Raw genomic sequence first — 57671 nt, forward strand, 5'->3', positions numbered from 1 at the left:
CCGCCGCACCACCCTCATTCTCCAATGTAATCGCTAAATCCACCGTCTCACCCGGCTCCAATATCCCATTACCATTACCACCAGTCACTAAATACTCCTGATACACCAATAACGGCGCATAAACAGTGACATTCACATTGCATGTCCAGGTGGTGTCGACGATGTCGGTGAAGTCAAGGGTGAAGTTTATTGCATGACCATCCGGACAGTTGTTCGCTACCGTGAAACTGTAGTTCGGCGTGGAGAGTGATGAATCTGACGGAGCAATATTGCCGTACCAGGAGGAATCGGTTCCCAATGAGATATAGGGATCTGATTCACTGATCAATCCGTATACGGAATTCGCAGTAGCGACTCCCAGGTTCTTTGCCCAGACACCGAGTTGAACGGTCTCTCCGGGGTTCGCCTGGCCGTTGTTGCCGTCGTTGATGATCGTGGAACCGGCAGTCACGTAGGGGCCGCTGGGCGCAATGACCATAGCATAGCCCTCATGCGGGATGAAATCGTGTTTTGTCACGGTGACGTACATCGTGTCACCTGGCGTCGTCGGTGAAATACTGAGTGTTGCAATACCCGCGGCATTCGTGTATTCGGAAACATGCATTTCCGGAGATTGTCCTGGTATCCACGCGCACACCAGAGCGTCTTTCAGCGGGCTTCCATTACCTGTGACCGATACCGTAAAATCGGCAGTCGCCGGTACTACGGCGCCGTCGTAGGTGACGACCATGCTGACCGGCACTTCGGTCCAGAGGTCGAGTGACGGGTCACCGAGAACGTGATAGCCTTCGTAATAATACTGCTTGAGAGATGTGGAAGACAGGTAGATACCGTCGTACATTCCATCCAGAGTGAAACGGGCGTGTTCAAACATGGAGTCGGCATAGATTGCTCTGTACCATTCTTTTTGAAGCCAGTCATCCTCGCTCCAATAAGTGGATGGACATGAACCGTAATACGCGACCGCTCCGCCATTCGCTTTTCTGATCCAGGATTCACCGCCGCACGGACCCGAGCCCCAGCCGAAATTGTTAGCGAGACAGCAGTGACCCGTAGCGATCGTCAATTTATCGCCATTGGTCAACTGGTTCACGTGCGTGACCTGGAACGGTGGCCCGTCATACCATCCATCGTCACTCCCGTGTCCAGACATCGTGGTCAGTATCCTTCCTTCGTTGACGTTAGTGAAGACGTCGGCTGTTGTCGCGCCATAGGTCTGCTCATATACTTTGTATGTCGTGTAGCCGTACGGATCCATGAACATGCTGGTACAGTAATTGTGCGTGCCTTCGGTTATCGAGTAGTTGTCGTTGCCGGCAAGGAAAGCATCCTTCTTAAACCATGATGCCATATCCGGCAATTGGGCTTTCTCGTACTTCAGTATCTTGTCGACCACCGTTGTAATATGCGTTGCCGTTTCGACTGACAACCTGCCGTAGAGTATGTCAGGTAGATAACCAGAGCCGTCGGTTTCGGCGTAGTAAAGGTCAGTGACTTTTTGTGACTGGCTGCCAGTCGGCGCCGGTATGTATCCTCCATTGACATCACCAACCAAAAGAAGATATGTCGGCAGCGGATTTTGCGCGTCGATGTAGTTCTCAATGCCAGCAATAGTCCAGGAAGTGATTGTATCCTGGTTTGCCACCTTGACCTTGAAACCCTTCTGCTTCAGCCACAATGCGAGGTCGTTTACCTGGGTCTGGAAGCTGTTGTGAGTGATGATGAGATAATGTATTGGCAGGGGCAAGACGTCCCTTGTGATGTTCTCATACATGGTGTAATTCGCAACGCGGCGTTTGATGAAATCTTCGAATAAAGGCGAATAGTCTGTCAGTATTTCTTTTCGCGTTTGTGTCATATCGCCGCCGGTAAAGGTCACCTTCAATTCGAATCTTGTGTAGCACCGCAGTATCTTCGTGACCGGATTATACTGTAGCGGTGTGATTTCTATGACCGCAAGGCGGTGACCTCGCATCAGGTCTTCGCTTTCAATCCTGGCTATGCCTTCAGGGTAGAGTTCGTTCTGTGCATAGAGTTTGCTGTCGATTTCAAAAACCGGCTTCTTGCCCGGCATCTTTTCAACTGGAGCCAGTACCGGCATTATTCTTTTGTCGATTCCGACCGATTCCAGTTCGATGTCCCGGTATTCAGCGTTGGTTATCTCGATAGCGATCTCCGCGCCGTAGGGCACACCCACGGTCTTCTTGATGGCCGGCATTTTTGGTTTACCGAGTTCTCCGGTGTGATAGCCATCTGGTATGCTCAGTAGCGCAAAGATTTCGTTTTGCGTATCGACCATGCCTTTTGTATCGATATCTTCTGCCGCAATGCCGAAAATATCGATGTCCATCGTCACAGAAAGATCAGTTGCGGAGACGGTATATGTTTCCGCGCCGCGCATTGACGCTCCCTGCGTAAATGGTATCCAGTTTGCGCCAAGCATAGCGCAAGACAGGAAAGACAACAGGGCAATGTTCTTCTTGTTAATATGCATGAAATGCATCATACCTCCTGAGTATGTTGTTTCTTATTGCATCTAATTGATAGCTGTGTAGTTGGAAAATCCTGGATCCGTCTTTCAATTTCTTTCACTTTCATAAAATCTAATTGCCATGTAGCAGCATGATATTTCCGTTGTTTTGCTGCTGTTGATCCCCCGAGACATGTTTCAATAAATGTGGAGGGGGGTCCAAAAGGGGGGTTATTAGCATAGGAGGTGTCTTATTGGACCTCCCTCCTGACATCTTTTAATTCATTTAGTATTATATTATATAATTATAGCGAGATTTCTACACTTGTCAATATTGCTGATAACCTGTTGCCTGGCTGCTCCATGCCAGAAGACTCCTCAATGAGCAATATCCAGGCACCCGGCTCGCATCAGTACCTGAAAAGTACACCGCCCCAGGTAAAACCGGCGCCGAACGCGACCATCAGCACGATATCGCCCTTCTCGATCCGTCCGGTCTTTGCTGCTTCATCCAGGGCTAGGGGTATGGAAGCAGTCGACGTATTGCCGTACCGATCCAGGTTAACAAGGACCCTATCCATGGGCAGGTGGAGCCGTTTTGCGCTTGCTTCAATGATCCGGATATTTGCCTGGTGCGGGATGAGCAGCTTGACCTCGGAGGCCGATACGTTTGCCTTCTTGAGAGTGATGACCGCGGCTTCGCACATGGCCCTGACCGCCAGTTTGAATACTTCATTGCCCTGCATTTTGATGACATGGAGCTTTTGATCCACTGTCTCGTGGCTCGGTGGCATTCTCGAACCGCCTGCCGGCTGGTGCAGGAGTTGCCAGGAAGAACCATCAGAAGCGAAATGAGATGCGAGTATTCCGGTAGTCGAATCACCTGTCTTTAGCAAAACGGCACCCGCGGCATCGCCGAAGAGTACGCACGTTGTACGGTCAGTATAATCGGTAATCCTGGTCAGAGTATCGGCGCCAATGACGAGGACATTATCATAACCATTCATTACGAAATTCTCTCCTATCCCGAGGGCATAGAGAAAGCCCGTACAACCTGCGGATATATCGAACGCCATTATTGAGGGTGCACCAAGCCTTTTCTGGAGAAGACAAGCCGTTGAAGGAAATGGCATGTCCGGCGTGGCAGTGCCAACGATTATCGCGCTGAGATTCTTGGCTTTGATGCCTGCAGATTTGAGCGCACGTTGCGAGGCAATGAATGCAAGGTCGCTCGTTGCCTGGTTATCGGCAGCGACGTGACGTTCCTGGATCCCGGATCTAGTTCTGATCCATTCATCAGATGTGTCGACAATTTTCTCAAAGTCAGCATTGTTCAAGATCCTGTCGGGTGTATAGCTACCGATACCCGCAATATATGCTCTCACGACATCACCCTCTTTCGTATCTCTTCGACAAGATTGTGCTCGGCACAGGTCTTGGCCAGCCGAATGGCGTTCTTAAGGGCATGCGGTGAGGAATGGCCGTGGCAGATGATGACAATTCCGTCCACGCCAAGCAGGATACCACCGCCGTATTCTTCGTAGTTAAATTTCGCTTTCAAATCCTGTACTGCCGGTTTGACGAGAAATTGTCCGAACTTGCGGCGCATCACGGCATCCACGGTATCTTTCAGCATATGCCAAATGATGTCGATCATTCCTTCTGAAAACTTCAGAACGACGTTTCCGGTGAAACCGTCGCAGACGATCACATCGGCGAATCCCTTCATGATATCATTGCCTTCAATATTACCGATGAAATTCAAATCACTCGACTTAAGATTCTGATAAGCTTTCTGCCTTGTTTCATCACCTTTTGCGCTTTCCGCTCCGATGTTCAGCAAAGCGACACGCGGTCTGTCTTTGGCGAAGACAATTTCGGCGAACGCTGAGCCCATCAGCCCGTAATTGAAATAGTCGATCGTTTTGGGATGAATATTGGCACCTACGTCTAGCATTACTGAATAGCCTGATTCAGTAGGTACGGTTATTGCGAGCCCTGCTTTGGGTACACCTTTGATCAGGCCCAGATTTATCATGCTGAAACCCAACATCGCACCAGTGTTGCCGGCACTCACAATTGCATCGACCTCGTTCGTCTTTAGTTTTTCGACGAGAATGGACTGTGATGAGTTTCTCTTCTGACGCACGGCAACGCTGGGTATTTCGTGCATGCCGACGACGTCATCAGCCAGGCGGAAATTGAAACCGAGGTTTTTTACATCATTCTCATAGTCACCTTTACCAATGACCAACAGGTCACAAACTGGCTCTTCCTTGAGCATCTCCAGAGCATGTAGTTCGCTTAGCGGGGCCTGATCAGAGCCCATTAAGTCAAATCCGATTATCAACCTTTCTCCTTCTCTTCTTTCGGCGGAACGACGAGTCTGTTGTTGTAGTTACCGCAGTTCGGGCAGATGCGATGGGGGAGTTTCGGACTATGGCATTTTGGGCATTCTACATAACTCCTCGGCCGAACCTTCTTCTGGGAACGTCGTTTGTTCTTTCTGGAGTGCGAGTGTCTTCTCTTAGGTACTGCCATCTAGCCTCCTTGTAAGTCTAAATGCATAAACATAACTCTCACCTGAATCTCGGTATTGCACCGTTAATAAATGCCACATCTATCAGATCGGCGTCGGTGATTACTGTGGGTAGAGGTCGGTTGCAGTAAACCAATCGTTGATCGATGCAATGCGCTTTCGTTTGTCCTCTGGTAATCTGAACGGTCGCCCGCGACAGTCCAGCATTATTCCTACCATGCCGCCTTTTATAGTGGTCTGGATTTCCTTGCCCCGGCCGTCCCCGATGTCGAAACCTTTCTCAGGATGGAGGATAACCGCCGCTTCATCTTGCAGCCCCAATGGAATGAGTTTTATTTCACCATATTTTACCGAGTGTTCCTCGACGTTGCCGTTGCCGTGGTCAATGCTCATCTTCAGAACATTGGTACCCTCTTTACCTTCGCCGACGGGTGCAATGCATGTGCCAAGCGGTACGAGACAGTCTTTGTTGAAGACTTCGGTCGCCGATTTCTCGTGCACCGTCGAAAGAACGCCCAGGTGAGGCATCATGAAGATCGAATCGACCGCCAGCCTTGTTATCCCTTCAGGTAGAAATGCATCAACCATCATCAATGTTGCCTGGTTTCGGCGCGGGGCATGGGAGAGTATGCCGCCCGATCCGATAAGCAGGTTAAGACCCATAAGATCGATAAGGGTTTCTCCGGTCATTGATTGGCTAAACGCATCGGAAATCGTTCTTTCCTGTTGAATACCCTTGAGGCCCACGGCCATCGACTTGTGCTGTTCAAAGGCCAGTCGCAATGCCTCCCTGGCGATTGCCTGTTCGATCTTCAGGTCTTCCAGGGTGTGAGGTATTGTGGTCGGCCTGATCATCTTGTTCCTTATGCGATTTCGCAGATCCCTTTCATCCATTTCCATAGGCAACCAGCGCACGATGTTCGCTATGCCGCTTTCGGCGAGTACATTACTGATTGAATAAGACATGCCGAGGTTGGCGCTGACCGTACGGTTGAAGATCTCCTGGAATACCGAGAACACGTCAGTGGTAGCACCGCCAATATCGACCCCGATCACCGATATTTTTTCTTTCTTTGCGACTATTTCCACAAGCAATCCGACCGCACCCGGTGTGGGCATGATCGGCACGTCGGTCATGGTCATCAGTGTCTTATAGCCTGGAGCATGTGCCATGACGTGTTCCATGAATTGATCGTGAATTTTGTGGCGAGCAGGGTTTAGGTTTTCTCTCTCCAATACCGGCCGGATATTTTCGACAACGACGAGCGCGGTATTTTCTTGCAGCGTTTTCAGTATTATGCCGCGGGCATCTATGTTGCCTGCATAGATTACCGGGAGTTGATAACCAACGCCGAAGCGCGGCCTCGGATCGGCAGCTTTTATCAGCTCGGCCAGTTCCACGACGTGCGATACGGTACCGCCATCAATGCCACCCGACAGTAATATCATGTCTGGTCGAAGGTTTCTTATACGTTCTATCTTCTGATGGGGTAACCGGCCGTCATTCGAGGCGATCACATCCATCACTATCGCTCCAGCACCCAATGCAGCGCGGGCTGCACTCTCCGCGGTCATCGTTAGAACGACGCCGGCGACCATCATTTGAAGTCCTCCCCCGGCTGAAGAAGTTGAAACATAGAAATCAACACCCTCGCCATCTTTTACGGTCTTGATAATATCTTCTCCGTCCAGGATTTTGACCTTGGAGAGTTCCTCGACTTCCATCACCGCATTGAGTACACCTTTTGTGACATCCTCATACGGTGCTTCGACCGTTGTCGGCGCTTCTCCGCGTACGATCAATCGATATTCATCCCCTCTCTTCTCAATTAGAATTGCCTTGGTTGTGGTGCTTCCACAATCAGTGGCCAGAATTCTTTGCGGTTCTTTTCCTTTCATCCCTTTCCTCCTCAAGACGTTCAATCTCGCAGATCAACGCCTCAACATTACTCCGGTTTTCCAGCATCGCGGCTATCTCTTCGTACTCACGAAAAGAGAATAAAGCTCGATAGAAGGGTTGCATGAAAATCATGAATTGGTTTCCCAGGAAAGATAGTGGCTTTGATGATTCCAAGAAAATGATCGCCACCGGTGAAAGACGATAGTCGATTACTTTCTGGGCGATTTTATTGATCAAAAATTTCTTGCGCTCTTCGGTTACTTCGAATTCTATATTTTCCATCTTATTTTCAGTTGTTTGATTGCCTTGACCTCATCGAGACGACGGACCGGCGTATTGTGCGGAGCATTCTTTAACAAGTCAGGATTTTCTCTGGATTCTCCGAGAATATCCTTCATCACGGATATAAAATGATCCAGTGTTTCTTTTGATTCGCTATCGGTCGGTTCAATCATGAGCGCTTCGCTGACGATCAACGGGAAATATATTGTCGGCGCATGCAAACCGTAGTCCAATAAACGCTTTGCCACATCGAGAGTCCTCAGACCTGCGTCTTTAAGTTTCCGTCCGGAAAGAACACCTTCGTGCATGCAGTAATCAGTATAGGGCAGAAAATAATCATCCTTCAGAGATTGGATAATATAATTCGCATTAAGGATGGAAGATTTCGATATGCTCTTCAACCCATCCCTGCCCACGAGGCGCAGGTAAGTGTATGCCCTTACCATTACCAGAAAATTGCCGTAGAACGATTGAACCTTGCCGATTGAATCAGGAACATAAAAATCAAAGCGATAAGTCTTTCCGTCGCTGACGATTACTGGAACTGGCAGAAATGGTCGGAGAACTTTCGTCACGGCCACTGGTCCGGAACCAGGCCCGCCACCGCCGTGAGGCGTCGAAAAAGTCTTGTGGAGATTAAAATGAACGGCATCGAACCCCATATCGCCGGCTCTGGTGATGCCCAGGAGGGCATTAAGATTTGCGCCGTCGAGATAAACAAGCCCTCCTTTGTCATGCACGATACCAGTGATCTTCCTGACATTCTTCTCGAATAGTCCGAGGGTATTGGGGTTGGTCAACATGAGGCCGGCAACTTCAGGTGTCATCAGTGCCGACAATTTCTCCACATCGACCAATCCATTTCCGCTGGACGGCAGGGTCAGGGGTCGGAAACCTGAAAAATTGACGCTCGCGGGGTTTGTTCCATGTGCTGAGTCTGGTACGAGGATGTATTTCCGGGCTTCATTCTTCTTGTTGAAGTAGGCTTTGAACATGCTGATTGCGGTGAATTCGCCCTGGGCACCCGCGGCCGGCTGTAACGTGATAGCATCCAAGTTCACCACTGCCTTGAGATACTCGCCCAGTTCATACATCAAGGCAAGAGCTCCCTGGGTCGTTTTCTGCGGTTGTAGAGGGTGTATCCTTGTGTATCCGTGCAGGCGAGCCGTTTCTTCGTTGATCTTGGGATTGTATTTCATGGTGCATGAGCCCAGCGGGTAAAAATTCTTGTCGACATGGTGGTTCAACACTGATAGGTTGACGAAATGCCTCACTACCTGTGGTTCACTCACTTCGGGAAGAGGGGTGAGCATCTGACGTCTGAAAACACTTGCTAGCTCGTACGTGGGCACATCGGTCGATGGTAGTGAGTAGCCCTTTCGTCCAGTCCTGGTCTGTTCAAATATGAGCTCCACGATCACTATCTCCCGTGTATTTCGAAGAATTTCTCGAACGACCGGTCGTAAGTTCTCTCAACATCATTGGGGAAGCAGCAGGCCGGTAACTGGCGCATTCTCAGGTGATAACTCAAACAGTCGCAGCACTTGCCTTTTCTGGAACATGGTTCATAACTGCAATTGCAATTCCTCAAATTGTCGGCAGATTTGCATTCCATCGTCAATTATAGCAAAAAAAAGAGCGGTGTCAACTGGACAGAAGGACTCGTGACCTCTGCTTATTGATGTTGACATGTTACAGACGATAAGTAGAATTGACTGCAGGAATCGGCCGGGATGATAAAGCATAGCCGTCTGTACATCCTGTAAGATCTGGTACTGCGCGCCAGAAAGGAGCGGTCATGATGGAGGTGAGGCGAATCCTGATTCATAGGTTGTGGTGCGTGGTTCATGGAGTAGCTTTGTGTTAGATTTTTCGGTATCTTAGGAGGTGTTGTGGCAAAAACAACGGTGCAGCAACTTGGTGATTTCGGGCAGAGTGTGTGGATAGATCATATAAGCAGGTCGCTACTCAAGACCGGAAGACTAAAAAAGCTCATTGGCCAGGGCGTGCGTGGTCTGACATCAAACCCGACGATTTTCGATAAGGCAATTAGCAAAAGCTCTGACTATGACCAGTTGATCAGGGCATTGAAGGAAAAACATGCATCCACTTTCGAGATCTATGACGACATAACGGTCAAGGATATTCAAGATGCTGCCGATCTCTTTCGGCCGATATACGAAGAAACAGAGGGATCGGATGGCTATGTCAGCCTTGAGATCGATCCCAGGCTCGCAGATGATACCGAGGGGACGATCACCGAGGGAATGCGTTTGCATACAAAGGTGGCGCGTCCAAATTTGATGCTCAAGGTGCCAGCAACAGATGAAGGATTTGCCGCGATCTCCGTGCTGCTGGAACAAGGCATAAATGTAAACGCTACTCTTATATTTTCGATGCGGCAGTATGTGAACACCGCTGTTGCCTACTTGAAGGGGATCGAGAATTTGCTGGCTCGCGGAGGAAACGCCAGACCGGTACATTCCGTCGCCAGTGTCTTCGTGAGCAGGGTTGATACTTTGATCGATGATATCATCGACAGCGGTCTGAATGAAGTGTCGAACACCGCCAAACGGAGGGAACTGACCAGGCTGAAAGGCATGGCCGCAGTTGCCAACTCGGTGATAATATATGACAACTACTCTAAAATGTTCTCTGACACGAGGTTTGGAACCCTGCAAAGGCAAAGCGGTAACGTCCAGAGATTACTATGGGGTTCAACGAGTACAAAGAATCCCGCCTACAGCGATGTCAAATACGTTACTGAACTCATCGGCAAGGGTACGGTCAACACGATCCCCGAGAAGACCCTCGAAGCATTTCTCGAGCATGGTGAGGTAAAGGAGGCATTGCCAGGAGACCTTGAGCAAGCACGAGCGATCATCCAGACGTTCGCCGATCACGGGATCGACATTGATGACGTATGTAGCAGATTACTGAAGGATGGTGTCGCTGCATTCCAGGATTCCTTTTCGTCCCTTCTGAAGGCCATCGAAGTAAAAGCGGCAAAGCTCTGAATCGATGAATATCTGTTTTATGTAGTTTTCATCTCGGTAGTTTTTTACCAGGAGTTTGTATAATATAGCGAATGTAAGAGGGAGGAACAATGAAAGTAGAGAGGAATGTTGTAGTATATGCCGTCCTCGTATCCTGTATATTGCTGCTCCAATGCGGTACGGTCTCATCGGTCAAACCACTGGGCGTCGGTAATAAATCAATCGTTTTTTCAGCCGGCGGTCCTGTGGCGCCGGTTTACGACATGGACGTGCCCCTGCCATATTCTGTGCTCCGTTACCGGCTCGGTTTGAGCGACAACACCGACATACATGTTGGAATTCATCCTACGATGGCGCTTTTTGGCAATCTCGGAATCGACGCCGGACTTACCAGACATTTCATGCGCAGTCTTGGAATGCGTCCCGGGATTTCGGCGGGTCTGGCGCTCTATGGTTTTTACGATTTCGGAGATCTGGATCACATGCGGGCTTATCCGGAGCTTTCCATGATTTTCAGTTACGATATTTTCCGTTCCAGCCATGTAGTATACCTCGGCGGGCAGGGTATGATACAGTTCGCTGAACCTTACATCGTACCTGCCGCCGTTGCGGGCGGAGAATTTTCTCTAGGCAGAAATTTCGCATTGAGTCTTGAGACGAGGTGGTACGCCCCTACTGAATCCAGCGACGACAGGGTGGTCGACTTCAGACTAACACCATTCGGCCAGGGTGCATTGGGTTTTGTCCTGGGGCTCGGATACAAGCTATAAGGGGGAGATATGAAAACGCAAATCATCATTCTTTGTATTATAGCGCTCTTCGGCTGTGTCCGGATTATCAGCCTTGACGATTTTCTTTATGAACCAACGACGGTCGATGAATACCTCAGGTATGAAGATCTCGTGGAATGGGGTACCCGATTCATAATTCCTGATTCGCTCGTTGAATCCGTAGTTCTCTCTTCAATGGGCAGCAGGATCTACGGGTTCTTTGTGAAAGGCAATCCCGACTCGGTTGCCAACAACTCGGTGACGATTCTGTACTGTCACGGCAGAGGTGAGAACATCAACCGCTACTGGGTGCGGGTCGAGTATCTCTGGGAAATGGGATTCAATGTTTTCATATTCGACTATCAGGGTTATGGGATGAGCGAAGGTTCACCCTCTGGTGAAGCACTCTTCTCCGATGGCCGTGAAGCACTAACATATGTACGCACACATCCTGATGTGGACACGGCAAAAATCGTCTACTATGGTTGGTCCCTGGGTACTTTTGTGATAACGTACCTGGCCGCGGAGATCAGCCATCCAGCCTCAGTAATTCTTGAAGCGGCAATCGCGTCAGCCACTGCACTGCTACGGGATTCTGGGTTGCTCAATCTGACCGGCTCCTATGTTGTCGATGCCGACTTTGACAACGAAGGCAGAATCGCAGATATCGGAAGTCCTCTGCTTATGATGCACGGCAGGGCCGACGATTATGTGGTCTTTGACCGCCATGTGCCGCAGATCTGGGATAATGCTGTAGAACCCAAGGAATTCCTATGGGTCGAGGAAGCAGAACATGACGATATCCCGGAGGTATTGGGCAGTGTTTATCATGGCACGGTGATAGACTTCTTAGTCCGTCATGTCCTGAACTGAGGAGGTAACACCATAAGCCCCCTAATTTCTTGACAAAACTAAACTTCCGGGTATAATAGTTGTCTAAAGGGCGAATAGCTCAGTAGGCGAGAGCGTCTCCCTTACAAGGAGAAGGTCACCCGTTCAAGTCGGGTTTCGCCCATACACAGCGCATGTAATAAAAAGGAGAGGATGGTGCTTAGGGGTAAAAGAGGTATTAGAGGGGGGCTCAAGCCCCATCTGGAGGATCCCTACCTTACAAGAAAGAGCTACAAGGAGCCGACCGTGTGTCCGCGTTGCGGATTGGTTTACCGATACAGACGCTGGCAGAAAATGCCTGGTTTTGATCCGAAGGAAGCGGTGGAACGGCACAAATGCCCTGCGTGTCGGAAAGAGGAGGATCATTACGTGATGGGGATCGTTTACATATCGGGCGATTTTTTCAGACTGCGGCGTCAGGAAATGGTCAATATGCTCATGAATGAGGAGAAGAAGATTTTGAACCATAATCCGCTCGACAGGATCATGGGTATTCTGGATGAGGATAAGGGCATAAGGGTAGAGACAACCTCGGAGAATTTGGCAATACACTTTGGGCGCACGCTTTATCACGCCTATGGCGGGGATGTTGAATATAAATTTTCTGACGAGCAGAAATTGGCAAGGGTTTTTTGGCATAGAGAAAAAAAGGAGGAAAGATGAAAATCAAACCACTTTATGACCACATTCTTGTTGAACGAATAGAGGAGGAAGTGAAGAAGGGTGGTATCATAATACCGGATACTGCGAAAGAAAAGCCTCAGCAGGGTAAGGTGATTGCGGTAGGTGGTGGACGTAGAGATGAAAAGGGAAATCGAATTCCGCTTGAGGTCAAGAAAGGTGATACCATACTTTTCGGTAAGTATGCTGGAAACGAAATAAGAATAGATGATAATGAATATCTAATTATCCGCGAGGATGATATTTTAGGTATAATTGAGAAAACGAAATAAAAAGGAGACAGAAGATGGCAGCCAAAGAGATTAAATTTAGCGAAGATGCGAGACGGTCGATACTCAGGGGTGTCAAAATGCTCTCAGATGCGGTGAAGGTAACGCTTGGTCCCAAGGGCAGAAATGTGATTCTGGAAAAGAAATTCGGCGCGCCCACGATCACCAAGGACGGCGTTACGGTCGCAAAAGAGATCGACCTCGAGGATAGATTCGAGAACATGGGTGCTCAGATGGTTAAGGAAGTAGCATCCAAGACTTCGGACGTTGCCGGTGATGGAACGACGACCGCCACGATACTTGCTGAAGCCATTTATCGTGAAGGTCTTAAGACCGTGACGGCAGGCGCTAATTCAATGGAAGTCAAAAAGGGTATTGACAAAGCCGTGGAGAGTGTCGTTGCCGGTTTGAAGAAGTTGTCGACGCCGATCAAGGGGTCGACCGATATTGCTCAGGTCGCTGCGATATCAGCTAACAATGATGAGACGATCGGTAAGTTGATCGCAGATGCAATGGAAAAAGTCGGTAAAGACGGTGTGATTACGGTGGAAGAAGCAAAGGGTATGGACACAACACTCGACGTCGTCGAAGGAATGCAATTTGACCGTGGTTATCTGTCACCTTACTTCATCACCAATCCCGAACGCATGGAAGCGGTCCTGGAAGACGCTTACATTCTTCTATACGAGAAGAAGATCAGCGCGATGAAGGACCTGGTACCATTGCTGGAGAAGGTGGCACAGAAAGGCAGACCCATTGTCATCATCAGCGAGGAAGTTGAGGGCGAGGCTTTGGCAACGCTCGTAGTCAATAAGATTCGCGGAACACTATCCTGCGCGGCAGTCAAAGCACCGGGGTACGGCGATCGTCGCAGGGCGATGCTCGAGGACATCGGAGTACTCACTGGCGGTAAGTTGATTTCCGAGGATATCGGCATCAAACTCGAGAACGTGCAGATATCTGACCTCGGTCGTGCAAAACGTATCACAATCGACAAGGAAAATACTACGATAGTCGAAGGCGCTGGGAAGAAGGATGATATACAGGCACGCATCGGACAGATAAAGAACGAGATCGAGGAAACGACATCAGACTATGACAAGGAAAAACTGCAGGAACGTCTTGCAAAGATGGCCGGTGGGGTTGCGGTTCTGAACGTCGGCGCAGCAACCGAAGTTGCAATGAAAGAGAAGAAAGCTCGCGTGGAAGACGCCCTGCACGCAACAAGAGCGGCAGTAGAAGAAGGTATCGTACCAGGCGGCGGAGTTGCCTTTATTCGCTCCCTGCCCGACCTCGAAAAGATGAAGCTCCCCGGAGATCAGCAGATCGGCATCGAGATAGTCCGGCGCGCTCTGGAAGAACCGACCCGGCAACTTGCCGCCAATGCCGGTAAGGAAGGTTCGGTCATTGTCGAGCACGTGAAGAAAGAGAAGGTCAACGTGGGGTACAATGTGATGAGCGAGAAACTCGAGGATATGGTAGAGGCGGGCATAATTGATCCTACCAAGGTCAGCCGTACCGCGCTCCAGAATGCGGCGAGTATTGCGTCACTGTTGGTGACGACTGAGGCCGTTGTGGTTGAGAAACCAGAAGAAGAAAAAACGCCGATGACGCCGCCGGGCGGATATGGTGGTGAATATTAGGAAGAAGGTGTAGGAGGTTGGGGTCAAGGAGGCGCAGGCATTCGAGCCTCCTGACCCTGACTCTCCTTAGCAGCGTTATGCCTACATACGAGTACGAATGTAATGATTGTAGATATCGATTCGAAGAATTCCAGAAGATCACCGATAAGCCGCTGACCCGATGTCCTAAATGCAGCGGTAAAGTCAGACGGTTGATTAGTGGTGGTGCAGGTTTGATATTCAAAGGTAACGGATTTTACGTCACAGACTACAAGCGTTCGCATCTGCCGGAAAGGAAGGAAAGAAAGGGTACCCAACTCAAAGAACCCGATGCAAAGCCCAAACCACCTGCAAATGTCCCTAAAGAATCAAAAGACTGAGCTGGTCATTTTCAGTGCATAACCCCGCAAGATTTTTACTTATCCTTGGTCTGGTTTTCATCTCTATTGGATGCATCTTTTTGCTGTTCCCGAAACTTTCTATGTTCAGGCTGCCCGGGGACATTATGTTGAAGAAAGATAATGTGGTTTTTATTTTTCCGATCGCCACAGGAATACTCTTATCCATTATCCTGACCGTAATCCTCAATCTTTTGCAGCGCAAATAACGTTCCCTGAGCGAGGGTGATTGTTTAGATGAAAGAACTACAATTCCAGTCGCCCGTATTTTTTTGTGCGGGTGAACCATCGGGGGACGTCTATGCAGGTCTCTTCGTCAAGCAGCTCAAAGGGCAATTTCCGAATGCAAAAATTTTCGGCGTGGGTGATGGCAACATGCAAAGGAGTGGTGTAGAAATTGTTGTGGGATACGAACGGCTCACGGCTTTTGGTCTGAGCGACAGCCTATCGTCCCTATTGTCTCATTATTCGTGCTACAGGCAAATCACGCGGAGATTGTTAGATTCGAATTCCAGGACCTTTGTTGCGGTAGCATATCCCGGTTTGAATATGCTGTTGTGCAGGGCGGCCAAGCGGCACGGCATGAGGGTTTATTACATGCTTCCACCGCAGATTTGGGCATGGGGCCGGTTCCGGAAGAATCTTCTGAAAAGATGGGTCGACACGATTATTTCGTTCTTTCCGTTCGAGGCTGATGTCTACCGCCATCTTGGCCTTGAGACGATCTTGCTTGACAACCCACTCGTTAGAGCATTGAGTACATACAGGAGAGAAAAAAGAGGTGAACGCATTGGTTTCATGCCGGGGTCCCGGAGGTCCCAAATAGCAAGGAATCTGCCAGTCGTTCTCGAATTGGCGAGCTTCATAGAAGCTCGAAGATCAGATATCGAGATGTGCTTACTTGCGTTCGATGCACGGAGTGCTGCCGACCTCAGAATCCGTCAAAGCATGTTACCAGTTTTTTATGACAACCGATATCAGATGATGAAGGATTGTGATCTGCTTGTTGTCAGTTCAGGCACCGCCTCGCTCGAGGCAGCAGCCATGCGCGTTCCCCAGATTTTCTTTCATCGTGTATCGTCTCTGGATGACCGGATACTGAGAAAGTTCGTTCACGTGGATGAGTTCAATCTTGCCAATCTATACTACGGTAAGAAGATCGTTCCGTGTTACGTAACTGGCGACTCTCGCCGGCTCGAGCAGCAATTGAAGGACGCTCTCACCGCATACTTATAGGTAGAAAAAATCACTCAGAACAATTGTCGGCGGCTAATGTCGCGCGATCTGATTTTCCGACCTGGATATCTTACGGGATCTATGTCCGTTGTTTGGTGATTTTGCCTACATCTGCGGCAATTGCCGCCTTCAAGCTGCTATCATCGGCAAAATGCTCTATGCCGCGGATACGTTCCCTGAACTCTATACGCACGGTCTTCCCATAGAGATCACCTGAGAATTCAACGATATACACTTCCAGCAGATCGTGGCGACAAAACATTGCACCGGAGTATTGATGGCCCGAAGCGTTTATTTTTACCATGTATACGCCATCGAGCGGTATCAGCTTGTTTGACGGCGTTTGGATGTTGATTGTGGGAAATCCAAGTTTCTTGCCCTTGCCCTTTCCTTTGATCACCGTACCTGATACCGAATACGGGCGCCCGAGCAGCCGATTGGCCGCCTTTATGTTTCCCAATAACAGTAATTCACGTATCCGAGTGCTCGATATTGCTCCTTCATCGCCTACTTTTGCCATGACCTCGACCTTGAATAGACCACGGGCAAGGTTTGTCAGAATATCTGCATTGCCCTTTCGCATGTTGCCGAAATGAAAGTTCTCGCCGACGACTATGACGGAAGGCCTTATTTGGAGGGCAATTAACTGGACAAATCTCTCCGGGCTGTATCGTGAAAAGACATCGGAGAACGTGAAGTAATAGATGAAATCTATGCCGAGTTGTTCGAAGATCTCTTCTTTCTCTCCGCGCGGGGTCAAACAACATATCGGCGTTTTTTTCAGGATGAAGAATGGCAAGGGTGCGAAGGTGATTATGCCCACTCTTTGGTCTTTGCCAGTTAACTGCTTCAACCGGTGGACGATTGCCTGATGTCCACGATGAATGCCATCAAAACTCCCGATACCACAAACCGAGTGCTCGGTGATCGGGTCGGTACTATCGGTTAATACTAACATGCCATGTCTCGTGCGATCATTCCCAAACTGCACGCCTGCGATACTTTGTGCTTGCCTATCCTCGTTCTCCTCAGAGTAAGCAAACACGCTCCATAACCGATTGCTTCTCCAAAGTCATGCACGAGAGATCGGATATAGACACCTTTGCCGACAACTGCTTTGAATGTCAGGATGGGCGGGTCAGCGATTTCGATGTCAAATGATTTGATGAATACCCCGCGGGGTTTCATAGGCACGAATTCATTCTGCCGGCTAATCTCATAGAGTCTTCGTCCACCACGCTTGAGTGCAGAGAAGCGGGGCGGTATTTGCTGTACTTCACCGACAAACTGCTGGGCAACCCGGTTCAATGCCTTTAGATCTAAGTCGATCGGTGCATTTATTGTGGATTCATCTAGCGACCCCGTGATGTCATAGGTGTCAGCAGTGATGCCCAGGAGCATCTCACCGGTATATTCTTTATCCAGTTTCTGGATCGCATCGAATTGCTTGGTCGCGCGATTGAACAGAAGTATCAATAAACCACTTGCGAAAGGATCCAGGGTTCCCGCATGCCCAACTTTATTAATTTTTTTCTGCAGCATTCGCACGACCTGGAAGGAACTGAAACCAACTGGCTTGTCAACCAGGAGAAATGAGTTTCGATCATCATCAACTGTCGCCATTATTGTGATCAGGATTTTTCCTTGATCTCGCGTAGTATAGCGGTGAGTATTTCTTTTTTTGCCTCGGGGATTGTTTTTTGCAGCCGAAGTCCGGCAGCGAGGCGATGCCCGCCACCTCCATATCGACGGGCAAGCTGATCGACGTCGATGACACCGTCGCTCCGAAGACTTATTCTCGTGCCACCTTTTTCTTCGCGCAGGAACATCGAAACCCTGACTCCCTTTATGGCCTCGAGAAAAGAGATGAAATTTTCCGAGTCAGACATCTCGGCACTGCTTCTTTCGAGCATGTCCTGGAAAAGATACATCATGGCCACGCCGTCCTTGACTTCGATCGTGCTCAAGACTTTCGTCAGCAGGGCTGTGCCACTGAGTGTCTTCGCATTCAATTTCTTAACCAGGAGGTCAGGTCGTACACCGAACCCGACCAGTTCGCTGGCGATCTGCAATGATTCCCTTGTCGTGTTAGCGTACACGAAACCGCCAGTTTCGTTGTATATACCGCAGTAGAAAATATCGGCAAGATGTTTATTGGTCTTTATCTTGAGACGTTTGAAGATGAAATAGATGATCTCACATGCAGACGAAGCGGTTTCATCGATGATCCGCAATGCTCCGAAGGAATTGTTACTCCGATGATGATCTATATTGATGATGGTTTTATCGCGCAGTTGCTGGTCAGTGACTTCCGGAAAAATTCTTGAAATCCCTGCCGAATCGACCGCAATCAACAGATCGAAATCAGGAACCTTGCGCGTGAACTGCCAATTACCTAAAAGGAATTGATATTTGACCGGGATGCGCGAGTGGCAGAAGAGAACAGGCTTTTTCCTGTGATAGTGCTTGACGAGATATGCTGCCGCTAGGGCAGCGGCGATACCGTCGCCATCCGGATCTCGGTGTGTGGCGATTACGATTCGGTTACTGGTCTTTATTATCCTTACTAATTTGGTTAATGAGTGCATCAATTTTCTTCCCGTATTCATAACTGTTATCAATCTTGAATTCAATATCGGGTATATGTCTCATTCTTACTCGGTTAGCTAATTCTGTGCGTATGTAGCCTTTTGCACGGTTGAGAGTGGCCAGCCCCTCATTTTTGTCATTCAGACTTGAGAAATATACGATTGCCTTCTTCAGGTCACTGCTGACATCCACCGTGGTGATCGTTACCAGCCCCAGTCTGGGGTCTTTGATCTTGTGTTCGATTATTTCGGATACCGCGCGGATCAAAACGGAAGCGATTCTATCTTTTCTCATTAGGTTATTTCAATGTCGTAATTCAACAGGGATACATCGTGGAATCTATCTATATAATCCAGCGCCGTTCTCAGCGACGAATCAACGTGTTGTCTGCTGTTACCGCAGGTTACCAGTCCCAGCTGAGTACGCTGCCATAATGACAGGTCTCCGAATTCGCAAATTGCCACGTTATATCGATTCTTCAATTTTTCTTTCAGGCTGGCGACAATCCGTCTCTTTTCCTTCAGTGAATGGCAGTTATCGATGTGCAGGTCCAGGTCACAACGACCGACGAAAAATCTATCTGACATCCTTGCTGGTTTGTTCTTCGATTTTATAGAATTGCATCACATCATCTTTCTGGATATCGGATATATCTTCAAGACCAATGCCACATTCATAGCCAGCGGTCACTTCTTTAGCGTCTTCTTTGAATCTTTTCAAGGAAACTACCTTGGCGGTGGCTATTTCTTTTTTCTCGCGCATCAGGTGGGCGATACAATTCCTTAAGACCTTACCGTCTTTAACGTAACAGCCGGCGATGACACCAGCGCGCGGGATGTTGAATACTTCGCGCACCTCAGCTTCACCGATGAGGATCTCCTGTAATTTTGGTTCCAGCATTCCGAGCATCGCGGCTCTCAAATCGTCGATCGCTTCGTATATCAATCGGTAAGTCCTGATTTCGACACCTTCACGTTCGGCGCTTTCTAGTGCGTTTGTGTCGGGACCGACATGAAAACCGACGCATATTGCGCCGGTCACCTCGGCGAGCAAGATATCTGAGACGTTTATCTTACCTACGCCTTTGTGCACAACTCTCACCGATGCCTCGTCAGTAGTCAGTTCCTGGAGTTTCTCGTCGAGCGCTTCGGCAGAGCCTGCTGTGTCAGCTTTGAGCAGAATCTTGAGTTCCTTAGTTTCCCCTGCCTGGATTTTTTCTTGGAGGTTGAGCAACGTGAGTTTTGATTTAGGTGCCAGCCGCCGGCTGCGATCCCTCAATTCACGCTGCGCCGCGAGTTCACGCGCCCGGTGTTCATTGTCCACGGCAAGGAATATTTCACCTGCTTGCGGCAGCCCACTGAAACCTAGGACGAGAACCGGTGCAGATGGTCCTGCTTCACTCACTTTGTCATATTTCTCATCGAACAGTTCCCTGACCCTTCCGAAATGAGGTCCGCACACAAAGGGATTGCTCTTACGCAGAGTACCCTCCTGAACCAGGATGGTTGATACATTACCTTTACCGCGGTCCAGGCGTGCTTCAAGGACTACTCCCTTTGCGCTTTTGTTCACAGGTGCTTTCAAGTTCAATTCTTCCGATTTGACCAAGATCGCGTCGAGCACATCGGGTATGCCTTTGCCTTTGAGCGCCGAAACCTCGACACAGATTGATTTGCCGCCGAAATCTTCGATAACCACGTTTGCTTTTGCGAGTTGTGTCTTGACGAGATTGATATTCGAATTCGGCAGATCGATCTTGTTGATGCAAACTATTATCGGAACACCGGCCGCCCGCGCATGATCAATGGCCTCTACGGTTTGCGGCATGACCCCATCATCGGCGGCAACGACCAGGATGACGATGTCTGTTACCTGAGCGCCCCTTGCCCTCATTGCCGTGAATGCTTCGTGACCGGGTGTATCAAGGAACGTGATGATCTTATCGTGGTAAGCGACTTGATAGGCAGCCATCTTCTGCGTAATCTTGCCGTATTCTTTCTCTGCGACTTTAAGTTTTGTGATCGCATCAAGCAACGTGGTCTTGCCATGATCAACATGGCCCATGACGGTGACAACTGGCGGCCGCTCGGTCGATTCGGTTTTTTCTTCAGTCTTCACCTGTTCTTCGATCGATACCGTTTTGACTTTGCAGCTCAATTCGTCGCAAATGATGGAGATCGAATCGATGTCGAGACGCTGATTTACACTGACCATTAGCCCGAGGTCCATGCATTTCTTGATCACTTCGCTGACCGGTTTGCCCAGCGCCTGGGCCAGCTCGGCAACGGTCATGAAATCCGTAACCTCAACGACTTTCTCTTCAGGTGTGGCTTCGATTTTTTGCGGGATTTCCCGTTTGTAGTGTTTCTTTGTTTCACGCTTCTCGAGCTTGGCAAGCGTTGATTTCACTTTTTCTTTGATCTCTTCTTTGTTGATCTTCTTCTTTTTCTCTTTTGCCCTTGGTTTTGACCAGCGTCGGGTGAATTCCTTCCTGACGCGTTTTTTCTCCTCCGATATCTTCGTCTTGATCTTCTTTATCTCTTCGTCGGTGAGAGCAGACATGTGCCCCTTGGCCTTGATCCCGATCTCTTCAAGCATTTTTATTAGAGCCGCGCTTGATAATCCCAGACTCTTCGCGACGCTATGAACCTTGTTGGCCGGCATCTTCTGGCTCCTTTTCGTCCTTGGGTCTCAGGGTTTCCAGCAATTCCTGCACCGCATCATCTTCCAGTGAGAGGAGAAATTTCAGTTCATCGACCGGTGCGTTGATGACCGCGAGTATGTTCGTATATCCTTTCTCGATGAGCGCTTTCTTAAGGCTCTTCTTCAACTGTTCGACGTCTTCGATTTTCATATCGGCGAGTTCCTTCTCCTTCATCTCCTTTTCGTATTCGGATACTTTCTTTATTTCGATATCCACTTCGCATAATCTCGACGCCAGGTCAACGTTCACGCCGTTCTTGCCGATTGCTTTCGAGTAGTCATCGTCTGGCACGATCGCCAGCACATGTCCTTCGGCAAGGGAGATTACCTCTTTCACTTTGGCCGGCGAAAGGCTGCGCGAAACCTGTATTGTTGGTTCCTTGCTCCACTGAATGACATCGATGCGTTCTCCAGAAAGCTCTTTGACCACCGATTGAATGCGGCTGCCACGATATCCGACACAGGCGCCGATCGGGTCAACCTTTGGATCAAGTGTCTGAACTGCAAGCTTTGCGCGCACACCTGGTTCGCGTACGATTTTCGCAACCTGAATGATGCCATCTTTGATTTCTGGGATTTCGTAGAAAAGCAGGCGTTCGAGAAACTTGGGATCGGTTCTTGAAAGAATGATCTTAGGCCCCCATTGTGCCCGGTCAACACGATGGACCACTGCGCGAATTGGTGAGTCCAGCCGGTAATGCTCTGCTCTCATCATTCCGTAGCCGGGTATTACCGCTTCCACGGGACCAAGGTCAACGAGTATTTCGTTGCGGCTTACCACCTTCACTATGCCCTTAACGATCTCGCCGATTTTTTTCTCGTACTCGACGAGGATTCGGTTCCGTTCTGCCTCGCTGACTTTTTGAGTCAACGTCTGCTTGACCATTTCAATGGCAGTCCTACCCAGATCTCCAATGGAAAGCGGGGTGCGGAAGACATCACCAACCTTGTAGCTTTCTTTTACTTGCCTCGCCTCCTCCAAAGAAATTTCCGTCTCGGCGTCGGTAACTTCCTCGACAACCTTCTTTGTTACGAAGATCTTTATGTCACCGGTCGACTTGTTAACCGTGACTTCGGATTCCGTATTCTTCCCGAATTTTCTCTTCACCCCAGTAGAAATTGCTTCGGCCAGTGACTGCATTACATAGTCGAATTTTACCCCCCGAGCGCGGGCTACGGCTTTCATGTTCTCGATTATCATTTTAGCATCATTTGTCATATATTCACTCCTCGACCACATTGGCTCGCTTGATTGAAGCATAGGGTATAGTACGTTCATCTTTTCCTGATGCCACAATGACTCCGTTTTTCTTTGTGCCTCTCAAATATCCCCTGATTTTTTCATTTCCCGTGTCGATTTCCACAACGTTACCGACAGCCCAGGCGTAGTGCTCGGGTTTCTTGAGAACGCGTTCGACGCCAGGTGATGATACCTCAAGTGTATAAGGAAAATTCATCAGATCCCTTTCATCGAGTTCGCGTGATATGATGTTGCTCGTCTTCTGACAGTCTCCGATCGTAACGCTTCCTTTCTCCTTATCAATGTAAACCCGTAATGTTCGTGATACATCATTGTAATCAAAGTCATAGAACCTCAAACCCATATTTTTGGTTATCTCGTCAATGGTCCGCGCGATCTGATTCAAGTCCAAATTCCTATCCATTAATTCTCCGATAAAGAAGTTCTTTTATCTCGGCGCATTTCGTCACCATTTCGGACTGGCTCGCCGTGAATACTTCACCAGTTTCTCTTATGTAGATATCGAGCCGATTATTCTTGATGCCCCTTGGGCCAATTGTAATACGTATCGGGATGCCAATTAGATCTGCATCGTTGAACTTGATTCCGGCCGATATGTCCCGGTCGTCTATAATAACCGAGAATCCCGCCTTAGTCAACAACTGGATCACTTCATCGCTCGTCCTCATGACGATCTCTTCATGCGGATTCAGGATCGTCAGGTGTATTTCAAAGGGTGCGATCGAAATAGGCCAGACGGCACCGCGGTCATCACTTTTTTGCTCGCAGGCACAGGCCATTATACGTTCGAGCCCGATGCCGTAGCTGCCCATTATTATAGGTTTTGAGTTGCCTTGTTCATCCAGGAAATTTGCCCCGAGACTGATTGAATACTTGGTGCCGAGCTTGAAGATATGACCAAGTTCCAGCGCGCTTTCGATATGCATCTCTCCACCGCACTTCGGACATCGATCACCAGATTTTACTTTCCTGAAATTGTCGTACTTGCCAACCTTCACATCGCGGCTCAAATTCAACCCCTTGACATGATAGCCATCGCGGTTTGCGCCGGTTATCATGCCTTGTGCATCACGTAACAGATCATCCGCATATACCGTCAGGTTATCCATGCCTGCTGGTCCAATATATCCTGGTTGGGCCCCGAATGTTGATTGTATCTCTTCGGCGCTTGCCGGTTCGTAGCTATGTCCGAGCTGGCGCTTGATCTTATCTTCACTGATCTCGTAATCACCTCGGATCAGTACTAGTACTGGGTCCTTTCCGGTCGCCGTGAAGAAGATGCTTTTTACGAGATTCTGCGGGGCGACATTGAGGAATTGAGTCACTTCCTCGACGGTGCGTTTTTCAGGGGTGGGGATCTGTTCTATCGGTGTATCCTGGAAAGACATATGTTCCCCGTCTCCGTCGGCGACCTGAATGTTCGCGCGGTAATCACATTGCTGACAAATTGCCAGTTGATCTTCGCCGCCGGAAACGATTGCCATGAATTCCTTCGATTCTCCTGTACCCATTAACCCGCCGGATGCGTCGACGACTACAAAATCCAGACCACACCTTTTGAAGATCTTTCCGTAAGCCTGCTTGTGCAGGTCGAAACTCTGGTCCAATCCTGCCTCGTCGTAGTCGAGGCTATATGAATCTTTCATGATGAACTGCCTGGACCTGAGCACTCCAGAGCGTGGTCTGGGTTCGTCTCGAAATTTTGTCTGTATCTGGTACCAGATCTGCGGCAGATCCCTGTAGGAACGGATCTTGTTACGCGCGGTGTCGGCAACAATTTCCTCGTGCGTAGGGCAGAGGCAATATTCGCGGTCCTTACGGTCTTTCAGCCGAAACATGTCATCTCCGTATTCTTGCCAGCGACCGGATTCTTCCCACAGTTCCTTGGGGGAAATTGCGGGCATCAGCAGTTCCTGGCCGTTGATCCTGTCCATCTCCTCCCTGATGATGTTGCTGATCTTCAGGAGAATACGCCAGCCTAGTGGTAAATAAGTGTGAATACCTGACGCGAGCTGTCTGATGAAACCACCGCGAAGCAGGATGCGGTGGCTTTTTGATTCAGCCTCTTTAGGATCTTCACGCAAGGTAGCTATTAGCGATTTGTCAAATTTCATAACTTGTAGTATACTATATATTAAGAGATATGTCAATACCAGTAGGTTTTGGCTGATCCTCATGGAGGCGACGGCGCAGGGTCTTGACTTATCAAATCATAGCCGTTATATTGACCAATGGATAAAATAAACAAGATTATTGACCAGACGATCCTGAGACCGGATGCGACGAGTGAAGATATCAGGATGTTTCTGAAAGACTTTGCAGAATACGGTTTCTATGCCGCGGTCGTCAATCCCTGTTGGGTTCCGAGCGTTGTCAACAACCTTCCTGAGGGCATCAAGGTCTGCAGTGTCGTCGGGTTTCCTTTTGGCGCCTCGACCACTCGGGCCAAAGTGTATGCGGCCGAGGACCTGGTCAGAATGGGATGTGATGAGATTGATATGGTCATGAATATCGGCAGGTTCAAGGAGAAAGATTTCAAGTATGCCGGAAAAGAGATAAAGATGGTCAATGATGCCTGTTCGGGCAGGATCCTCAAGGTGATCATCGAAACGTGTTTGCTGACCAGGGATGAAAAAATAGCGGCGGCGAACCTCATCAGGGAAAGCGGGGCGCATTTTGTCAAGACATCGACCGGCTATTCTCGTGGGGGCGCTGAAGTCGAGGACGTTGAGTTATTACGTTCGGTTGTCGGTCCTGATTTTGGCGTGAAGGCATCGGGTGGCATCCGGACCTTTGAACAGGCCCGGACCTTCATTGCAGCCGGAGCCAGTCGTCTTGGCACATCAAGCGGTGTGGCGATCGTTCAGGGAGCGATTCAGGCAGCAGACCTGGACCGGTGATTTAAGCTAATACACACGATATTTAGAGATTTTATCAAATGCATTAAAGAAAATTCTCTCTGGCTCGTTTAAGAAATAAATCCTGAAATATCGGAACTTTTCCAAATGACCCCTTGACAAATCACGATTTTTCAATATAATTAGGTGACACACAACGAATACCCTGAAAGGAGGTGCCAATTTAATGACAAAAGTCACAGTTTACGATGGTGAATCTTTTGACAATGCCTTGCGTCGTTTCCGTAAGTCAGTGGAGCGAGCCGGTATCTTGAGGGACGTCAAGCGACATGAAGTGTACGAAAAACCGAGTGAAAAACGTAAGAGACGTCTTATTTCGGCGCGTAAGAAGGAATGGAAGCGACAAAGGGAGGAGATATAAGCCGAACCCATGCCGAGGATGTTTTAGAACTGCCTAAGATCCTCAAATCACTCTCCAATTTCTGTTGTACCGACCCAGGCAAGAGAAGGGCGCAAGATTTATGCCCTCTGAATACGCGGGAGGCGGTTGAATCCGAGTTGGAGAAAGTCCAGAAAATAGAGCGAACAGGAGAATCGGCCGATTTTTCCGTGCCGTTTGAGCCTGGAGAGTTAAAGACCCGGGTGAAAACAGAGGTTTTCCTCTCCCTTGAGGATTTTTTTCATTTGAGGAGATTTTTCAGTTCTGTTCATGCTTTGCAGAGGAAGTTCAAGTCCAGCCAGCTGCAGGAGTTCTTTGCCGGTCTGCACGACCATAGCACCCTGCAGCGCGAACTGGATGCACGGATCGATGACACCGGGGCAATAAAGGACGATGCGAGCCCCAAACTCGCGCAAATCCGCAACAGTAAGAAACGCGTAAACCAGCGGTTGCGGGAGTTTCTTAACGGCATGCTCAGAGCCCAGCCAAACATGTTCACTGAAAGCATGGTCGTGGAGCGGGCGGGCCATTTCGTACTCCCGGTGAGATGCAATTTCAAAAAGCAGGTCAGGGGAATAATCCATTCTTTTTCTAACTCAGGTGAGACGGTGTTCATTGAGCCTGAGGCCGTTGCTGAGGATGCAGCCCTTCTTATGGAACTTGACGAGGAAGAGCGCATTGAGATCGAGGTGATCCTTCGACACCTTACCGATTCGGTACGCGATAACATAGGTACCATCGAAAATGATATTGAGTCTGTCGTAAGCCTGGACCTGCTTTTCGCCAAGGTCCGGTTTGCCAGAGAGTTGCATGCCAACCGTCCTGTTTTTGACAAGCGGCTGCGCATTTTGAATGCTTTTCATCCGGTGCTCAAGCGCATTAACGAGCGGGTGGTACCCCTCGATCTCCAGTTGAATTCAGGCAAGCGCGTGCTGCTCATTTCAGGCCCGAATGCAGGCGGTAAGACGGTTGTGCTCAAGACAGTTGGTCTTGCCGCGTTGATGGCAAAGTGCGGTCTTTTCATTGCTGCTGATGAGGGTAGTTCGCTGCCTTTCTTTGATGAGATCTACGCCGATATTGGTGATGAACAGAGCATTGAATCACAGCTGTCCACTTTTGCTGCACATCTGAAACAGATCAAGACCGCACTCGAAGGCAATGGCAATGCACTGGTGCTGCTCGACGAACTGATGAGCCAGACCTCGGTGGAAGAGGGCTCGGCATTGGCTTCTGCGGTCCTTGATGAATTGAGCAAGGCAGAAAACGTGGTTCTGGCCACGACGCATAATGAGAATCTTAAGATATTTGTCAGCAACCGAGCCGATATGCTCAATGCCGGGATGGAGTATACTGACCGGCCAACGTACCGGCTCATTCTTGGCGTACCCCAGCCTAGCAATGCACTGCGCTTGGCGCGTACCCTCGGGATCAAGGAAGTCGTTTTGGATAGGGCATCGTCTTACCTTGATGAGGATAAAGTCTCTTTGAACAAACTCTTTGAGGATCTTTCAAGAGAACACAAGATTGTTGAGGAAGAGCGTAAGAAATTGGCCGACCTCGTAGTGAGTTATGAGACGAAGCTCTCTGCATTCAATGCCAAGAAAAAGCAGGAATCTGATGAGATGAGGACAAAGTACCGGAATGAATTGAAGAAGGCAAAGAGAGACATAGAACGGTTGATAAAAACGCTGAGGAAGGAAGGTCCAAAGCCGGACATGATACGGAAGACGCGTGACTTCTTCAACGACAAGATAGATAACGAAAGACATGCTGCTCCGTATCACCCTGGTGTCGGTGAATTGGTGAGGATAAGGGAGCTCCAAAGGATCGGCCAGGTTGTTGCCGAAAGGGGTGGCAAGTACAAGATAAGTCTGGAGAATATTTATTACTGGGTAGAGCCAACCGACATTGAATCGCTGAGAGAAAAGGGAGAAGCGCGGAATTGATCGAACAAGAGAAGATAGAAGAGATTAAGCGCCAGACCGATATTGTCGATGTCGTGGGCAGATACGTGCAATTGAAGAAAATGGGGAAGAATTACCGCGGTCTCTGTCCGTTTCACAGCGAAAAGAATCCATCATTCTACGTAAATCCCGAAAAGGGTATCTATTATTGTTTCGGCTGCAAAAAGGGCGGTAACGCCATCAATTTCTTGATGGAATATGAAAAACTCGATTTCCCCGACGCAATTAAACGGCTGGCTGCGAATTTGGGTATCGAGATCGATACTACAAAGGGACTGAGATACAAGGAACTATACGAAGCGAATGAACAGGCCTGCCAGTTCTATGTTCAGTGTTTATCGAGAGACATTGGCCGTCGAGGCCAGGAATACTTGGTCAGAAGGAACATACAGCTGGACAAACTCCAGGATTTCCGTATCGGATATGCTCCGGCATCGGGTGGCCTCACAACGTTCATGAGACAGAAAGGTTTTTCTGGCGCACGCCTCCAGCAGGCCGGGCTCATATCGACGAATCGGGAGCATTTCCGAGACCGCCTCATTTTTCCCATATTCAATCTCTCGGGACGGATAATCGGTTTTGGCGGACGCGGTATCGACGACCATATCCAGCCGAAGTATCTGAACTCTCCGGAAACACCGATATTCAAAAAGGGTGAGGGTCTTTACGGCCTCTTTCAGTCCAGGGAGCAGATAAGGTCAACGGGTGAAGTGATGCTCGTCGAGGGTTATTTCGATTTGCTCAGTGTTTATCAGCATGGGTTTGACAATATATGCGCACCCCTGGGGACTTCACTGACGGAACAACAAGCACTGCTCCTTTCGCGTTTCGCCCGCAAGGGGATAATACTTTTTGACGGCGACCTATCAGGGATAAAAGCCGCCCTTCGTGCTATCGGCCTACTCATCGACGCACAGGTCGATGTTTTTGTGGTTCTCCTGCCCGAGGACTCGGACCCGGATACCTACATCAATGTCAATGGTGCCGAATCACTGCGCGAATTGGTCGGGAACGCCGTCGATTTCTTCCATTTTTACAAAGGTGTCGTGAAGACCGATACTGTTGCGCAAGAGGTCGGATTGATAAAGGATTTGATCCAGATCATCGGGCGAATCAAAGACCCGATACGGTACGACCGCTATTTGAAATATGCCGCCCATGTTTTTGATATCCCGGTCGAGACGATACAGAAAGAGATTGAGGGCAAACCCAAAGCACCGAAGCGACCGGTCCAGACTACCAGGGTTTCTCAAGAAGAAGAGCTCCTGGCGATGATTTTGAGCGGTTACGAGCATTTTGCGTTGGTTAAGAAATATTTGAAACCAGATGATTTTGTCGAAGATGGGACTAAAAGGTTGTACAAGAAACTGTTGAAAGATGAGAATTTTGACATCACTGATTTGTCAGAAATCGTTGATGAGACTCTGAGAGAAAAACTGCTGGCCGGGATAATGCGGGGCGAACCAGTATCCAGGGAAAGTATACTGGGAGCAATAAAGAGGTACAAAGGTCAGATCATGGAAAAGAGGCTTATCGTGAAACAGAACGAAGCCTACAAGCGCGGCGATGAAGCGGCGGGGGAACAATATAACAGGGAACTTCTGGCATTGAAGAGAGAATTGTTGAATATCAATGCTGAAGAAACCGCTGACGGCGAGCAGTGAGGTGTCGGTAAACATATTTTGTTATGATTGGTCAAAATAGTGTTCAGAAAGGGAGATTATGAAAGTCAAAAAAGAGCTTTTGAAGACGAAGGATTCTACGAAAATAATTGAAAAGGCAAAATCTGAAGGGAGCATTTCGCTCAATGAGGTCGATAAACTCATTCCAGAAGGCGCGACGGCCAAAGATATCGACCAGATCCTTGATACGCTGTCAAATTACGGCATTACTATTGTGCAGGAAGGAAAGGAGCATGTTGGACGTCGACGCCCGAAGACCACGCTAAGACCGGAAGAGCCGATTCGCGCATATTTCAAAGAACTTGCCAAGTATGATCTTCTGACCAAGGAGGAGGAATACGAGCTCGCGGTGAAGATCGAAACGGGTTATCGCATGATCGAACGGCAATTCTTGCCTTACCCGTGCACAATCAACAAATTGATCGAAGTGTGCAAGCAGGTCGAGAATTGCCATCGTAGCCTTGATCAGATCTCCAGGGTCGAAATTGAAGCCATGATGGACAAACGTGCTTTCTGGGCCGAGCGGCAACGATTTGTGCGACGGGTAAAATCGATTGAGCGAGATTATAACTCACTGCTTCAACTCTATAGAAAGACAAAGCGCGACAAATCCAAGACCCTGGGGTGGCGGATTTTCGAGAAGGAAGAAAGAATATTGCGCAAGGTCAATGTTCTTTCACTACAACATGCCGTGGTCAATGCTGCGATCCTGGAATTCAAGGAGAATATTGAGCGTCTGGGAAAAGTGGTCCGCACCCTGCCCAGGCTACGAAATCCGGATGAGATAAAACAGTTTAAGAAGGACAAGAAGCTGCTCACGGCGACGCTGGGTGGTGATCATGATCATCTTTATGAGACTTCGCGGATCGTCCAGGCATGGGAAGATTTGATAAATCGTGCACGCCAACGTATGATCGAAGGTAACATGCGTCTGGTCATATCGATCGCCAAGAAATACGTCAACCGGGGATTGGAATTTGCCGATCTCGTTGGCGAGGGTAATAACGGTCTGATAAAGGCGGTTGAGAAATTCGATTACCGTAAGGGATATAAATTCTCGACGTATGCCACGTGGTGGATCCGCCAGGCAATAACACGTGCGATAGGTGACCAGGCGCGAACGGTCAGGGTACCTGCTCATATTCTGGATACGATGAACAAGGTCGCGCGTGCACAGCGTGATATGATTCAGGACCTGGGGAGGGATCCGACCGTTGAGGAGATTGCAGCCCGTTTGGATATACCAACTGATAAGGTGAGAATGGCACACAACATCGCGTTGATACCGATTTCCCTTGACAAGCCCATTGATGACGAAGAGTCAAGTTTTGTTGGTGATTTCATCAGTGATCCAATGGGTGATTCGCCATCACGGCGTGCTGCGATTTCAATTCTCAAAGATCGTTTTAATGATATACTAAGGGATCTGCCAAAAAGGGAAGAGAAAATCATCCGTCTGCGTTTCGGTCTCAACGATGGTTTGCCCAGGACTCTTGAAGAGGTAGGCAGGATGTTCAACATAACACGCGAGAGAGTCAGGCAGATCGAAGCAAAAGCGTTGAAGAAACTGCGCCACCCGACACGATTGCGCAAGCTTCAGATGTATAAAGACCTGATCAATTGATCGGGGACAGGCTTTTTTCCTTTCGCTTTGGCATTGTGTTTCGGAGCACTCTTCTATGTGCATCAAAGTCGCTTGACATGGTTGTGATTCTGTATATAATTGCTCCATGAAAAGGTCAATAAGCGTCCTAAAGAACATCCGTAAGTCAACTAAGAGGCGGGTCGTCAACCGTAACAAGAAGAAGAAGTTAAAAGAAGCTCTCAAGAAAATAAGAAAGGTCAGTACAAAGAAATCCGCCATGAAGGCCTATCCTGGAGTCCAGGCGATCATTGATAAGTCAGTTCAGGATAGGATCATTACTAAGAATACGGCTGCGCGACATAAGGCGCAGTTGATGAAACATATAAGCACCCTTAAATAACCTCAGGGGTCAGACCTGGCTCCAAGTTCAAGGGAATATTTTCCCTACGCATTTGTATTTTATTTCAGAAGGAGGTTAGAATGAAAAAGACCATACTCATCATCATAATAATAGTGACTTCACTCGGTATCGTTTCAGGAGTGAACCTGGACCGGCAGCCCGATGTCCTTCGCATCGAAGTTCCGATTGAGGACATGAAGGGAACGTTTGGCAGGATTGACGTCGATATTGTCGATATTAATGATGAAGTGATCGGCGATGCCTATAAATATGTGTACATTGCCGCAGATTACTACTCAGTGACTTTCAAGGTAGAATTGAGAAAAGAACCGCGTGATAGGGATTTGCTGCGGGTCGCGGTGAAATTCAAGGGGGAAGAGAACATTTATTCTTTATACCAACTCGAGGACCGGATGATAGTGCAGGTTCTGGGCCAGAACGAATTCATCCGCGGCATGCCGGTCAATTACCGGATTATCGTGCACAATCAGAGAAATAGTGCTCCTATTGATGGCGCCCGCGTGAAAGTGACCATGAAGACCAGCGCAAAAGAAAAAGTGGTTTTCGAGGGCATGACAGACCGGGCTGGTTCGTGCGAGACGAATTTCAAGCTGCCTGAGGATGTGAATGAGGCAGATCTTCGTTTCGACGTAGCGTCCGCTTATGGCAAGGATCAGTACGATGTGAGCGTCCGCGTATTGAGTGGTAACATGACCTACCTGGTGACCGACAAACCCGTGTATCAACCTGGTCAGACTATTCATATGAGATCACTATCTCTGCGCCGTCCAGACCTGAACCCAGTGGATGGGGCCGTTGTTCTTTTCGAGGTTGAAGATAGCAAGGGCAACAAGGTCTACAAAGAGGAGATCAAAACAGATGACTTCGGTGTCGCGTATTCCAAATTCGTTCTTGCCGATGAAGTCAATTTCGGAGATTACACGATAAGAACAGTTCTCGAGAGCGATAAAGTGGAGAAGATAGTCAACGTCAAGAAATATGTCTTACCGAAGTTCAAAATCGAACTGACGACGGAGAAGGATTACTACATGCCAGGCGAGCAGATTACGGGTGATATAGTGGCAGAATATTTTTTTGGCAAACCAGTTGTTGAAGGAAAAGTAAGGATCACAACCTACAAGTTCGACATCGGTTTCCAACAAGAATCTGTGGTTGAGGGCCGTACCGACGAGGAAGGACGTTACCACTTCACCTACCGTTTGCCTGATTACTTCGTCGGCCAACCACTGGAACAGGGAGACGCCTTTGTACGCCTCGATGTTGAGGTAATCGACCCGGCGAATCACAGCGAAAAGATTTCAGCGAAGAAGAAGATTGTCGATGATGTCATTAGCCTTGCTGTCATACCCGAGGGCGGTTTCTTGCGACCGAATCTCGAGAACCGTGTGTATGTTCTCGCAACATATCCTGATGGTACACCTTGTTTTGCCAAGATACAGTTGCTTGCTGGTACCCGGCGATTCGATGCTCGAACCGACGCCTATGGAATTGCCGAATTCAGTATAACCCCGCGTGAAGCGAAAACGCTGATCGAGGTCAAAGCAACTGATGACAAGGGCGAGACCGCTGGTATTGAAAGAACTTTTGAATTGGATACGGCTCAGGATCAGCTCATAATAAGGATGGCTCGTGGCATATACAGTGTCGGTGAGGCACTCGATCTAACCTTCCTGACCACCAAGCGGTCAGGGCGCGTCTATTTTGACGTCATCAAAGACAACCAGACGGTCATGACAAAGTCCGTTGACATCAGGAATTACAGAGGACGGTACAAGTTGAACCTGACTCCGGAACTCAGCGGTTCGATCTGGCTACATGCATACATCGTTACCCGGGCAAGTGATATAGTGCGTGATACACGTTTCTGCTATGTCAATGCAGCCGATGACCTGCATATCAAAGTGAGCAAGAGCCAGGAAGAATATGCTCCAGGTCAGGACGGTGAGATAGTATTCACCGTGACCGGTCAGGATGGCCGCCCGAGGATCGCTGCCTTGTGCGTCGCGGTAGTCGATGAGGCGGTCTTCGCCGTGTCTGAACTTCAACCGGGTCTGGAAAAGGTATACTTCAAACTTGAAGAAGAGATAATGAAGCCGCGTTATGAAATACACGGTTTCACACCGGTCAGCATTGTGGAGATGAAGGCGAGGGAAGCGCGGGCCGAGAATGTGATGTTTTCGACCCTCGTTCCCAGGGATCACTATCCGGTAAGTTACACCACGCCCCAACTCGTTACCGAGAAGATACAGGAGGCGTTCTACACAAAACTAGAAGGGGTCAGATTCAAGATATATGAAGCGCAGACCGAGTATTTCCAGAAGCACGGCGAGTATCCGAGAAGCGAAGATGCCATTGGTTTGTTCATAAAAGAAGGCATGCTGCAGGAGGAGGAAATTCTTGATCCTTGGGGCAGGAGGTACCATGTACGCTCGCCTGAAGAATATTTTCAGTACTTTACCATTGCTTCGGCCGGACCAGATGGCATTATCGACAATGATGATGATGTAAACGAAATGATGTGGGACGAGGGAATTCTGTTCGCCGAGGAGATGGATGCAATGATGCCGGCAGCGGCAGGTGTACACAGCCGTATGGCCTTGCAAGCCAAGAAATCGGAGACGAGCATCCAACAGCCGGAGAAGGAACCGCGGGTGCGTGAATTCTTCCCGGAGACCTTCGTGTTTGAACCGGCGCTCATCACCGATTATGACGGTACGGCAAGGCTCAGTGTGACCATGCCTGATGCAATAACGACCTGGCGCATAACGACGTTTGCCTCGTCTTCACGCGGTGAGCTGGGCTCGGTCCTCGCTCAGCTGCGGGTATTTCAGGATTTCTTTGTCGACGTTGACCTACCGGTTGCTTTGACCGAAGGTGACGAGATCTCAATACCGGTTGCCCTCTACAACTATCTGCCCAGGGATCAGGAGATCAGATTGGTGCTGCAGAACGAGGATTGGTTCGATATCCTTGAAGGGTCCGAAATCGTCAGGCAGCTCGCGAGGGATGAGGTTAGCGTTGTGTATTTCCCGATCCGGGTCAAGAAACTGGGTTACCATTCGATTCTGGTGAGGGCCTACGGTGAGGTGAAATCTGACGCGATTAAACGCAACGTCGCCGTCCTGCCGGACGGGAAACTCTACGAAGGTATTGTCTCAGACCGGCTTATGGACCGGGTGGTGAAAAAGATCTCATTTCCTGCGAACTCGATCGAAGGAGCTAACTGGTTGGGTTTGAAGATTTTCCCGGGTATTTTTTCACAGGTCGTTGAGGGTCTCGATAAATTATTGGGGGTGCCGTTTGGCTGCTTTGAACAGACAACATCGGTTACCTATCCCAACATACTTATCCTCAACTATCTCGGGCAGACCGGACAGATCAAGCCGGAGACCGAAATGACGGCTGAAGAATACATCAGTCTGGGTTATCAGCGCCTCGTGACGTTTGAAGTGCAGGGTGGAGGTTTTTCCTGGTTTGGTGATGCACCTGCGAACAAGATATTGACTGCTTATGGTTTGATGGAATTCAACGATATGGCTCGTGTATACGACATTGACCAGCGAATCATAGACCGCACGGCTCAATGGTTGAAGAGCCAGCAGAACAAAGATGGTTCCTGGTCGCCAGATGCTCAGTACCTGCATGCTGAATCATGGGGGAACATTCAGAAAAACGAGATTTTACCGACCGCGTATATCTGCTGGGCACTCGGTGAGATCGGTGAACGCGGTACTGCGGTGCAGAATGGACTAAACTATTTAAAAAAGAACTTGAATGCTGTCAAGGATCCCTATATGCTTGCGCTCGTTGCGAATGCGTTCGTTTCCGTTGAACCGAATTCGGCCACCACGCTCGACATATTGAAACGCCTCATAGGCATGGCCAAAAGGGATCAAGATGCGGTCTACTGGGAATCGGGTATGGCTTCAATAACTTTCACACGCGGTATTGGGGCAGATATTGAGGCGACCGGACTCGCCGCGTACGCGTTGATAAGGTCCGGTAAGTACACGGACGTCGTAAGCGAGGCATTGACCTATCTGATCCGCGCCAAGGACAAATCGGGTATATGGTACACAACGCAGGGCACGATCATCGCGTTGCGTGCGTTCGTTGCTGCATTGGGCAGCACGAGCGAGGATGTTGATGCTCAGCTGACAATTATTGTCAACGGGCAGAAAGTCTCGGAATTCAGGGTGGATAGAAGCAATGCTGATCTCATGCACCAGGTAGATTTGGGCGGAAATATCGGCGCTCAGAACACCATCGAGGTCGTTGTAAAAGGAGAAGGTAGTTTCCTCTACGAGATCGTGAGTAGGTACTACCTGCCGTGGGAAATCGTACCCAAAGGTGACAATCCTCCTTTTGTTATCGACGTAAAGTATGACCGCACAGATCTCCGTATAAATGATATCGTCGATGTCGATGTCGATGCCAAATTGACCCGGCCAGGTCGCGCCCAGATGGTGATGGTTGATCTTGGGATTCCTCCTGGTTTTGAGGTTCTGACGCCGACCCTCGATGAACTCGTGGGCAAGAAGATACAGAAATACAGCATCACGCCGCGACAGATCATCATTTATCTTGATGAGGTTGTATTCGGTTCACCGGTCAAGATATCATATCAGCTCCAGGCAAAATACCCTATTCGTGCCAAAGTGCGGGCTTCACAGGTTTACGAATACTATAATATCGAAGATGGAGCATTCAAGCCGCCCATTGAAATACAAGTTGCCATGTAACAGGGAGATAAGAGGGGCCGAGCCTGTTTAGTCGGCCCCTCCATATTTTCCTTGACGCCACGCAATATCTAGATATAATTGAGGAATGGGTTTTTGCGTTAGCGGAGTGTGCGACGCATATTTTATGTTGGTTACAATCAAAGGATATATAAAAGGACGAAGACTATGAGAAATTACGAAGCAATGTTCATTTTTCATCCAGATTTACCTGATGAGAAACTGGAACAGAGCGTCCAGGCGGTCGAAAAAATCATCAAGGATAATACGCAGGGCCAGTTGAAGACCGAAAACCTGGGCAAGAAGACACTTGCCTATCCGATCAGAAAATTGAACGAAGGATACTACGTGAATTATGTCTTTGAGGCACAACCTGTCGCTATCAACAAAGTCAAGGAAGAATTAAAACACAGCGAAGATATTTTACGTTTCATTATCTTTGTAAAGGATTCAAAAAAATGAGCGATCTTCGATTAGGATATCTTAACTCGGTTCAGCTGATCGGAAGGCTGGTTGCTGATCCTGAATTACGTTATACGCAGAAGGGCGCGCCGGTTTGTGATTTTCGTATTGCCTCGAGCCGGCGATACAAGAATCGAGAGACCGGCGAGCAGCAGGAGGAGACATTATTCATCAACGTTGTTGCGTGGCGGCGGCAGGCCGAACTGGCAAATGATTTTCTGAAAAAAGGTAGTGCGGTTCTGATCGAAGGCAGACTTCGATCGCGCCAATGGGAGTCGGCTCAGGGAGAGAAACGTTCGGCGATCGAGGTTGTCGCGCGCCGTATTCAGTTCCTTGATCTGCCGCAAGCAGGCACAACGACGGAACCAACGTCCGAGTCGGAGGAAGATTTCAAGGACGATGGTGCGGTTGATACGCCGTTCTAATGCGAAAGGAGAGAAATGCGGAAGAGATGTCGTTTCTGTAAGGAACATATTGACGAGATCAACTACAAAGATACATCGGTATTGAAGGGTTTTATCAATGAGCGTGGCAAAATATTGTCATCAAGGATCACCGGTGTGTGCTCTTTTCACCAGCGCAGGCTTTCTCAGGCCATCAAGAGGGCACGCGAGATCGCTTTACTGCCGTACGAGACAAGATGAAAGTAATACTCCTTAAACCAATGGATAGAGTCGGTAAGCCCTTTGACGTGGTCGAGGTCAGGGATGGCTATGCGCGGAACTATCTCATTCCCAGAAAAATCGCCATGGAAGCCACCCCTGGTAATCTAAGAGGCCTGGAAAAATCCAAGAAGAGATTCTCTAAACAGATGGACAAGATTCGATTGCTGAGTATGGATCTTGCCGAGCGGATAAACAATCTTTCGGTGAAAACCACGATCAAGACAGGCATGGATGGGAAGGCATTCGGCAGTGTCACGTCCGCTGACCTTGCATCGCTGCTGCAGGCCGAGGGGGTCGAGGTCGACAAGAAAGATATCATGCTGAAAGAACCCTTGAAGCAACCGGGGGTCTATGACATAAAGGTCCACCTTGGAGAGAATATAGAAGCGGTATTCAAGCTGGCACTGTTAGAAGAAGAGGTGTAGAATTCTCGAGGTTTTCGTAAACGCGGTCATCGAAGACCAGCAATGGCACACTTATGTAGTACTCCTGAAGGAAAAATTCGGCGAACGAACTCTACCAATATGGATCGGCGAGAGCGAGGCAATGGCAATAGCCTTGACCCTGGAGGGGGTGAAACCCAAGCGCCCGTTGACACATGACCTGTTGAAGTCGATCCTCGATGCATTCCAGGCAAAGGTATCGAAGATCGGTATCGTTGATCTAAGGGAAGAAACATACTATGCAAAAATATTTGTCGAACTTGATTCAAAAGTCTTCGCGATCGACGCCCGTCCTTCCGACTCGATCGCCCTTGCACTGCGCACAAAGAGCAGCATATGGGTCAACGACGACATAATAAACCACAACGGCATTGTTCTGCAGGGCGATAAGACGGTGGACGAGTTGAAGAGGCGCCTGCGCAACACTAAACCCGAGTCGTTTGGTGAGATCGATTTCAATAAGTAGCATCAGATAGAGATTTGAAAATCAGAAAAAACATCATCGACCTCGGTATTCTATCGGCTACCGAGCGAAAGATGGTCAACGAAATACTCCAGATCAAAGAAAGGGAAGTTAACAAGGTGATGATACCAAAGAATGAGGTCATTTCCTTGTCATACGATACGCAGCTCCATGAGGTGGTTGCGACATACAAGAAACACCATTACTCCAGGTACCCGATCTACTTTGACAATCTCGACCAGATGGTTGGTATTCTTCACATAAAGGATATTATTTCCTTCTGGAATGATTTTCGGGACTATCCCGTTGTCGAATTCGTCCGTTTGCCGCACTTCGTATACGAGGACAAATCCGCTTTGAGTGTTTTCCTGGAATTGCAGAGGCTGAGATTATCACTTGCGGTCGTGATCGACGAATTCGGCGGTGTCTCAGGGATCATCACGGTCGAGGACCTGATCGAGGAGATCGTCGGGGACATCGAGGATGAATTCGATAAGAAGAAGAAGCCTCTGTTAGAGAAGATATCCGACAGTGAGTATTATTTGAATACCAGGATGGAAATAGACGACTTCGCAGAGAAGTTCGGTGTATCCATAGATGAAGATGATGTTTCGACAGTCGGTGGTTTGATCATTAAGTATGCCGACCGGATACCAAGGGTGGGCGAGGAGATCGAGTACAGGAATTTCACATTCAAGATAATCGAAGCAACCCGCAGGAAGATAAGCAAGGTCCGACTCAAGATACGCTGAGTCTTCGACTCATCGATTACGCATCTCTCCCGCGTCATTGCGAGGAGTGAAGCGACGAACCAATCTCGGTTTCATCATATTTCACCCTCACCTTTTTCCTTTCCCATCAAGGGGGAGGACTCGAAGGAATGGTATTTCTCGTCAAGGGAGGGGATTGATATAGGAACAGGCATTCAGAAAGGACCCAACGTCATTTGTCTGCAGCTTGCATGTGCCATTGTAACAATCTTGTTTTGTCAACGGCACTGACGCAATTAACGGTAATAACGATCCCAACGTTTTTTTTATTTGTTTCGATCATTTGTGCTTTGAGTTTTGGTATTGTTTCGTATTTCGATATTCGGATTTCCTCGCAGAAAATGTGGCAATTCTTATACGGTGAATGTTCTAGGTATGCAGGCTTTCGTAGATACGCTTCGCAATATTCGTCCCGATACCTGGTACTTTAGCTATCTCTGTTTCGCTTGCCTTACGTAAAGCCTCGACACTACCGAAGTATTTCAGTATCATCAGTTTACGAAATTTGCCGACACCGCTGATACTGTCGAGCAATGATTTCGTTACCTGCTTGCCGCGCAACTTACGGTGGTAGCCGATCGCGAAGCGGTGTGCTTCATCGCGCAGCCTCTTGAGCAAGTAGAAGCCTTTTGAGGTCGGGGGTATGGAAATAGTATTTCCGCCTGTGTTGAAGAGCTCGTCGCTGCGCTTGGCCAGGGCAAAGGTTGGAATTTCCGTATCTAATTCTTTTATAACGCGCAGGGCTGAGCTGAGTTGTCCCTTGCCGCCGTCAATGAGCAAGAGACCTGGTTTGGTTTTGCGCCGTTTCAAGCCCTTGAGCCGGCGGCTGACGATCTGTTTGATCATGGCAAAATCATCCTGGCCGGCAATCCTTTTTATGCGGTATCTTCGATAGTACTGCTTGTATGGTTTGCCATCTTTGAATGCTACAGAGGAACCTACCGCGAACTTATTCCCCAGATTTGAAACATCAAATCCTTCGATCCAGCGTGGCGGAGTATCCAGATGCAGTGTTTCCTGTATTTCGATGAGTGCCGGCGAGATGGATGAGTGTGCCAATTTCGTCGATATTTCATGCTCGGCATTCTTCACAGCCCATTTCAAGAGGGTTTTGCTCTCACCCCTGGGATTGACCATTAGCCGCACTGTGAATCCCTTCTTTTCAAACCATCTCTGCTGGATATCCCAGTCGTCTGGCATGGACGCGATTATGATTTGCTCGGGCAGAAAGGAGATGTGAGTATATATTAATCTGATGAAAGCGCTTGCGACCTCTTCGCTGCTGCTCTGGGGGTTGATCTTCAGATCGTATATTTCCTTGGAGAGCAGTCTGTTCTCGCGTATCCTGAACAAACATGCTACGCAATGGAAACGGGTGCGCGCCGTGCCGATAATATCCCTGCTGATATTATCTTCGGTCACTATCTGCTGACGTTGCGATATTTTGCGGATCGCGAATAACTGATCCCGTAATGTCCTGGCAGCTTCGAAATTTTCAGAGTCGGCATGTGACCACATTTGTTTTTCGATGGTCTTTTCGAGTTCATTTGAATTGCCGCGCAGGAACTTTATTCCTTTTTTTACTAAAGCCGCGTACTCGGATTTTGTGATGCTATCGGTGCAGGGAGCGCTGCACCTGCCGAGATAGAATTCAAGGCAGGCACGTGAATATTTCCTGGAAAGGTCTTTGGTGCAGGAGACCAGCTTGAATATCCGGCATAAAGCATCGCGCGTTCTGCGAAGCGCCCGGGCATTCGCATAGGGGCCGAAGACAAGGGAACCGTCGTCGGTCAGGTCGCGCGTGAACAGAATGCGCGGGAAATCTTCGTTGATAGTGACCTTGAGATAAGGGAATTTCTTGTCGTCCTTAAGACGAATATTGTATTTCGGCTTGTGCATTTTTATCAAGGATTCTTCAAGGGTGAGTGCTTCGACATCGGAATTTGTCACGATCGTGTCGATGTCAAGGACCTGCTTTATGATGCTTGAATTGATGTAGGATGTCAGTCGGTTTCTCAGGTTAGCAGCCTTACCGATATATATTACTTTGTTTCTTCTATCCTTGAAGAGATATACACCTGGTAAAAGTGGTGCGTGAGCGATCTTTTCTTTCGGTGGATTTTTCATTATGTGGCGAGCAGCATATGGTGCTCGCAGCTTATCAGCGAAAACGCGGAGCTTCCGGCAGCAAGTTTATCCCTTGACCACGCCCAACGGTCTCATGCGAGCGACTTTGCGCGATATGCCTGCCTGATGCACGGCATCAACGACCATATCTATATCCTTATACGCTTCGGGTACTTCCTCTCTCAGCACCTCGCTGCTTGCGGACAGAACATAAATGCCTTTTTCCGCGAGCTCTTTGCTGATGCTCCGGCCGCGTGTTCTGTCCAGTGCTTTGGTCCGGGACATCACCCGGCCCGCACCGTGGCAGGTCGAACCAAAGGTTTCTTTCATTGCCAGGTCTGTTCCGAGCAGGAGATATGAATTTGTGCCCATGTCGCCAGGTATGAGCACGGGCTGGCCAATGCCCTTGTATGCGTCAGGCACTTCTTCATGCCCTGCCGGGAATGCCCGTGTTGCACCTTTCCGGTGTATGCATAATTCCTTTGTTTGGCCACCGACTACGTGTTTTTCGAACTTGGCGATATTGTGGGCCACGTCATAGATCAGATGCATGCTCAGCGCTTCTGATGATTTACCGAGCACTTTTTCAAATGATTCTCTGACCCAGTGCATTATGCATTGGCGATTTGCCCACGCGTAATTCGCCGCACACGCCATCTGTGCAAAATAGGATTTTCCTTCAGGTGATGTTATCGGAGCGCATGCCAGCTGCCGGTCAGGGATCTGTATTCCATACTCATGAGTGGTTCGGCCGAGTATTTTGACGTTGTCATCACATACCTGATAGCCAAGACCGCGCGAACCGGTGTGTATCATAACGGTTATTTGACCGACATCATCGATGCCCATGGTTTTTGCGGCTTCCCGGTCATAGATATCCTGCACGACCTGTATTTCGAGAAAATGATTTCCAGCGCCAAGCGTGCCGAGCTGGGGCCTTCCCCGCTGGAGCGCTCGTTTAGACACCATGTCCGGATTTGCGCCCGCTAGCGCACCGCGCGCCTCGATATGGTCGATGTCCTCTTCCCATCCATAACCCTTTTTCAATGCCCATTGCGCACCGTGAATCAGCACGTCCTTGACTTCGCGTTCGTCGATTCGGATCTTGCCGGTTGAGCCAACGCCGGAAGGAACGTTGTTAAATAAAGCGTGAACCAGTTCCTTGATCTTGCCCTTTATTTCTTTGTCGGTGAGGTCAGTACGCAGCAGGCGTACGCCGCAATTGATATCATAACCTACGCCACCGGGTGAAATAATACCCGTGTCGATTTCAAAAGCCGCGACACCGCCGATCGGGAATCCATAACCCCAGTGGATGTCCGGCATGGCCATCGCGCATCCGACAATACCCGGTAGAGTGGCAACATTTGCCACTTGTTCTGGAGCCTGGTCAGAGACTATCTGCGGCAGCATTCTTTCTGAAGCGTAGATCAACCCGTCAGTTTTCATTCCGGATTTATAACTGCGAGGAATTTTGTATCTATAATTATCGATCTTTTCCAGCTTGCCTTGCCAGGACATGTACAGCCTCCTTCCTATTATGATTATAAAGCATTTGCTGGAATTGTCAATTGTACGCGTAACCAAAAGACGTATTCGTTGTTCGTAAATCGTATTCGCAACCATGATGGAGTGACCCGCAAAACACGAGTACGAGCCGCGAAAAACGAATACGTTTTTATTTTTATCCAGCGACACATTAAATATTGACAAGTTCCCATATGTATGTATACTTCTATTTTAGAATGCAGGATACAATCCTTGTCCTTGAGGATGGAACAGTCTTCAAAGGCAGGGGTTTTTTTGTCGGCGGAGAGGTTTTTGGCGAGGTGGTTTTTAACACGTCAATGACCGGGTATGAAGAGGCATTCACCGACCCGTCATATGCAGGTCAGATACTCGTCATGACCTATCCGCTTATTGGTAATTACGGATTTCACAAGAGACATCGTGAGTCAGAGAAGACTCAAATTAGAGGGCTCGTTGTCAAAGAGCCCTATTTTTTTTCAACCCGTGGAACGCGTATGGCGCGTTTCCTCAAAGCAGAACGTTTGCCGTGTCTATATGACATAGACACGCGTGCGTTGACGCTGAAGATCAGAAATCGCGGCACGATGAAAGGGATGCTCGTCGGCAATGCACAAAATGTCGACATCCCTCAATTGGCCAGCAGGATCCAGCAGACTCCACACCCTGACAAAGAGAATCTTGTTGCCAGTGTTTCATGCAAGAATGCGACAATACACAGAAGCCGCGGCAGGAAGAAAGTCGTTTTGATCGACTGCGGTGTTAAGAAGAGCATTGTCGATAACCTGCTACGCTACGCTACAGTTATCCAGGTACCATATGACGTTGATATGAAAACAATAGATGAATTTCATCCCGATGCGGTCGTCATATCCAACGGACCGGGTAATCCTGAGCATCCTGACATCATGGGTTCCACTGTCAGGACGATAAAGAATACGCTGGAGAAATATCCTACTCTTGGAATATGCCTGGGGAATCAGCTATTGAGTATCGCACTCGGCTTCAAGACCTACAAAATGAAGTTCGGCCACCGCGGCAGCAATCATGGTGTGAAAGATCTTGCGAGCAACAAGGTGTACATAACATCTCAGAACCACGGATATGCGATCAAGGAAGAGGATATCCCTGAAGTCCGGATATCCTGGATGAACGTCAACGATCACACAATCGAGGGCATCCGGCACAAGAGATTACCAGTATCCTCTGTTCAATTTCATCCAGAGGCAGGTCCTGGTCCTTATGATACCACGTTCATTTTCCGGGATTTTCTAAATGCCTAAACGCAAAGATATCAAGAAGTTGATGATAATCGGTTCGGGGCCGATCGTTATCGGTCAGGCCGCGGAATTTGATTTCTCGGGCTCGCAGGCGAGCAGGTCGTTGAGGGAGGAAGGCTATCAGACGGTGGTCGTGAATTCCAACCCGGCAACGATCCAGACCGATTCTCAAATTGCTGACGTTATTTACATCGAGCCTTTGAATATCGAAACTCTGGCTAAGATAATCGAGATCGAGAGACCGGATGGTTTGCTGCCAAGCTTTGGCGGCCAGACAGCCTTGAACCTTTCGTTCCGTCTTGCACAGGAAGGGATACTGGACAGATATGGTATCGAACTCCTGGGGTCGGATCGGGAAACGATCGAGGCGGCCGAGAACCGGGAGAGTTTTCGCAGATTGATGTCCGAACTCGATGAGCCGATCCCCCAGAGCGTGGCATGTCACAGCATTGAGCAAATAAGAGAAGCCATGCTCACGCTGTCATACCCAGTCCTGGTCCGCCCCGCGTACACTTTGGGTGGCACCGGAAGCGGCGTTGCATACAACTGGCAGGAGCTTCAGGAAGTCGCCAGTGCCGGGATCAGGCAGTCGCAGATCGGGCAGGTGCTCATCGAGGAAAGTGTATTGGGCTGGAAAGAATTCGAGTACGAGGTCATGCGCGATGGCAATGATAACTGCATTACGATTTGTAGTATGGAAAACTTGAATCCAATGGGTGTGCATACGGGTGAGAGCATAGTCTTTGCGCCGGTCCAGACCTTGACCGATAAGGAAAACCAGATTCTCAGAAGTGTGAGTCTGAAGATCATAAGAGCGCTCAAGATCTGCGGAGGGTGTAATATCCAATTCGCAGTGGACCAAAAACGCTGGGCTTACCGCATCATTGAAGTGAACCCCCGGGTATCTCGCTCATCGGCACTGGCATCGAAGGCGACGGGGTATCCCATCGCCCGGGTCAGCGCCAAGATCGCGGTGGGCATGAACCTTGATGAGATCCCGAACGCGGTGACCAAGAAAACAACGGCGGCATTTGAGCCCGCACTCGATTACGTTATCGCCAAGATACCGCGCTGGCCTTTCGACAAATTCCCGACTGTCGACCGACGCATAACCACGCAGATGAAATCGACCGGTGAAGTGATGGCGATCGGCAGCACCATTGAGGAAGCAATGCTCAAAGCGATAAGATCGCTGGAAATAAATCAAATGGGACTAGAACCCGAGGCGATCAAAGAACACGAGCTCATACAGCAACTCGAAGAACCCACCGACCGTTTGCTTTTCTGTATCGCAGAATCATTGCGCAGGGGCTACACGGTCAAGAAGATCTCTGAACTCAGCAAGGTTGATCCCTTTTTCATTACCAAGATCGCGAATATTATTAACGTCGAAAGGAGATTGCAGAAATGTCCCCTGGATCCTGAACTGCTGAGTGACGCAAAGAGATTTGGTTTTGCAGATGATGAGATCGGCCGTATCTTGAGTAAACCGGCCGAAGAAATCAGGGCACTTCGTGAATCGCTGGGCATAGTGCCGCGCTTCAATATGGTCGACACTTGCGCCGGAGAATTCGAAGCGGTAACACCGTATTACTATTCCACGTATATGGCGACGGGTGGTATCAGAACCCGTGAAAAGAGCAAACGGCGCATTCTCATTATCGGCTCAGGACCGATTCGGATCGGCCAGGGCATTGAGTTTGACTACTGCTGCGTGCACGCTGCGCTTGCACTCAAGGATGCCGGGTTCGAGGCGATAATGATGAACAATAACCCGGAGACGGTTTCGACCGATTTTGATGTATCGAGCCGCCTCTATTTTGAGCCACTCGTGTTTGAGGATGTTTTGAATGTTATTGAGCGGGAAAGGCCCGGTGGTGTCATTCTGCAGTTCGGCGGCCAGACTTCAATAAATCTGGCGATTCCTCTGGCCGAGTTGATCACGAGCGGCAAGTTGGATGTTGAAATCCTGGGGACGCAGCCAATTGATATACACCGCGCCGAAGACCGGGAGCAATTTTCAACCCTCTTGGGGAGTATGGGAATCAAGCAGCCGCCTTTCGGAACAGGCTATACTTTCAACGATGTGAAGAACGTTGCCGCTTCCATAGGCTATCCGGTCATCGTACGCCCCAGTTATGTGCTGGGCGGACGTGCTATGGAGATCGTCTATGAAGAACGTGGGCTCGAGCAATACATGGACGCGGCGGTGCGCGTTTCAAGAAAACATCCCGTTCTCGTCGACAAGTACGTGGCCAATGCAACTGAGGTCGACGTTGACGCGATCTGTGATGGTGAGGAGGTCTTCATCGGCGGTGTCATGGAACATATCGAACAGGCAGGCGTGCACTCGGGCGATTCGTATTGCGTGATTCCGCCAAGAACGCTATCAGATGACAGGGTATACAAAATAGAGAGCACAACGAGGGATATCGCGCGTTCGCTAAACACCAGGGGATTGATCAATATTCAGTTCGCAGTGCAGAATGGCGAGATCTATGTGCTCGAAGCAAATCCACGCGCCTCGAGGACAATTCCTTTTGTCTCCAAAACGATTGGCGTTCCGCTCGCAAAACTCGCAACGTTGATCTTGATCGGGCAGAGTATAGAAGATCTCAGACGGTCACGTGTTCTGCCGAATCTTGCCAGACGTAGATTCGTTTCTGTAAAGGGCCCGGTATTCCCGTTCAAGAAACTGACTGGCGTCGATCCGATCCTTGGTCCGGAGATGAAATCGACCGGTGAGGTCATGGCAATCGACCGGACCTTTGGCGCCGCATATTACAAGGCGATACTGAGCGATGAGAGGTTCAGTAACAAGGGAACGGTCTACGTCACGGTACGTGATGATGATAAACCCAGGATACTCGAGCTGGTGAGATCATTCGCTGAACTTGGTTTCAAATTCGTGGCGACCCGGGGGACGGCGGATTATCTTCGCCAACACGGAATCGAAGTCCAGACGGTATACCGCATCAGCGAACATAAATCACCGAACGCTGTGGATCTGATGCGCCAGCGGAGCATTGATCTTATCATCAATACACCAAGCATGACCCACAGTGCAAAACGTGACGGCTATGCGATGAGGCGTTTGGCAGTAGAACTCGGTATCCCGTTCATTACCGCGCTGACGTCGGCCGAGGCTGAGGTGGAGGCAATAAAGTTCGCGCAGCGGCACAGCCTTGTCACCCGCCCCTTGCATGAATACCACAACCGTCCAGGTTGAGCAGAAGAACCGATTCCCTGCTGAATTCTGAATTGTACTACTCACGATGATGCCATTTGTTGACACATATGACATCTCGTCTATAATCGTTAAGGAGGTTTCATGAACGCTATTTTCCTCGCGATCATTGCCTTTATTGTTTTTCTGTTCGGCTATCTATTCTACGGGCGCGTGTTGAGCCGACTGTTCGATGTCGATCCACGGCAGAAGACACCCGCTCATTCATTGTATGACGGTCGTGATTACGTGCCAGCGAAGCATTGGATGATACTCTTCGGCCATCATTTCGCGTCGATCGCAGGCGCCGGTCCAATTCTCGGTCCAGTCATCGCGGTTGTGATCTGGGGATGGGGTCCAGCAGTGCTTTGGATTTTTTTGGGTTCGATATTTGTGGGCGGAGTACATGATTTCTCTAGTCTGATGATATCGATAAGGGAAAAGGGGAAATCGATCGCCACCGTTTCCGAACATGTGCTCAGCCGGCGTGCAAAGATTTTCTTTTCAATATTCTTGTGGTTAACCCTCGTGCTTGTTATCGCGGTGTTTGCTGCTTCCGCGGCGAAGACCTTGAGTACTACACCCCAGGTGGTTATCCCGACATTCGGCCTTATTATTGTCGCCTCCGTTGTCGGGATCCTGACCTACAGACTCAACTTCAACCTGATTGTATCAACCACCATCGGCATCGTTCTGCTCTTTGGCTTGATCATAGCCGGTTATCACTTGCCGATCAACGCTTCATTCCATTTCTGGCTCTTCTGCCTTTTGGGTTATGCTTTCATCGCTTCAGTATTACCGGTCAATATCCTTTTGCAGCCAAGAGATTACATAGCCAGTTTTGTGCTCTTCTTCGGTCTTTCGGTCGGCTATGTGGGTTTGTTCATAGTGCATCCTCAGATAAAAGCACCTCTGGTAATTCAGTGGCATGGGGCGCAGGGTGGTCTCTGGCCTATGATGTTTGTCGTTATTGCCTGCGGTGCTATATCGGGATTCCACTCACTGGTTGCCAGCGGCACGACCGCAAAGCAGCTGTCCAATGAGAGGGACGCAAAAAAAATAGGCTATGGCGCAATGCTCGCCGAGGGCCTTTTGGCCATACTCGCCGTGGTGGCAGTTGCGGCAGGGCTTTATTGGAAGGGCGGTCCATCGGGCCTCGTGTATCCAGACCTGATGAGAGGAGGCAACTGGATCGGCACGTTCGGTGCCGGTTATGGTGAGATCGCCAAACCGATATTGGGCGCGTTCGGCATGTTGATCGGTATTACCATGCTCAAGACGTTCATCATGACAACGCTCGATTCGGCGACAAGAATAACGCGCTATATCAGCGAAGAACTGTTCGGCGAGACTTTAGGAATCAGCATCTTCAGAAATTGCTACTTCAATACCTTCGTGGTCATAATTGCTGCATTATGGTTATCGCTGGGCTCCTGGCAGTCCATCTGGCCCGTATTCGGCGCGGCGAATCAGCTCGTTGCATCGCTTGCCCTTTTTGTAGTTACGGCATGGCTGTTAAGCCGAAACAAACCTGTCAAACACGCTTTATATCCGGCACTTTTTATGCTTTTTACAACCGTCGCAGCGCTCCTTTACCAATTACTTCAGTTCATCAATCAGGGCAAATATGGATTGGCTCTCGTCGCGGTCTTACTGCTGGTCCTATCGCTGTTCATGCTGGTGGAGGCGATACAGGTTGTACGGCACCGGCACAAGCGCGCCAAGTCATAGAAATTGCGCTGAATTGATTGAAATTGAATGTTCTCTTGCTGGGTCAATCTTGACATAGATATTTTTTTGTATAGAATCATTCATTGAGCCAGGGTAGCTCAGTTGGTAGAGCACCGGACTGAAAATCCGGGTGTCCGCAGTTCGATTCTGCGCCCTGGCATTTTTTGTCATACGGGAAACGCAGAAGTCACAAGATTTTCTTGACATTTTAGCGGATTTTAGTAAAATATTGTATATGGCACGGGGTAGCTTTTTCATTATTTTGCGGCATCTAATAGCCGAAATTAGCATCGGGCATATTGTATGCAGAGTGCATTGAAACCATGATATCACCAGATGAGCAGAAGGTATTGAGCAGCTTTGCCCAGAGGATTCCTCAGGATGATCCTGGAGCGCATAACAATCTTGCGATTGTCTATTACAACAAAGGGCTGTACACCGAGGCGATTGCGGAGCTCGAAAAAGCTCTCAAACTCAATCCCAACTTTGTTCTGGCGCGCAATAATCTGGAGATAATACTCAGAAAAACGGGCAAACTCGAGGAAAAAGTTGAACACTTGACCCAGGGTATCGAGAGTGATCCTCACGATGAGAACAAGATCCTTGAGCTCGCAGATACTTATGCCAAATTACAGAAATACTCACACGCTATCGTCTACTACAAGAAGGTCCTCGATGCAAATCCAGATTCATATCATGCCCATTTTGGTTTCAGTAACACGCTGAAATACCTTGGAAAATATGATGATGCCCTTGAAGAGATGAAACAAGCACTGAAAATAAGGGAAGCGCACGAAGGCTACCGGGCGATCGGTGAAATATATTTACGAAAAGGCGTGATCGATATGGCGATAAAGAACCTTGAAGAGGCGTTGAAATTTGACGAGAACTCGGCGGAGACTCATTTTCTTATGGGTTTAGCACTCAGTGAGAAGGGACGCACACAAGACAGCATCAAAGCCGTGAAGAAGGCGATATCACTGAATCCATCACTGGCCACGGAAGATACCGGTTTGCCGGTCGACATCGAATCCCACCGCGATCAGTGGGAATCCCTGAAGGAACAACTCGGTATTCCCAAGGTTACGGGAGATTCATATAAAATTCACTTTAATATGGGGATGTCCTATCGAAACAAAGGATTATTTGATGAGGCAGAGCGGGAGTTCAACGAATGTCTGAAATTGAAGGAAGGCGCCGCTGAAGTGTATTACGCTGTTGCCGAGGCAAATATCTATCTGAGTAGATTTGACGAGGCGATCCGCAATTTGCAGCAGGCAATAAAACGCGATTTCGATGCCGTCAGGTGCGCAAACGCGCTTGGTGTCGCACATATCATGCAGGGACAGATAGGTAGTGCCCTGGAGTGGTTTGAAAAGGTGCTGGTTCAGGATGAAGATGAACCAATGGCATTGAATAACGTGGCAGTGGCACAGTATGTCCTTGGCGACGTGGATAAGGCATTGAGTAACTATGCGAGATCAATGGCTGCAGGGAATAGCGATGCCCGATTCAATTTGGCTATGCATTACTTGAAAAATGACGACTACGACAGGACGCTCGAGCTGCTGGATTATAAAGGTATAGACGTTGATTTCTTATACGGCCTTGTGTACATGGAAAAAGGCGAAGACGAAAAAGCCATGGATGCTTTCAATCGAGTTTTGGAGGTCGCTCCTCATCACGCCGGTGCCTACTATAATATGGGTTTCATAGCGACACGACTTGGCAGGTACGAAGAGGGCCTGGTGCATATCAGAAAAGGCATGGAGATAGAACCAAATTACGACAATGAGAAGTATCATCTTTCACTTGACCCCGCAATTTCCGAGTTCGGTCCTTATTACGTATCGCGATCCCATCCTGTGGCTGCGGAAGTGATTGATGATGTATTGGCTCCGCAGGCTACTACTCCCGATGAGTTGCTTGCTGAGGCAGAAGAATCTCTGGGTAAGAATGATGCGGTTCATGCCCTGGAGAATGCTGGCAGAGCTCTTGCAATCGATCCGCAATATTACAAGGCAGCTTTGTTGAAGGCGGATATTCTTTTCAATCGTGGTGATGTTAACGATGCAATTGAGCTTCTCGAAAACCAGCACAAGATCCAACCGGGTGTCGTCGACCTGCTCGCTGCTCTGTCACTTATGTTGAAGAAAGAGGGTAGGGTTGAAGAGGCAAGAGTGAAGTATCAGGAGTTGGTGGAAATTCAACCGGATAACATGACCTGGTCGAATGAACTTGCCGATCTTGCATACGGTTTAGGCAAGGAGGATGAGGCTCTGGAATCATACCTCAGGGTTTATGAGAAGGACAGGGAAAACATTGGAGTAAACCTCAGGCTTCTAAGAATCTACATTAACAAAAAAGACTATGATAATGCGCATCAGCATATCGATTTTCTTTCTGATGCGACTCCTGAAAATTACGAATACAATATACTTGCCGGGATCTACTGGGCGGAGAAGCAGGAGTATGATAGGGCGAGAGGGCATTTTGACAAAGCGATCGAGGTCGATGCTTCGAAACCGCTACCCTATTACCATCGCGGATTACTGAACATCCACAGAGGTGCTTTTGATGATGCTTGTGAGAGTTGGAAGAAGGCGCTCTTATTGAGCCCACCTCAGGATTTAGCCGATAAGATAAAGCATTGTCTAACACTAACAATAGAACTTTCTGAAATTTTGGAGAAAGAAATATGAAATTGAGGAGATGAGATGGCTGATGAATTGAGGGTTGATTCGGGAGCTTTGATTTTCGCCACGCTTGCTGATGTATACATTTCATCAGGTATGATCGACGAGGCGATCTCAATATTGAAGGATGGCCTCCTGCGTAACCCGAATTACCAACTGGCGAAAGTAATACTCGGTCGTGCATATTACCTGAAGGGCGAATTTGATAAAGCCGTCGAAACCCTTGAGATGATATATGAAGACATCAAGGATGATGAGAGCGCAAATCTCTACCTTGGGCATAGTTACTTCAAAATGGGCGATAATGTTAAGGCAAAGAAATTCTACGAAGCAGCGTTGAAGATCAATGATGGGAACACCGAGGCTCTGCAGGCCTTGGAGAAATTGATCCCCGATTTCACGCCCAAGGCCGAAGTTCAACCGGCCGTGCCAGCCGAGTCAGGAGAACCAGAGGCTATTGAGGTCGAAGAGGTTATTCATGAAGTTATTTTGCCCTCGGAACCGGAAGCGGCCACGCAGGATGAAGTGTCAATTTCGGAACCGATCGGGGCAGAGCGTGAAGTAGAATTGCCGACTGAGCCTCCGGAAGTTGTTCCAGAAAAAGAGACTGGCGAAGAACTCACCATTGAATCTTTCGTTCAAGAACTTCCCGAGAAAAAAACCAGGACCGAAAGCGTTCCGCTAGAAGCACTTGATAAACCGGTTGAGAGACTACTGGCTCTCGATAATGTAAAGAGCGTCTTCATTGCAACCAAGGATGGTTTGCTGATCAAGAACTACACCAGAGATGACAGCGATGTAGAGGTAATATGTGCTTCAATAGCAGGGATTTGTCTCGATGTTGACGAAGCTTTTCGAATGTTAAAACGGGGTGGTCTGACTCGGTGCATCATAGAAAAACCAGATGAAACAATATGCGTCATGGCGGTAGGAGATTCTTTGTTGATCGTCATCACAAAAGTTGAGGCAAAACCAGGCTTGGTTTTTGTCTATGCCCGTAAGATCATCGAAGAGATTGAGGAGATATTAGGATGAAACTAGAAGAGTTCACGAAAATACCCAAGGTGCTCGGTGTTGGATTGGTCGGTGAGGATGGTTTTATCATTGAGGGGCAGTCGACGTATGAGTATGATACAGAGAGACTCGGTGCCATTGCTGCACGGGTAGTCAACCGAATAAAGAACAATCTCAGCGTGGAAGAGGCATCTGCCGTGATCTATACCAAGGACAATGTTCTTTTTCTGAAAGAGATCGGGGAGGGTATTGTATTTGTCATATGTCACAAAGATGCTAATGTTGGCCTGGTGAAAATCAGGTTGAACAAAATGACTTGAACGGGGAGTTTTCTGCGGTCATCATAAGAATTTGCCTATGCAGGTTTTAGTACGCACTAATATCTTTGCTACAGTTCTCATTTTCATTATCCTTAGTGTGATCGATTGTGCTGCAAAAAGCAACAAGAAGGAAGTCTCCTGGGACGTACTCGCAAGAAAGGATATGGTCTACAACCAGATCAAGGGTCGTGGTATCAAGGATGATCGACTGGTCAATGCCATGCTCGAAGTTGAGCGCCACAAATTTGTGCCAGAGAGTCTTGAGAAATTAGCTTACGGAGATTATCCTTTGCCGATCGGCGAAGATCAGACAATATCACAGCCTTACGTTGTTGCGTTGATGACGGATGAACTGCAATTGAAGGCAACCGATCGGGTTCTTGAAATCGGTACCGGGTCAGGATATCAGGCGGCTATTCTGTCACTGATGGTCAAAGATGTGTTTACAATAGAGATCATCGCTTCTCTCGCGGATTCGGCGGCACGCCGGTTGGCCTCGTTAGGATATAGGAATGTTCATGTAAGACACGGTGATGGTTTTCTTGGCTGGCCTGAAGAGGCACCTTTTGATGCGATCATCATCACCTGCGCACCGTCTGAACTGCCCGAACCTTTGGTTCTGCAACTCGCTGAAGGCGGCAGATTGATCCTGCCGCTGGGTGATGATTTTCAGATGTTGACTCTTTACAGGAAAATGGCTGGTGCTCTTGAAAAGAGGGAAATCATACCGGTACGGTTTGTTCCAATGAAGGGTTTGATCGAAGAACAGTAATTCCTGAGTGCCAGCTCCGAACATTACCGGCTGGCGGGTCTGATTCCAGCAGCGCAAAGAGGATAAAGACTACATTTCATCGATAAAATTCGTGGAGATATCGCCAGACAGATATTTTGGGTGATTCATTATTTTGCGGTGAAACGGAATTGTCGTCTTGATGCCTTCGATGACGATTTCTTCAAGTGCCCGTTTCATCCTCGCAATTGCTTCTTCCCTTGAATTACCGTGACAAATGAGCTTACCGATAAGACTATCGTAATGGCTCGGGATTACATGTCCGGCATATATATGGGTGTCGAACCGGATTCCAATGCCCTGTGGCATATGGAAAAAAGTTATCTTGCCCGGGACGGGCACAAAGTTACGTTCCGGGTCTTCAGCATTGATACGACATTCGATCGCGTGGCCGCGTAATTCGACATCCTGCTGATTGAAAGCGATTTCTTCTCCATTCGCGATCTTGATTTGCTCTTTGACGATATCTATGCCGGTTACCATTTCGGTAACTGGATGCTCAACCTGTATTCTAGTATTCATTTCCATGAAGTAGTAGTTTTTTTCCTGGTCCATAAGGAATTCGATCGTTCCTGCAGATCGGTACCCGATACTCTGAGCCGCATGCAGAGTTGAAGATTGAAGTCTCTCCCGCAGTTGTACATCGACCACCGGAGACGGAGATTCTTCAACCAGTTTCTGATGGCGCCGTTGAATCGAACACTCGCGCTCCCCGAGCGCAACCACTTTGCCGCGGTTGTCACCAAGAATCTGTACCTCTATGTGCCTTGGTTTTTGTATGAATTTTTCCAGATAGACTCGGCTGTCGCCAAACGCAGCTTTGGCTTCCGCCTGGGCGATACGAAAGCCTGCATCGAGTTCTTCCTCATCACGGGCAATCCGCATACCCTTTCCTCCACCTCCTGCTGCGGCCTTCAATATCACCGGAAAACCAAGACCCTTGCATAATTTGCGTGCATCCTTCACACTTTCTATGCTACCGTGGCTGCCGGGAATGCCAGGGAGCCCGGCTTTTTCCATTGTTTCTTTGGCTTTGATCTTGTCTCCCATGGCTCTGATGTGATCGGCCTTAGGACCGATAAAGGTAATACCACAGGATTCACATATTTCTGCGAACTCAGGATTTTCGGCAAGAAAACCATAACCTGGGTGTATGGCTTTTGCTCCGGTAATCTCGGCAGCGCTGATGATTCTAGTGATGTTCAAGTAGCTGTCTCTGCTTGGCGGAGGCCCAATACATACTGCCTCGTCGGCCAGGCGGGCGTGCAGCGATTCGCTGTCTATCTCAGAATATACGGCAACCGTCTTGAGATCAAGCTCGTGTGCTGCCCGTATGATGCGCAGCGCTATTTCGCCCCGATTAGCAACGACAATTTTTTCGAATCTCATCTATTTGTACTCAGGAGTTGCCGATGATAAATGCTTATTTGCTTTTGTCTTTTTTCTCGAACTGTCCCCAGCCCCGTTCTGCAGTCTGTTCGATGCCGACGAGCCGAAGTTTGAATTCATCAGGATTTGTGACGGCTTGTATGGCATCGTCGTACGAGATCAAGCCATCTTTATACAATTTGAATATTGCCTGGTCAAAAGTCTGCATACCGTACTGGCCGACTCCATCTTCGATTACTGACTGGATGAGTAGGGTCTTGACCGGATCCATCAGATAATCTTTCACCGTGGGTGTCGCGACGAGGACTTCGACGGCAGGAATACGGCCTTTGCCGTCGGCCCGTGGCAGCAGCCTGAGGGAAATCACGCCGATAAGGGTTGCCGCAAGTAAGACCCTTACGTGCTGGTGCTGATGGGGTGGATAGAAAGAAATGATACGGTTGATTGTCTCTGTCGCGTTCAGAGTGTGAAGCGTGGAAAGGACGAGATGCCCTGTGTCGGCAGCTTTTAAAGCAACATCCATTGTCTCCCGGTCACGTATTTCACCGATCAGTATCACATCTGGATCCTGGCGCATGATGTGCTTCAGGGCTACCGAGAACGATACGGTATCCATTAAAACTTCACGCTGGCAGACTATCGAGAGATTATCCCGGAAAAGGTATTCGATAGGGTCTTCGATCGTGATGATATGTCTTGCGACATTTTCATTGACATGTTCGATCATCGCCGCCAGAGTTGTTGACTTACCGCTTCCGGTTGTACCCGTGCAGAGTATCATACCTCGCGGCTTGAGTGATAGGTCTTTCAAGATCGAAGGCAGATTCAATTCCTCGATCCTCCTGACCGACATAGGAATTGCACGCATCGCTATGGCAATACTTCCTCTTTGCAGGAAGACATTCACCCTGAATCGACCGACGCCACGGACGCCGATTGCGAAATCCATCTCCTTCATCCGTTCGAACATCTGTTGTTGTGTTGGCGTCATGATCTGGTATGCCATTGCCTTCAAGCTTTCGGGAGTGAGGGATTCACCCTTTTCCTCCGCAAGTTTGCCGTCAACTCTGAACACCGGAGGCGAGCCGGCTTTCAGATGAATATCTGAAGCGTTCACCTTGACCATCTTTTCAAGCAGCGTTTTTAGTTCCATGATAATCTCCCTCGGTATACTATAACGGTTCGATCAGCATTATTTCCTGATTATATTCAACCGGGTCCTCATTCTTTACAAGTATTTGCACCACCTTACCGGCCAGATCTGATTCGATCTCATTCATTAGTTTCATTGCCTCGACGATGCAGACAATCTGCCCTGGTTTTATGATATCACCTACCTCGACATATGGCGGCGCGTCGGGTGCCGGGGAACGGTAGAACGTACCAACGATCGGCGACCGGATAGACGCGAATTCTTTTCCTGCGGGCTCCGCTTTTTGCTCCAATTCTGTTTTTTGGTCACGGACCAGTGGTTGTGCTGATTTCACTGTGGCACTTTCCTCACCGGTTTTTTTTATCTTCGTCTTTCTGCCCCAGAAATCAACTATTTCAATCTCGGAGACGATACTGTTTTCGAGAATTCTCACCAGTTTTTCGATTTCCTTTAGTCTCATTTAAGCAATCCTGAAAGCCATTCCTGGAATGACTTGAAGTCTTCTTCCTTAGGTTTCTTTGGTTCTTCGATTTTCTCTTCGCGTTCTTCGGCTTTTTCCGGCGGCACGGTTTCCTGTGTTGGTTTCTCATCTTTCTTTTCCAAAACCGGCTCCGTGGATGCCGTAGTCTGGGATTCCATAGTTTCGTCGGGCTTTGCTGGCTCTTCGGCCGCCGTTGGCGGTTCGATTTCTTCTTCGAATATTGCGGGTTCTTTTTCCGGTGTCGTGTTCTTTTCTAGCATGATTTCGCCAAAAGACATTTCAACCGCCTTGTCAGTGTCATCCTGTCTTTCTTCAGCTGCGGGAGGTCCTGCGGTATCCTGCACGGGCTCTCTGGCTACGCTTTTCGAATCTTCAGTCGATACGACAGGTTCTGGCTCGGGCATCTCCTGGGCGGGCAATGTTGACTCTTCGCTGGGAGGTAGTTCCGTAGTATCCTTGGCTGCCACTTTCTCAGCAGCTTGTTCTAGCTCCTCCACCAAGAAGTCCTCCAGACTCTGGATTCCTTCTTCTGTGCCCGAGACTGAATCTTGTTGCTTCTGTTCCTCGGACGGCAGTGCTTTTTCTGGCTCAGCGACACTTTCATCCGTCAGATCCGTGGCTTTGAAGACTGGCTCAACCTGCATTTCTTCAATTTTTTCTTCTTCGATTTTTATTTTTTTCTCGCTGATCGTTTTCTTTAGTTCGGCGACCTTCTGCTTCAGCATTAGATCGCTCGGATCGGTATAGAGGAGATTCTCATATATCTTCAGGGATTCGTCGAGATCCCCCTGCTTTTCGTACTCCTCGGCCATGGCGACTGTGTAGAGCGGTTCCTTACG

General features: G+C 48.8%; 52 protein-coding genes and 2 tRNA genes (1 of these 54 running past the window's edge). 31 read left to right on the forward strand and 23 right to left on the reverse strand.

Features of this window, described 5'->3' with window-relative positions; translation table 11 throughout:
* The 8 genes from OEV79_07250 to OEV79_07285 all read right to left on the reverse strand — a co-directional run.
* On the reverse strand, window positions 1–2503 hold a 2503-nt coding region (locus OEV79_07250), incomplete at its 3' end, for a C25 family cysteine peptidase (protein MDH4211230.1).
* A gap of 377 nt (window positions 2504–2880) precedes the next feature.
* Window positions 2881–3855: a ketoacyl-ACP synthase III gene (locus OEV79_07255; GenBank protein ID MDH4211231.1), complete on the reverse strand. Its 975-nt coding sequence runs from the start codon at window positions 3853–3855 to the stop codon at window positions 2881–2883.
* The gene (plsX, locus tag OEV79_07260) at window positions 3852–4820 is read right to left on the reverse strand and encodes a phosphate acyltransferase PlsX (GenBank protein MDH4211232.1); all 969 of its coding nucleotides are present in this window, start codon (window positions 4818–4820) and stop codon (window positions 3852–3854) included. The genes OEV79_07255 and plsX overlap by 4 nt, the downstream gene beginning before the upstream one ends.
* Window positions 4817–5011, reverse strand: coding sequence for a 50S ribosomal protein L32 (rpmF, locus tag OEV79_07265; GenBank protein ID MDH4211233.1), 195 nt, complete (start codon window positions 5009–5011; stop codon window positions 4817–4819). Before rpmF ends, plsX begins: the two co-directional genes overlap by 4 nt.
* A 100-nt stretch (window positions 5012–5111) precedes the next feature.
* Window positions 5112–6908: a glutamate mutase L gene (locus OEV79_07270; GenBank protein MDH4211234.1), complete on the reverse strand. Its 1797-nt coding sequence runs from the start codon at window positions 6906–6908 to the stop codon at window positions 5112–5114.
* Window positions 6871–7191 carry a hypothetical protein gene (locus OEV79_07275; protein ID MDH4211235.1) on the reverse strand — a complete coding sequence of 107 codons (321 nt, stop codon included), beginning with the start codon at window positions 7189–7191 and terminating at the stop codon, window positions 6871–6873. The genes OEV79_07270 and OEV79_07275 overlap by 38 nt, the downstream gene beginning before the upstream one ends.
* Window positions 7179–8615, reverse strand: a complete 1437-nt coding sequence (gcvPB, locus tag OEV79_07280; GenBank protein MDH4211236.1) for an aminomethyl-transferring glycine dehydrogenase subunit GcvPB — start codon at window positions 8613–8615, stop codon at window positions 7179–7181. Before gcvPB ends, OEV79_07275 begins: the two co-directional genes overlap by 13 nt.
* On the reverse strand, window positions 8612–8806 hold the full coding sequence (locus OEV79_07285) for a DUF6485 family protein (protein ID MDH4211237.1): 195 nt from the start codon (window positions 8804–8806) through the stop codon (window positions 8612–8614). The genes gcvPB and OEV79_07285 overlap by 4 nt, the downstream gene beginning before the upstream one ends.
* Before the next feature lie 277 nt (window positions 8807–9083).
* Between OEV79_07285 and tal the strand changes: the two genes are divergently transcribed.
* The 10 genes from tal to OEV79_07335 all read left to right on the forward strand — a co-directional run bounded on the left by tal (window position 9084) and on the right by OEV79_07335 (window position 16054).
* Window positions 9084–10208, forward strand: a complete 1125-nt coding sequence (gene tal / locus OEV79_07290) for a transaldolase (protein MDH4211238.1) — start codon at window positions 9084–9086, stop codon at window positions 10206–10208.
* An 89-nt stretch (window positions 10209–10297) separates the two neighbouring features.
* On the forward strand, window positions 10298–10957 hold the full coding sequence (locus tag OEV79_07295; protein ID MDH4211239.1) for a hypothetical protein: 660 nt from the start codon (window positions 10298–10300) through the stop codon (window positions 10955–10957).
* A gap of 9 nt (window positions 10958–10966) precedes the next feature.
* Window positions 10967–11830: an alpha/beta hydrolase gene (locus OEV79_07300; protein ID MDH4211240.1), complete on the forward strand. Its 864-nt coding sequence runs from the start codon at window positions 10967–10969 to the stop codon at window positions 11828–11830.
* Window positions 11831–11898: 68 nt separating this feature from the next.
* Window positions 11899–11972 (forward strand) — tRNA-Val (locus OEV79_07305).
* Between the two features lie 32 nt (window positions 11973–12004).
* Window positions 12005–12511 carry a BCAM0308 family protein gene (locus OEV79_07310; protein ID MDH4211241.1) on the forward strand — a complete coding sequence of 169 codons (507 nt, stop codon included), beginning with the start codon at window positions 12005–12007 and terminating at the stop codon, window positions 12509–12511.
* Window positions 12508–12801 (forward strand): co-chaperone GroES, encoded by a 294-nt coding sequence (gene groES, locus OEV79_07315; GenBank protein MDH4211242.1) that lies wholly within the window; start codon window positions 12508–12510, stop codon window positions 12799–12801. The genes OEV79_07310 and groES overlap by 4 nt, the downstream gene beginning before the upstream one ends.
* A gap of 14 nt (window positions 12802–12815) precedes the next feature.
* Window positions 12816–14441: a chaperonin GroEL gene (gene groL / locus OEV79_07320; GenBank protein ID MDH4211243.1), complete on the forward strand. Its 1626-nt coding sequence runs from the start codon at window positions 12816–12818 to the stop codon at window positions 14439–14441.
* Between the two features lie 77 nt (window positions 14442–14518).
* Window positions 14519–14800 (forward strand): zinc ribbon domain-containing protein, encoded by a 282-nt coding sequence (locus OEV79_07325; protein ID MDH4211244.1) that lies wholly within the window; start codon window positions 14519–14521, stop codon window positions 14798–14800.
* 14 nt (window positions 14801–14814) lie between these two features.
* Window positions 14815–15027 carry a DUF2905 domain-containing protein gene (locus OEV79_07330; protein MDH4211245.1) on the forward strand — a complete coding sequence of 71 codons (213 nt, stop codon included), beginning with the start codon at window positions 14815–14817 and terminating at the stop codon, window positions 15025–15027.
* A gap of 28 nt (window positions 15028–15055) precedes the next feature.
* Window positions 15056–16054, forward strand: a complete 999-nt coding sequence (locus OEV79_07335) for a hypothetical protein (protein MDH4211246.1) — start codon at window positions 15056–15058, stop codon at window positions 16052–16054.
* 79 nt (window positions 16055–16133) lie between these two features.
* On the opposite strand, the gene ribF is transcribed toward OEV79_07335, so the two are convergent.
* The 9 genes from ribF to OEV79_07380 are packed head-to-tail and all read right to left on the reverse strand — an operon-like array spanning window position 16134 to window position 24721.
* On the reverse strand, window positions 16134–17012 hold the full coding sequence (gene ribF, locus OEV79_07340; protein ID MDH4211247.1) for a riboflavin biosynthesis protein RibF: 879 nt from the start codon (window positions 17010–17012) through the stop codon (window positions 16134–16136).
* Entirely contained in the window at window positions 17006–17677 is a 672-nt protein-coding gene (gene truB / locus OEV79_07345; protein MDH4211248.1) for a tRNA pseudouridine(55) synthase TruB, read from the reverse strand. Before truB ends, ribF begins: the two co-directional genes overlap by 7 nt.
* A gap of 8 nt (window positions 17678–17685) precedes the next feature.
* The gene (locus OEV79_07350) at window positions 17686–18642 is read right to left on the reverse strand and encodes a bifunctional oligoribonuclease/PAP phosphatase NrnA (protein MDH4211249.1); all 957 of its coding nucleotides are present in this window, start codon (window positions 18640–18642) and stop codon (window positions 17686–17688) included.
* A complete protein-coding gene (rbfA, locus tag OEV79_07355; GenBank protein MDH4211250.1) occupies window positions 18599–18937 on the reverse strand; it encodes a 30S ribosome-binding factor RbfA in 339 nt (112 codons plus the stop codon). Before rbfA ends, OEV79_07350 begins: the two co-directional genes overlap by 44 nt.
* On the reverse strand, window positions 18937–19230 hold the full coding sequence (locus tag OEV79_07360) for a DUF503 domain-containing protein (GenBank protein MDH4211251.1): 294 nt from the start codon (window positions 19228–19230) through the stop codon (window positions 18937–18939). The genes rbfA and OEV79_07360 overlap by 1 nt, the downstream gene beginning before the upstream one ends.
* On the reverse strand, window positions 19220–21307 hold the full coding sequence (gene infB, locus OEV79_07365) for a translation initiation factor IF-2 (protein ID MDH4211252.1): 2088 nt from the start codon (window positions 21305–21307) through the stop codon (window positions 19220–19222). The genes OEV79_07360 and infB overlap by 11 nt, the downstream gene beginning before the upstream one ends.
* Complete coding sequence (nusA, locus tag OEV79_07370) at window positions 21285–22565, reverse strand: transcription termination factor NusA (protein MDH4211253.1); 1281 nt, start codon at window positions 22563–22565, stop codon at window positions 21285–21287. The genes infB and nusA overlap by 23 nt, the downstream gene beginning before the upstream one ends.
* A 4-nt stretch (window positions 22566–22569) precedes the next feature.
* Window positions 22570–23010, reverse strand: a complete 441-nt coding sequence (locus tag OEV79_07375) for a ribosome maturation factor RimP (protein MDH4211254.1) — start codon at window positions 23008–23010, stop codon at window positions 22570–22572.
* Window positions 23003–24721 (reverse strand): proline--tRNA ligase, encoded by a 1719-nt coding sequence (locus tag OEV79_07380; protein MDH4211255.1) that lies wholly within the window; start codon window positions 24719–24721, stop codon window positions 23003–23005. The genes OEV79_07375 and OEV79_07380 overlap by 8 nt, the downstream gene beginning before the upstream one ends.
* Before the next feature lie 117 nt (window positions 24722–24838).
* On the opposite strand from OEV79_07380, the gene deoC reads away from it, so the two are divergent.
* From deoC to OEV79_07445, 13 genes are all read left to right on the forward strand, one after another.
* The gene (deoC, locus tag OEV79_07385; GenBank protein ID MDH4211256.1) at window positions 24839–25507 is read left to right on the forward strand and encodes a deoxyribose-phosphate aldolase; all 669 of its coding nucleotides are present in this window, start codon (window positions 24839–24841) and stop codon (window positions 25505–25507) included.
* A gap of 184 nt (window positions 25508–25691) precedes the next feature.
* Window positions 25692–25886, forward strand: coding sequence for a 30S ribosomal protein S21 (rpsU, locus tag OEV79_07390; protein MDH4211257.1), 195 nt, complete (start codon window positions 25692–25694; stop codon window positions 25884–25886).
* A complete protein-coding gene (locus OEV79_07395; protein MDH4211258.1) occupies window positions 25859–27850 on the forward strand; it encodes a hypothetical protein in 1992 nt (663 codons plus the stop codon). Before rpsU ends, OEV79_07395 begins: the two co-directional genes overlap by 28 nt.
* Window positions 27847–29532: a DNA primase gene (dnaG, locus tag OEV79_07400; GenBank protein ID MDH4211259.1), complete on the forward strand. Its 1686-nt coding sequence runs from the start codon at window positions 27847–27849 to the stop codon at window positions 29530–29532. Before OEV79_07395 ends, dnaG begins: the two co-directional genes overlap by 4 nt.
* Before the next feature lie 58 nt (window positions 29533–29590).
* Window positions 29591–31174, forward strand: coding sequence for a sigma-70 family RNA polymerase sigma factor (locus OEV79_07405; protein ID MDH4211260.1), 1584 nt, complete (start codon window positions 29591–29593; stop codon window positions 31172–31174).
* 106 nt (window positions 31175–31280) lie between these two features.
* Window positions 31281–31535: a 30S ribosomal protein S20 gene (rpsT, locus tag OEV79_07410; GenBank protein MDH4211261.1), complete on the forward strand. Its 255-nt coding sequence runs from the start codon at window positions 31281–31283 to the stop codon at window positions 31533–31535.
* Window positions 31536–31615: 80 nt separating this feature from the next.
* Complete coding sequence (locus tag OEV79_07415) at window positions 31616–36298, forward strand: MG2 domain-containing protein (GenBank protein MDH4211262.1); 4683 nt, start codon at window positions 31616–31618, stop codon at window positions 36296–36298.
* A gap of 165 nt (window positions 36299–36463) precedes the next feature.
* Window positions 36464–36757, forward strand: coding sequence for a 30S ribosomal protein S6 (gene rpsF, locus OEV79_07420; GenBank protein MDH4211263.1), 294 nt, complete (start codon window positions 36464–36466; stop codon window positions 36755–36757).
* The gene (ssb, locus tag OEV79_07425; protein MDH4211264.1) at window positions 36754–37182 is read left to right on the forward strand and encodes a single-stranded DNA-binding protein; all 429 of its coding nucleotides are present in this window, start codon (window positions 36754–36756) and stop codon (window positions 37180–37182) included. Before rpsF ends, ssb begins: the two co-directional genes overlap by 4 nt.
* A 15-nt stretch (window positions 37183–37197) precedes the next feature.
* Window positions 37198–37401, forward strand: coding sequence for a 30S ribosomal protein S18 (rpsR, locus tag OEV79_07430; GenBank protein ID MDH4211265.1), 204 nt, complete (start codon window positions 37198–37200; stop codon window positions 37399–37401).
* A complete protein-coding gene (gene rplI, locus OEV79_07435; protein MDH4211266.1) occupies window positions 37398–37847 on the forward strand; it encodes a 50S ribosomal protein L9 in 450 nt (149 codons plus the stop codon). The genes rpsR and rplI overlap by 4 nt, the downstream gene beginning before the upstream one ends.
* Window positions 37848–37911: 64 nt before the next feature.
* Entirely contained in the window at window positions 37912–38331 is a 420-nt protein-coding gene (locus OEV79_07440) for a bifunctional nuclease family protein (protein ID MDH4211267.1), read from the forward strand.
* A 14-nt stretch (window positions 38332–38345) separates the two neighbouring features.
* Window positions 38346–39080 carry a hemolysin family protein gene (locus OEV79_07445; protein ID MDH4211268.1) on the forward strand — a complete coding sequence of 245 codons (735 nt, stop codon included), beginning with the start codon at window positions 38346–38348 and terminating at the stop codon, window positions 39078–39080.
* Window positions 39081–39467: 387 nt separating this feature from the next.
* Here the strand turns inward: OEV79_07445 and uvrC are convergent, their stop codons facing one another.
* Both uvrC and OEV79_07455 read right to left on the reverse strand, forming a co-directional pair.
* Window positions 39468–41225, reverse strand: coding sequence for an excinuclease ABC subunit UvrC (gene uvrC / locus OEV79_07450; protein MDH4211269.1), 1758 nt, complete (start codon window positions 41223–41225; stop codon window positions 39468–39470).
* A 66-nt stretch (window positions 41226–41291) separates the two neighbouring features.
* Window positions 41292–42746, reverse strand: a complete 1455-nt coding sequence (locus OEV79_07455) for an RtcB family protein (protein ID MDH4211270.1) — start codon at window positions 42744–42746, stop codon at window positions 41292–41294.
* A 224-nt stretch (window positions 42747–42970) separates the two neighbouring features.
* Here OEV79_07455 and carA point away from each other — a divergent pair, with 224 nt between their 5' ends.
* From carA to OEV79_07495, 8 genes are all read left to right on the forward strand, one after another.
* Entirely contained in the window at window positions 42971–44035 is a 1065-nt protein-coding gene (gene carA / locus OEV79_07460) for a glutamine-hydrolyzing carbamoyl-phosphate synthase small subunit (protein MDH4211271.1), read from the forward strand.
* Window positions 44028–47261: a carbamoyl-phosphate synthase large subunit gene (gene carB, locus OEV79_07465; protein MDH4211272.1), complete on the forward strand. Its 3234-nt coding sequence runs from the start codon at window positions 44028–44030 to the stop codon at window positions 47259–47261. The genes carA and carB overlap by 8 nt, the downstream gene beginning before the upstream one ends.
* A 102-nt stretch (window positions 47262–47363) precedes the next feature.
* Window positions 47364–48989 carry a carbon starvation protein A gene (locus OEV79_07470; GenBank protein ID MDH4211273.1) on the forward strand — a complete coding sequence of 542 codons (1626 nt, stop codon included), beginning with the start codon at window positions 47364–47366 and terminating at the stop codon, window positions 48987–48989.
* Window positions 48990–49076: 87 nt separating this feature from the next.
* A tRNA-Phe gene (locus OEV79_07475) sits at window positions 49077–49149 on the forward strand.
* 163 nt (window positions 49150–49312) lie between these two features.
* The gene (locus OEV79_07480) at window positions 49313–51691 is read left to right on the forward strand and encodes a tetratricopeptide repeat protein (GenBank protein ID MDH4211274.1); all 2379 of its coding nucleotides are present in this window, start codon (window positions 49313–49315) and stop codon (window positions 51689–51691) included.
* Between the two features lie 15 nt (window positions 51692–51706).
* The gene (locus OEV79_07485) at window positions 51707–52720 is read left to right on the forward strand and encodes a tetratricopeptide repeat protein (protein ID MDH4211275.1); all 1014 of its coding nucleotides are present in this window, start codon (window positions 51707–51709) and stop codon (window positions 52718–52720) included.
* A complete protein-coding gene (locus OEV79_07490; GenBank protein MDH4211276.1) occupies window positions 52717–53019 on the forward strand; it encodes a roadblock/LC7 domain-containing protein in 303 nt (100 codons plus the stop codon). The genes OEV79_07485 and OEV79_07490 overlap by 4 nt, the downstream gene beginning before the upstream one ends.
* A 37-nt stretch (window positions 53020–53056) precedes the next feature.
* A complete protein-coding gene (locus OEV79_07495; GenBank protein MDH4211277.1) occupies window positions 53057–53791 on the forward strand; it encodes a protein-L-isoaspartate(D-aspartate) O-methyltransferase in 735 nt (244 codons plus the stop codon).
* Between the two features lie 69 nt (window positions 53792–53860).
* Here OEV79_07495 and accC read toward each other — a convergent pair whose 3' ends face one another.
* The 4 genes in view from accC to OEV79_07515 are tightly spaced (at most 34 nt apart) and all read right to left on the reverse strand, a layout consistent with a single transcriptional unit that may run on beyond the window.
* Entirely contained in the window at window positions 53861–55198 is a 1338-nt protein-coding gene (gene accC, locus OEV79_07500) for an acetyl-CoA carboxylase biotin carboxylase subunit (GenBank protein MDH4211278.1), read from the reverse strand.
* 34 nt (window positions 55199–55232) lie between these two features.
* On the reverse strand, window positions 55233–56351 hold the full coding sequence (locus OEV79_07505; GenBank protein ID MDH4211279.1) for a PilT/PilU family type 4a pilus ATPase: 1119 nt from the start codon (window positions 56349–56351) through the stop codon (window positions 55233–55235).
* Window positions 56352–56370: 19 nt separating this feature from the next.
* Complete coding sequence (accB, locus tag OEV79_07510) at window positions 56371–56811, reverse strand: acetyl-CoA carboxylase biotin carboxyl carrier protein (protein ID MDH4211280.1); 441 nt, start codon at window positions 56809–56811, stop codon at window positions 56371–56373.
* On the reverse strand, window positions 56808–57671 hold the 3' portion of the coding sequence (locus OEV79_07515) for a hypothetical protein (GenBank protein ID MDH4211281.1). The gene runs 411 nt beyond the window's last position; the window shows 864 of its 1275 coding nt (coding positions 412–1275); its start codon lies off the right edge, out of view — the gene reads right to left on this strand; its stop codon occupies window positions 56808–56810. Before OEV79_07515 ends, accB begins: the two co-directional genes overlap by 4 nt.

This window comes from candidate division WOR-3 bacterium (assembly GCA_029858255.1).
Lineage (GTDB): Bacteria > Hydrothermota > Tepidihabitantia > SM23-42 > SM23-42 > SM23-42.

What these genes read in the sequence shown, in the direction of transcription:
- carA (MDH4211271.1), top strand. Translation starts at nt 42,971, where the DNA reads ATGCAGGATACAATCCTTGTCCTTGAGGATGGAACAGTCTTCAAAGGC.
- OEV79_07295 (MDH4211239.1), top strand. Translation starts at nt 10,298, where the DNA reads ATGAAAGTAGAGAGGAATGTTGTAGTATATGCCGTCCTCGTATCCTGT.
- rplI (MDH4211266.1), top strand. Translation starts at nt 37,398, where the DNA reads ATGAAAGTAATACTCCTTAAACCAATGGATAGAGTCGGTAAGCCCTTT.
- OEV79_07395 (MDH4211258.1), top strand. Translation starts at nt 25,859, where the DNA reads ATGGAAGCGACAAAGGGAGGAGATATAAGCCGAACCCATGCCGAGGAT.
- OEV79_07275 (MDH4211235.1), bottom strand. Translation starts at nt 7,191, where the DNA reads ATGGAAAATATAGAATTCGAAGTAACCGAAGAGCGCAAGAAATTTTTG.
- rpsU (MDH4211257.1), top strand. Translation starts at nt 25,692, where the DNA reads ATGACAAAAGTCACAGTTTACGATGGTGAATCTTTTGACAATGCCTTG.
- OEV79_07505 (MDH4211279.1), bottom strand. Translation starts at nt 56,351, where the DNA reads ATGGAACTAAAAACGCTGCTTGAAAAGATGGTCAAGGTGAACGCTTCA.
- accB (MDH4211280.1), bottom strand. Translation starts at nt 56,811, where the DNA reads ATGAGACTAAAGGAAATCGAAAAACTGGTGAGAATTCTCGAAAACAGT.
- rpsF (MDH4211263.1), top strand. Translation starts at nt 36,464, where the DNA reads ATGAGAAATTACGAAGCAATGTTCATTTTTCATCCAGATTTACCTGAT.
- OEV79_07375 (MDH4211254.1), bottom strand. Translation starts at nt 23,010, where the DNA reads ATGGATAGGAATTTGGACTTGAATCAGATCGCGCGGACCATTGACGAG.
- OEV79_07415 (MDH4211262.1), top strand. Translation starts at nt 31,616, where the DNA reads ATGAAAAAGACCATACTCATCATCATAATAATAGTGACTTCACTCGGT.
- OEV79_07270 (MDH4211234.1), bottom strand. Translation starts at nt 6,908, where the DNA reads ATGAAAGGAAAAGAACCGCAAAGAATTCTGGCCACTGATTGTGGAAGC.
- OEV79_07490 (MDH4211276.1), top strand. Translation starts at nt 52,717, where the DNA reads ATGAAACTAGAAGAGTTCACGAAAATACCCAAGGTGCTCGGTGTTGGA.
- carB (MDH4211272.1), top strand. Translation starts at nt 44,028, where the DNA reads ATGCCTAAACGCAAAGATATCAAGAAGTTGATGATAATCGGTTCGGGG.
- groL (MDH4211243.1), top strand. Translation starts at nt 12,816, where the DNA reads ATGGCAGCCAAAGAGATTAAATTTAGCGAAGATGCGAGACGGTCGATA.
- rpsT (MDH4211261.1), top strand. Translation starts at nt 31,281, where the DNA reads ATGAAAAGGTCAATAAGCGTCCTAAAGAACATCCGTAAGTCAACTAAG.
- rpsR (MDH4211265.1), top strand. Translation starts at nt 37,198, where the DNA reads ATGCGGAAGAGATGTCGTTTCTGTAAGGAACATATTGACGAGATCAAC.
- ssb (MDH4211264.1), top strand. Translation starts at nt 36,754, where the DNA reads ATGAGCGATCTTCGATTAGGATATCTTAACTCGGTTCAGCTGATCGGA.
- OEV79_07405 (MDH4211260.1), top strand. Translation starts at nt 29,591, where the DNA reads ATGAAAGTCAAAAAAGAGCTTTTGAAGACGAAGGATTCTACGAAAATA.
- infB (MDH4211252.1), bottom strand. Translation starts at nt 21,307, where the DNA reads ATGCCGGCCAACAAGGTTCATAGCGTCGCGAAGAGTCTGGGATTATCA.
- uvrC (MDH4211269.1), bottom strand. Translation starts at nt 41,225, where the DNA reads ATGAAAAATCCACCGAAAGAAAAGATCGCTCACGCACCACTTTTACCA.
- OEV79_07470 (MDH4211273.1), top strand. Translation starts at nt 47,364, where the DNA reads ATGAACGCTATTTTCCTCGCGATCATTGCCTTTATTGTTTTTCTGTTC.
- OEV79_07495 (MDH4211277.1), top strand. Translation starts at nt 53,057, where the DNA reads ATGCAGGTTTTAGTACGCACTAATATCTTTGCTACAGTTCTCATTTTC.
- OEV79_07480 (MDH4211274.1), top strand. Translation starts at nt 49,313, where the DNA reads ATGATATCACCAGATGAGCAGAAGGTATTGAGCAGCTTTGCCCAGAGG.
- rbfA (MDH4211250.1), bottom strand. Translation starts at nt 18,937, where the DNA reads ATGAGAAAAGATAGAATCGCTTCCGTTTTGATCCGCGCGGTATCCGAA.
- accC (MDH4211278.1), bottom strand. Translation starts at nt 55,198, where the DNA reads ATGAGATTCGAAAAAATTGTCGTTGCTAATCGGGGCGAAATAGCGCTG.
- truB (MDH4211248.1), bottom strand. Translation starts at nt 17,677, where the DNA reads ATGGCGACAGTTGATGATGATCGAAACTCATTTCTCCTGGTTGACAAG.
- OEV79_07350 (MDH4211249.1), bottom strand. Translation starts at nt 18,642, where the DNA reads ATGCACTCATTAACCAAATTAGTAAGGATAATAAAGACCAGTAACCGA.
- deoC (MDH4211256.1), top strand. Translation starts at nt 24,839, where the DNA reads ATGGATAAAATAAACAAGATTATTGACCAGACGATCCTGAGACCGGAT.
- OEV79_07360 (MDH4211251.1), bottom strand. Translation starts at nt 19,230, where the DNA reads ATGTCAGATAGATTTTTCGTCGGTCGTTGTGACCTGGACCTGCACATC.
- OEV79_07455 (MDH4211270.1), bottom strand. Translation starts at nt 42,746, where the DNA reads ATGTCCTGGCAAGGCAAGCTGGAAAAGATCGATAATTATAGATACAAA.
- OEV79_07285 (MDH4211237.1), bottom strand. Translation starts at nt 8,806, where the DNA reads ATGGAATGCAAATCTGCCGACAATTTGAGGAATTGCAATTGCAGTTAT.
- OEV79_07325 (MDH4211244.1), top strand. Translation starts at nt 14,519, where the DNA reads ATGCCTACATACGAGTACGAATGTAATGATTGTAGATATCGATTCGAA.
- OEV79_07335 (MDH4211246.1), top strand. Translation starts at nt 15,056, where the DNA reads ATGAAAGAACTACAATTCCAGTCGCCCGTATTTTTTTGTGCGGGTGAA.
- groES (MDH4211242.1), top strand. Translation starts at nt 12,508, where the DNA reads ATGAAAATCAAACCACTTTATGACCACATTCTTGTTGAACGAATAGAG.
- OEV79_07485 (MDH4211275.1), top strand. Translation starts at nt 51,707, where the DNA reads ATGGCTGATGAATTGAGGGTTGATTCGGGAGCTTTGATTTTCGCCACG.
- OEV79_07380 (MDH4211255.1), bottom strand. Translation starts at nt 24,721, where the DNA reads ATGAAATTTGACAAATCGCTAATAGCTACCTTGCGTGAAGATCCTAAA.
- OEV79_07300 (MDH4211240.1), top strand. Translation starts at nt 10,967, where the DNA reads ATGAAAACGCAAATCATCATTCTTTGTATTATAGCGCTCTTCGGCTGT.
- ribF (MDH4211247.1), bottom strand. Translation starts at nt 17,012, where the DNA reads ATGTTAGTATTAACCGATAGTACCGACCCGATCACCGAGCACTCGGTT.
- nusA (MDH4211253.1), bottom strand. Translation starts at nt 22,565, where the DNA reads ATGACAAATGATGCTAAAATGATAATCGAGAACATGAAAGCCGTAGCC.
- rpmF (MDH4211233.1), bottom strand. Translation starts at nt 5,011, where the DNA reads ATGGCAGTACCTAAGAGAAGACACTCGCACTCCAGAAAGAACAAACGA.